The sequence below is a fragment of the Streptomyces sp. NPDC054794 genome, assembly GCF_053611585.1.
On the sequence record NZ_JBSHAQ010000004.1, the window covers coordinates 194,282 to 250,739 of the forward strand.

Here is a 56,458-nt window from a genome sequence, read left to right on the forward strand (position 1 = left end):
ACGCGTTGTCGACGTCCTGATCAACAACGCCGGCGTCCATGGTCCGCACGGCGATCCCGGCGACCTGACCGGTGCGGACGCACTCGGCGTCTTCGACGTCAACCTCTTCGGCGTGGTCCGGACGACCACCGCCTTCCTGCCACTGCTGCGCCGGTCGCCGGACCCGGTCATCATCAACGTCAGCAGCGGAATGGGGTCGCTGGCCTTCACCCACGACCCGACGCGGGCCGAGTCCTCCTTCGTCTCACCGCTCTACACCGCCTCGAAGGCGGCCCTCACCATGCTCACCACTCAATACGCCAAGGGGCTCAAGGACATTCGCGTCAACGCCGCCGACCCGGGCTACACGGCAACCGATCTCAACGGCCACAGTGGCCCCCAGAGCGTCACCGAGGGCACCGACGCGGTGGTCCGCCTCGCCACCGAAGGACCCGGCGCCGGCTCAGGACGCTTCATCGACCGCAACGGCCCGATCGACTGGTCCTGAGCCGGGCACACGACCGGAGCGCTCAGCGGTAGCACGTAGGTGACGCCCGGGTGCCAGGGACGGGCGATCCCGGCGAAGCCGCCGTTGGACAGCGGCACCCCGGCGGCGCGGGCAGCTCCGGCGCCCGCGAACATCTGCAGCCCGGACCCGTGGGCGACGGTGGGCCCGACCTCGGCCGCGTCGGAGTCGGGGCGCATGCCGAGGACCGGGCCTGCCGGCGCAACAGCAACCCGCCCGGTCAGCGGCGCCGCCACCCCCACCACTTCCCCCGCCCCGCCGGAGTCACCCGGTCCCGCGGGTATCCCGTGTGGGTCAGGAACGCCTCGATCACCGACTCCGCCGGCCGGTGCGGCACAACCGTCTTCAGCAGCGCGTCGTATCCGTCCGGCAACGGCGGTGCCATCAGGGCGACTTCGTCACCGGACCGGAGCCGCAACACCACGGCCCGCGTCCCGTCCGCGTCCCCCGGTACGGCACGCAGACGTGCGTGCAGCACGTCCTGCGAGGGCGCGTCCAGCCGTACGCGCGCCAGCAGCACGCCGTCCTTGAACTCCTCCCAGCGGCCGAACCCGAGTGGCCGCAGCGGTGGCTCCTGCCACGGGCGCAGCGCGTCCAGGTGTTCCAGCAGTCGCCGCAGGAAGTCGCGGATCGCCGGTTCGCCATGGGGCTGCCAGGACAGGTCGTCCTCCCAGGCCTCCGCGGCGAGCGCGGCCGCGATCCCCTCGTACTCCTGCTCGGTGGTGAGGTCGTAGAAGGGCTGCTCCAGGATCATCCGGGCGATCCGCTCGACCTCCTCGTCGCCCAGCTCCTTGCTGAACTGCAGGCAGTAAAGGATCGCGACGACCACCCCGAGACGCATGCGCACAGTATGACCGCGCCACAGCGCTGCCGGAGCGACGGGGGAGCATGCGTCTTTCGTGCAGACAAACGCACCGTTCGTGCAGGAGTCCGCCCGCCCACCGGCGCACACTCGGATGTCAACCAGGCCGTATTTCGACCGACATGCGGAGGCCGAGCTCCATGCGGACATTCGTCTACACAGCCCATCCCTCGCGGGTGGTCTTCGGTTCCGGCACAGCCGACCGACTGCCCGACGAGGTGAGGCGGCTCGGCGGCTCCCGAGTGCTGCTGCTGTCCAGCCCACCGCTCGCCCAGGCCTCCGGAAGGGTCCGCGAGGCGCTCGGCGCTCTGGTCGCGGCGGAATTCGACGGGGCCGTCATGCACACGCCGGTGGACGTGACCGAGCGGGCACTGTCCGTACTGCGAGAGGCGGACGCCGACTGCCTCGTGGCCGTCGGCGGCGGTTCCACGACCGGCCTGTCCAAGGCGCTGGCACTGCGCACGGGCCTGCCGCAGGTGATCGTGCCGACCACGTACGCGGGCTCCGAGGTGACCCCGGTCCTCGGCGAGACACGGGACGGACGCAAGATCACGCAGTCCTCGCCCGCGATCCTGCCCGAGGCCGTCGTCTATGACGTCGACTTCACGCTCTCCCTGCCCCCCGCGATGTCGCTGACCAGCGGCATCAACGCCCTCGCGCACGCCGTGGAGGCGCTGTACTCCGCCGACGCCAACCCCGTCACCGACGGGCTGGCCCTCGACGCGATCTCCCGTATCGCGCGGGCCCTGCCCCGCCTCGCCGCCGACCCGGCCGACCGGGACACCCGGGCCGACCTGCTGCACGCGGCCTGGCTCGCCGGTACCTGCCTCGCCACGGTCGGTATGGGACTGCACCACAAGCTGTGCCACACCCTCGGCGGCAGCTTCGACCTGCCGCACGCCGAGACGCACACCGTCGTCCTGCCGCACGCCATGGCCTACAACGCGCCCGCCGTGCCCGAGGTGATGCGCCGCATCGCCGACGCCCTGGGCGTGGCCGACGCCCCCGGCGGCGTCCACGACCTGGTCGCCTCCCTGGGCGGGCCCACCTCGCTGCGCGACCTCGGCATGCCCGAGTCGGGCCTGGCCCGCGCGGCCGAGCTGGCCACCGCCACGCCGTACCCGAACCCGCGCGAGCTGACCACCGAGGGCATCGCGGACCTGCTGACCGGCGCCTGGCACGGACGCCGACCCGAGGGACCGGCCACCACGCGGACCAAGCTGGCCCGCCTCACCGAACAGGTGGTGGCCAGCTTCGCCCAGGCACCCGACCCCCGCGTGGGGACCCTGCTGAGCGATCTCGTCCGGCATCTGCACACGTTCGTCGCCACCAACGACGTCACGGACGACGAATGGCAGTACGCCATCGACTTCCTCACGCGCGCCGGGGAGATCACCGGACCGACCCGCCAGGAGTTCGTGCTGCTGTCGGACACCCTCGGCGTCTCCAGCGCCGTGGACCTGCTGACCAACTCCCGTACACCCACCACCACTCCGTCCGCGGTGCTCGGCCCGTTCTACGTGGCGGGCCCGCCCGAGGCCGCGCACGGCAGCGACATCGCCGCAGGGCTGCCCGGCACCCCGCTCTGGGCGGACGTACGGGTCACCGACACCGACGGCAAGCCGGTCAAGGACGCGGTCGTGGACGTCTGGCAGTCCAACAAGGACGGCTTCTACGACGTCCAACTCCCCGATCTCGACGGGCCGGTGCTGCGCGCCCGGCTGCGCACCGACGCCGACGGACGCCTCACGTTCTGGTCCATCCTGCCCTCGCCGTACCCGATCCCCGAGGACGGGCCGGTCGGGCGGATGCTGGCCGGAGCCGGCCGCCACCCCTACCGGGCGCCCCACCTCCACTTCATGATCGACGCGCCCGGCCACCGTCGGCTCGTCACGCAGCTGTTCGTGGCGGGCGCCGACTATCTGGACAGCGACACCGTCTTCGGCGTCAAGGACGAACTCGTCGTCGACTTCACGCCGCACACCGGCCCCACCCCCGACGGCCGCACGGTCGAGGGGGAGTGGCGCCGCCTCGACTACACCTTCCGCATCGCCCCCCTGGCCGACTGACCGAGGAGCGTCCGCTCATGACACCCACCGACACGCACGACACGTACGACACCGACGTCCTGGTCGTCGGCAGCGGCCCCGCCGGCGGCTCGGCCGCCCTGCTGCTGGCCACGTACGGTATTCGCACCCTGCTGGTGACGAAGTACGGCTGGCTCGCCAACAGCCCGCGGGCGCACATCACCAACCAGCGCACGATGGAGGTCCTGCGCGACCTCGGCGTGGAGTCCGAGGCCCTCGCCGTCGGCAGCCCCTCCCACCTGATGGGCGACACGGTGCTGTGCACGGCCCTCACCGGGCACGAGATCGGCCGTATACGCAGCTGGGGAACGGGACCGGCGTCGGCCACCGAGTACGCCTCCAAGAGCCCCTCCCCGATGATCGACCTGCCGCAGACCTACCTGGAACCGATCCTGGTGAGCAACGCGGCGGCCCGCGGTGCCAAGGTCCGCTTCGACACCGAGTTCCTCAGCTTCACCCAGGACGACGACGGGGTCACGGCCCTGCTGCGCGACCGCGTGCGCGGCGACGAGTTCACCGTACGGGCCCGTTACCTGATCGGCGCCGACGGCGGGCGCAGCACGGTCGCCGAGCAGCTCGGCCTGCCCTTCGACGGGCGCATGGCCAAGGCCGGAAGCATGAACATCGTCTTCAAGGCCGACCTGGCCCAGTACTGCGCCCACCGGCCGAGCGTCCTGTACTGGGTGCTGCAGCCCGGCGCGGAGACCGGCGGCATCGGCATGGGCCTGGTCCGCATGGTCCGGCCGTGGAACGAGTGGCTGCTGGTGTGGGGTTACGACATCGAACAGCCGCCGCCGCAGGTGGACGAGGAGGCGGCGCGGCAGATCGTGCGCGACCTCATCGGCGACCCCGAGCTGCCCGTGGAGATCACCTCGACCTCGCTGTGGACGGTCAACCACAGCTACGCCACGACGTATTCGTCCGGCAGGGTCTTCTGCGCCGGCGACGCCGTGCACCGTCATCCGCCCTCCAACGGGCTCGGCTCCAACACCTCCGTGCAGGACTCCTACAACCTTGCCTGGAAGCTCGCCATGGTGATCCGCGGCGAGGCCGGACCGGAGCTGCTGGAGACCTACAGCGCCGAACGCGCCCCCGTGGGACGGCAGATCGTCGAGCGGGCCAACCTCAGCCGCGACCAGTTCGGGCCGATCTTCGACGTACTGGGCGTCGGCGCCGGCAGCGACGAGGAGGCCATCACCGAGGGGCTCGCGGCGCTGGGCGCCCGGACGCCCGAGGGCGCCAAGAAGCGACGCCGGCTCGAAGAGGCGGTCCAGCTGAAGAACTACGAGTTCAACGCGCACGGGGTCGAGATGAACCAGCGCTACGTCTCGTCCGCCGTACTGCCCGACGAGGACCTCGCCGAAGAAGTCTGGCACCAGGACCGGGAGTTGGTCCACCGGCCGACGACCCGCCCCGGCGCCAAGCTGCCGCACGCCTGGCTCGTCGACGAGCAGGGAGAGCGCGTGTCCACGCTGGACGTCGTCGGATCGGGCACGTTCACCGTGCTGACCGGCCTGTCCGGTGACGTGTGGGACACCGCCGCGAGCGCCTGCGGTCGGACCCTCGGCGTACCGCTGCGGGTGGTGCGCGTCGGCGACGACAACTCCCGTGACGCGTACGGCGAATGGAGCCGCGTCTCGGAGATCGCCGAGGACGGGGTGCTGCTGGTGCGCCCGGACGGTCACGTCGCCTGGCGGCGTGCCACCGCCCCCGACACCGCGGCGGCGGCACAGGACGAGCTGCTCGGCGCGCTGCGCCGGGTACTGGCGCGCTAGGGAGCGTACGGGATGGACAAGGTGGTGGCCACGGCCGAAGCGGCCCTGGCGGACGTGACGGACGGCCGGTCGTTCGCGGTCGGCGGCTTCGGACTGAGCGGCGTCCCCGAGGTCCTCATCGGGGCCCTGTACGACTCCGGCGCGAGCGGGCTGAGCGTGGTGTCGAACAACTGCGGCGTCGACGGCCGCGGGCTCGGCATCTTGTTGGCCGCGGGCCGCATCGCCCGGGTCACGGGCTCGTACATCGGGGACAACAAGGAATTCGCCCGCCAGTACCTGGCGGGCGAACTGGAGGTCGAACTGACCCCGCAGGGCACTCTCGCGGAGCGGCTGCGAGCGGGCGGTTGCGGGATCCCGGCCTTCTACACACCGGCCGGTGTCGGTACGCAGGTGGCCGAGGGCGGCCTGCCGTGGCGCTACGCCACCGACGGATCGGTCGCCGTGGCCTCGCCGCCGAAGGAAGAGCGGTCCTTCGGCGGCGTGGACCACATCCTGGAGCACGCCATCACCACGGACTACGCGCTGGTCAGGGCCGCGCGCGGGGACCGGCACGGCAACCTGGTCTTCCATCGCGCGGCCCGCAACTTCAATCCGCTGGCCGCCATGGCCGGGCGAGTCACCGTGGCCGAGGTGGAGGAACTCGTCGAGCCGGGAGTACTCGACCCCGACGAGATCCAGCTGCCGGGGGTGTTCGTCCAGCGCGTCGTGGCGCTGACGTCCCGGCAGGCGGCGGACAAGGGAATCGAGAAGAGAACGGTGCGCGAGCGATGAGCTGGAGCAAGGACGAGATGGCGGTACGCGCCGCGAGCGAACTGCGCGACGGCGACTACGTCAACCTCGGCATCGGCCTGCCCACCCGCGTGGCCGGCTTCGTGCCGCCGGGCGTCGACGTGGTCGTGCACTCGGAGAACGGACTGCTGGGCGTGGGGCCCTACCCGTGGCCCGACGAGGTCGACGCCGACCTCATCAACGCGGGCAAGGAGACCGTGACCGTACGCCCCGGAGCATCGTTCTTCGACTCCTCGCTGTCCTTCGGCATGATCCGCGGCGGACACATCGACATCGCCCTCCTGGGCGCCCTTCAGGTCTCGGTCCACGGAGACCTGGCCAACTGGGCCGTCCCCGGAAAGATGATCAAGGGGATGGGCGGCGCCATGGACCTCGTCCACGGCGCCCGCCGGGTCGTCGTCCTGATGGAGCACACGGCGAAGGACGGCAGCCCCAAGATCGTGGAGGAGTGCACGCTGCCCCTCACGGGCCGTGGCTGCGTGCACCGCATCATCACCGACCTCTGTGTCCTCGACGTCACCCCGCACGGGCTCGAACTCGTCGAGACCGCACCGGGCGTGACGCCCGACGAGGTCGCGTCCCGCACACCCCTGACCGTCCATCACTAGCCTGCCGGAGTCCGCCATGATCGAGCGACCGCGAGACGTGTACGTCGTCGACGCCGTCCGCACCCCCTTCGGCCGTTACGGCGGTGCCCTCGCCGGCACCCGCCCCGACGACCTCGCCGCCGGTGTGCTGCGCGGCCTCCTGGACCGCAGCCCCGACCTGGACCCGGCACGCATCGACGACGTACTGCTCGGCAACGCCAACGGCGCGGGCGAGGAGAACCGAGACGTGGCCCGCATGGCCGTGCTGCTCGCCGGGCTCCCGGTCAGCGTGCCCGGCGCCACCGTGAACCGCCTGTGCGGATCCGGCATGGAAGCCGTCGTCCAGGCCGCGCGCGCCATCGCGCTCGGCGACGCCTCCATCGCGGTGGCGGGCGGCGTCGAGTCCATGAGCCGCGCGCCCTGGGTGCTGCCCAAGCCGGACCGGGCCTTCCCGGCCAAGGACCAGCAGCTGTACTCGACGACGCTCGGCTGGCGCATGGTGAACCCGCGGATGCCCGAGGAGTGGACGATTCCGCTGGGCGAGAGCGCGGAACTGGTCGGCGCCAAGTACGGCGTCACCCGTGAGGCCCAGGACGCCTTCGCGCTCGCCAGCCACCGCAACGCCGCCGCCGCCTGGCGCGACGGCGCCTACGACGGGGAGGTCGTCCCGGTCGAGGGCGTGGACCTGCCGCGCGACGAGGGCATCCGCGACAACACGTCCCTGGAGGCCCTCGCCAGGCTCAGGCCGGCCTTCGTCACGGACGGCACGATCACGGCCGGCAACGCCTCTCCGCTCAACGACGGCGCGGCCGCGCTGCTGCTCGCCGACGAGGAGGGGCTGGCGGCGATCGGGCGCGAGCCCCTGGCCCGGGTGCGGGCGGCGGCGGTGACGGGCATCGAACCCCAGTACTTCGGCCTCGGCCCGGTCGACGCCATCCGCAAGGTGCTCGACAAGGCGGCGGTCGCACCCGCCGACCTGCACACGATCGAGCTCAACGAGGCCTACGCGGCGCAGGTGCTGGGGTGTCTGGCGGCACTGCCGGAGCTGGACCCGTCCCGCGTCAACCCGCGCGGCGGCGCGATCGCGATCGGCCACCCGCTGGGCGCGTCGGGCGCCCGCATCACCGGAGCGGTCGCACACCAGCTGGCCACGGCGGGCAGCGGAACGGGCCTGGCGGCCCTGTGCATCGGCGTGGGCCAGGGCCTGGCACTGGTCCTGGAACGCTGAGCCGGTCGGCCCACCTCGGCGCCGGGCATACGGGGCTGAGGCGCCCAGGGGATGGGTGGTGGAGGGTGCCTGGGGCCCAGGGCGGGCGGGCGTGCGGCGTGCGGGGCCGGGCGGGGGTCCGGCACATGGGTCCGTGCAGGCGCCTTGCGCCCCGGTTTCGGGAGGGCGTCCGTCGTGCAGGCCTCGTCCGCGGGCCTGCGGGGCCGGGGCATGTGCGCGGCCTAAGGGGCCGGGCGGGCGTGCGGCGTGCTGGGCCGGGCAGGGGGCCGGCATTTGGGGTCCGCACGGGCGTCATGCGCCGCGGTTTCGCCGGGCATCCGTCGTATGGGCAGCCCCGTATGGACCCCGCGCCGCTGCTGCCCGACGCCGAGCCGTACCGCGTCCTCGGCACCGAGGCCGCCGCCAAGGCCGACCCGGATCTGCTGCGCCGGCTCTACGCCCAGCTGATCCCCTGTCCGGCGGGCCTGCGGCGTGCGGGGCCGGGCAGGCGTCCGGCCTGTGACTCCGCGCAGGCGCCTTGCGCCCCGGTATCGGCAGGCGTCAGCCGTGCAGGCCCCGTCCGGCGAGCGCGCGGCATGCCGGGCCGGGCATGTGCGCGGCGTCAGGGGCCGGGCAGGCGCACGATGTGCTGGGCCAGGCAAGCGTCCGGCCTATGGGTCCGCGCAGGCGTCCGTCGTACAGCCCCGGTCCTGCGCCCGCCGACCTGGTGCGCGCCTTCCTGCCCCCGTCCCGCGCCCGCCTGGTGGTGCTCAGCCCGCGCGGCGCAGAGCCGCCGGAGTGGTGCCCAGCTTGGCGCGCATCACGCGGGTCAGGTGCTCCTGATGGGAGAACCCGCACTCGACGGCGACCTGGCCGATCGCGTCGGATCCCGTCCGCAGTAGTCGGCAGGCATGATCGAGGCGCAGCTTGAGCAGGAACTGGTGAGGCGACTGCCCGGTGCTCGCGCGGAACTGCCGGGTGAACTGGCTGGGGCTCAGCGCGGCCACGGCGGCGAGCTCCGCGATCGGCAAAGGCTCGTCCAGCCGCTGCTCCATGAGCTCGCGCACGGCGTCGAGCTGCCGGGTGGACAGCCCGGAGTGACCGGCGCGTGGCGCGGCGACGCCGGCGGCATGCCGGTGCACCAGCTGCGCGGCCAGCGCTCCGGTCAGGTGATCGATGTAGGTACGGGCCGACGGCTCCCAGCGCCGCAACGCGGTGTCCAGCGCCAGCATCAGCTGTTCGGCGAGCGGGTCCGTGGCCCCGAGCTCCTCGGACAGCTCAACGGGCCGGCCTTCGTTGGCCTCGTGCAGGGCCTCGTCCGCGAGGTAGGCGTGGATCGTGTCCAGCTTGCCCGTGAGCTCGACGGCCAGCGTCCGTCCGGCGGGCTGCAGGAAGAGTCCACCCGCCGGGACCGTCCGTGACTGGACGCCCGGCCGCGTCCCGCGACGGACGGTGACCGGACCGTTGAGGTGCAGGACGAGCAGGTGCGTGGGGGCCGGATCGAATTCGGCGCGGTAGGGCCGCTCCTGCTGAGCGGACAGGTACAGCCGGTCCCAGCCCAGTCCGGCGCTCGTGTGCCGTGGCCGCAGGCCGGGCCGGCGCAGGATGCCGACCGTGTCGGCCAGCCGAAGCTCCGCCATGGTGCGGCCTCCTCTCGCCACCACCCATTCATTGAAACTTGAACTATACCGTGCGGGGCCCCCGAGGGGAAGGTGCTCCATGGGAGTACCCCCGGCGCGACTACGGCGCGCAGTCGCGGCGATACGGGCGTAGAAAAGGACGAAGGGGGCAAAGCGAGCACTACTACGACTCAGGGAGTGGCCGTCCATGCAGATCGTTGTGGACCTCACGCGCTGCCAGGGCTATGCCCAGTGCGTCTTCCACGCGCCGGAGGTGTTCGAGCTGCACGGTGAAGAGGGGCTGCTGTACGCCCCCGCCGTCCCGGCCGACCAGGACGAGCGCGTGCGCCAGGCCGCGGCGGCCTGCCCGGTCCGGGCCATCCTCGTCGGCGAGGGGGTGACCGCGGGTGCCCGGTGATCCGAGCGACGGCCGCATCGTCATCGTCGGCGCGTCGCTGGCCGGGCTCCGGGCCGCGGAGACGCTGCGCGAGGAGGGCTTCACCGGCTCACTGACCGTGGTGGGGGACGAGCCCCATCCGCCCTACGACCGGCCACCGCTGTCCAAGCAGGTACTGCTCGGCAAGGCAGCGGCGGACTCCACGGCGCTGCCGATGCGCCGGGACCCGGTCGCCGACTGGCGGCTCGGCGTGGCCGCCACCGGCCTGGACCCCCTCGCCAAGCGGGTGCTGCTGGCGGACGGCGAGTCACTGCCGTACGACCGGCTGCTGATCACCACCGGCACCCGGGCCCGGCCCTGGCCCAACCCCGAGGAAGCCGCCCTGGACGGGGTGTTCACCCTGCGTACCAGTGACGACGCCGGTGGACTGGCCGAGCGGTTGGCCGCCGGCCCGACGCGGGTGCTGGTGATCGGCGCGGGCTTCACCGGCTCGGAGATCGCCTCGGCCTGCCGGGAACGAGGACTGGACGTCACGGTCGCCGAACGCGGGCCCGCTCCGCTGGTGGGCGCGCTCGGTGGGACGCTGTCGAAGCTCGCGGTCGGCATGCACCGCAACCACGGCGTGGATCTGCGCTGCGGAGTGACGGTCACCGCCCTGCACGGGGACGGGAACGGCCGGTTCACCGGTGCGGACCTGTCCGACGGCAGCCGCGTCGACGCGGACGTGTGCGTCGTGGCGCTGGGGGCGGTCCGCAACGTGGAGTGGCTGGCGGAATCCGGGTTGGCGGCGGGCCCGCGCGGCATCGCCTGCGACGCCGGATGCAGGGCCTTCAACATGTACGGGATCGTCACCGACGACGTCTTCGTGGCGGGCGACGTCTCCCGGTTCCCGCACCCGCTGTTCGGGTACCAGATGCTCTCCCTGGAGCACTGGGGCAACGCGGTCGCGCAGGCCGAGGTCGCGGCCCACAACATGGTCAGTCCCGGGCCCCTGCGGCGTCCGCACCTCGCCGTACCGACGTTCTGGTCGACCCAGTTCGGGCTCAACATCAAGTCGGTCGGCGTGCCCACCTTCTCCGACCACGTGATGATCGCCCAGGGCTCTTTGGAGGCGCGCCGGCTGGCGGTGGTCTACGGCTACCAGGGCCGGGTCACCGCGGCGGTCACCGTCGACATGGCCAAGGCGATCGACTACTACCAGCACCTGATCGAGACCGCGGCTCCGTTCCCGCCCCCGCCCGGCGCGGCGGACCGCGCGATCGCGGCCGACGTCGCGATTCCGTCCGACGTGCCGGATCCGAAGGTCCTGTCCCACGGCCCCACCGTGGCGCTCACCGGATACCTGCCCGATCGCCGACTGACGGTGGTCAAGCCCGTCGGCTGACCCTCGTCCCGCCCGACCACGAGGAGCCGCCATGGCCTCCGACACCTTGCTGGCCCGGATCACCGACTACGTCAACCGCCCCGACCCCTACCCGCTGTACGCGGAGCTCCGCGAGGCCGGTCCCGTGGTGCGCCAGGCGGACGGCACGTACCTGATCGGCACGTACCACGAGATCGCCGCTCTGCTCCACGACCCTCGGATGAGTGCCGATCCGCGCTCGCGTACCGCTCCCACTCCGTCCGAGGTGACCGGCAAGCCGCCGTTCCTGCGGCTCGACGACCCCGAGCACCACCGGCTGCGCACCCTGGCCATGCGGCCGTTCGGCCCGCCGCACAGCCCGGGCCGGATCGACGGCATGCGGGGCGAGATCGCCGAGATCGTCAAGGAGCTGATGGAGGCCCTTCCGACGGGCCAACAGATCGACATCGTCGACGACTTCGCCTACCCGCTGCCCGTCACGGTGATCTGCCGCCTGCTCGGCGTACCCCGCGAGGACGAACCGCTCCTGAGGGCCTGGTCCGACACCCTGGTCACCTCCGCCGACGTGCGGACGGACGAGGACCCCACCGAGCGGCACCGGGCGGGCGACCAGGCACGGATCGAGATGGGCGGGTACCTGCTGGACCTCGCCGAGCGGCGCCGCGGCCACCCGACCGACGACCTGCTCTCCGCCTTCGTCAACGAGCCCGATCCGGCCCTGCGCCTCACCCGCGAGGAACTCGCGGAGACGGCCGTGCTGTTGTTCATCGCGGGACACGAGACCACGGTCAACCTGATCACCAACGGCGTGCTCACGCTGCTGCGCCAACCCGAGCACGTGGAGCAACTGCGGAGCGAACCCGAGCTGTTGCCGCACGCCGTGGAGGAACTGCTGCGCTACGAACCCCCGGTCCACATGCGCGAGAGGGTCCCCCTCGCCGACATCGACGTCGCCGGCACCACGATCCCCGCCGGCACGTCGGTCATCCTGGCGCTGGCGTCGGCCAACCGTGACCCCCGGCGGTTCGACGAGCCCGACCGGTTCGACCCCACCCGCCCGGACAACGAGCACCTCGGCTTCTGCAGCGGTATCCACCTGTGCTTCGGTGCCCCGCTCGCCCGCCTCGAAGCCGAGACCGCGCTCGGTGCGCTGCTGCCGCACCTGAGCACGGCCCGCCTGGTCCAGGACCCGCCGCCCTACCGGCAGAACGCCATGCTCCGCGGGCCTCGCCATCTGCCCGTCCAGCTCCAGCTGTGACACCGCGGGCGGCGGGGGTAGCCCCCGCCGCCCCGCTCAGCGCAGGTGCCACTGCTGGTTGGCTCCGCCCTGGCAGGGCCAGATCACCAGCTGGGTCCCGTCCGCAGTGGACGACCCCGGAACGTCCAGGCACTTGCCGGACTGCTCCGAGACCAGTCGGCCCCCCGCGCCCTGGGTCCAGCGCTGGTTCGCGCCGCCGGTGCACGTCCACAGTTCCACCGGTGTGCCGTCGGCGGTGTTCCCGCCGGTCACGTCGAGGCAGGCACCGCCCATGCGCAGGGTGCCGTCGGGGGCGGCGGTCCAGTACTGGGCGGCGCTGCCGTTGCACGTCCACACGTCGGCCTTGGTGCCGTTCGCGCCGGAACCGCCATACGCGTCCAGGCACTTGCCCGACAGCCCCGAGGGCGCGTATCCGGACACGCCGCCGGGCTGGTGGCGGATGAGCGCCGCGATGAGGGCGTGTCCGGGGAAGTCGGTCATGACGATGCCGGTGTGGCCCCAGTAGCCTCCGCCGAGAAAGTCCAGCGTGTGCTGGTCCATCCCGGTGCCGCCGCCGTACCCGCCGGCCATGTCGGCCGGAGTCGCCCCGGACGGTGTGCAGTTGGCCGAGGTGTACGTCACGTACATCGCGCCCGAGTTGTCGCCCGCGGCCTCCGCCAGGTTGTCCCTGACTCCGTTCCACTTGGTGCCGAGATCGCACTGGCCCCAGTCGTCGGTGACGTAGTGGCCCCAGTCGCCGCTCGTCAACTGGCTGAGCCCGTAGCCGGAGTAGACCTGGCCGCGGGGCCCGGTGAACCGGGTCAGCACGATGCGGCCGCGCACCTGGTCGAGGGTGGGCATGTCGGCGGTGGAGGTCCCGGTCACCGTCGGCGCGTAGAACAGCCCCGGGTAACGGGCCAGGTAATCGCGGAAGATGCGCATACGGTCCGCGGCGGTGGTGTTGGACGGGTCGTCGGCGCAGTGCCCGATCGACGTGCTGCCACTGCCGCCCTCGGTGGTGTCCCCGTCGCACTCACCGTGCAGGTTCATCAGGACGGTCTCGGTGGGGTGCGCGGCGAGGAAGTCGCGGGCCCGGGAGAGGACGTCGTCGAAGTTGGCGTTCTGGTAGACGTTGGTGTGGTGGATGGCGAACGCCCCGCCCACCACCCGTACCCGGATGTCGATCGCCCGGATGCCCGCGTCGAGTTGTGCGCCGAGGGTCGCGGCGCTGTCGCCGTGGTTCTCCTGGGTCTCGTACGCCGACGGATAGAGCCAACCGCCGTGAATGGCCAGGGTGTCGTGGGTGCCGGGGACCGACAGACGGCCCAGGCTCAGCGCGCCGTCGACGCCGCCCATCCAGTCCGGATGGCTCTGCGCTGTCAGGCTGTTGAAGGCGTCCGTCGACGTGGAGGGCTGCGCCGAGGCGGAGCCGGGAGTCAGCATGCCGAGCGCGGCGCCCGTCAGGGCGAGGGAAACGGCGAGAGCGGCTCGGCGTCGCAGCCGTGCGGGTCCTGTTGACCGGAACATGTCAGCAATATAGGGCCGGGTTCTCGGACAGGTCCAGACCGATGGCGGGACGTCCGAGCCCCCCCCGGCATGCGTGGTGCCGGGGGGAGGGGCGAGCGTCTCCGTTCACGCGCAGGTCAGTTGTGGTGTCGCCCAGTCGGCGTGGTCGTAGTTGATGCCGTCTGCGGAGTCGGTGGCGGCGAGGCGGAGTTCGATCCCGCCGGTGAGGTCCGCGGAGAGCGTCTTGGCCGCGTCCGCGCCCGTCATGCGGCCGCTGTCCGCGACGAGCGCGTCGTCCCGGTACAGCCGGAAGACGACGGACCCGTTGGTCCCGCCGGCCTCGTCGTCCACGCCCACGTTCACGGTCAGGCGTGAGCAGGTGCCGCCGAGGTAGTAGGTGACGTCACTGGCGGCGTGGGTGCCGAGGCCCTTGGCGTAGGTGGTGCCGTTGATGGTGAGGGTGTGGCCGTCTCCGGCGGCCTTCTCGCCGTTGCTGCGGTCGGGTTCGACCGGGCCCCAGCCGTTGGTCGCCGAGGTCCACGTCAGGTCGCTGAGCGCGTGCGCGCCGGCCGTCGGACCGTCGCCGCAGGCGAGCCGGGCGTCGGCCCAGTCCGCGTGGTCGTAGTCGATGCCGTCGCCGCCGTCGGTCACGACGAGCCGCAGCGTCGTCCCGCCGGTCAGGTCGGCGGTGAGCCGTACCGGCGGATCACCGGCCGTCCGCACGCCGCTGTCGGCGACCTTGGTCGCATCCCGGTAGATCCGGAAGGCGACGGACCCGCCCGCGGTCGACTCGTCGTCGACGCCGACGTCCACGCGCAGCGACTTGCACTTGCCGCCCAGGTGGTACGTGATGTCGCCGGGGGCGTGGGTGCCGAGGCCCTTGGCGTAGGTGGTGCCGTTGATGGTGAGGGTGCGGCCGTCGCCGGCGCCCTGCTCGCCGTTGCTGCGGTCGCGTTCGACCGGGCCCCAGCCGTTGGCCGCCGAGGTCCACGGCAGGTCGCTGAGCTGATGGATGCCGGTGGGCGGCGGGACGGAAGTGCCGGGTGTCACGCGGTACATCACCGTGCCGTGCGCGGGCACCGACGCGCTGATCGCACCGGCCGTCGTGGATTCCTGCTTGGACCAGAGGTCCTTGAGGGAGTACGACGTCGCCCCGCCCAGGCCGACGGCCTCCGCGGTCGTCGACACCGTTCGCGCGGTGCCGTTCTCGTTCGTCAGCGTCACCGAACGCCCGCCGTCCGCCAGCGGCTTGGACATCACGACGAGACCGCCGGACGACGACACCACCGTGCCCTGCCGGCCCAGCGGGTCCTGGTCGATGCCGATGACGTCGGTGTTCTTCAGGATGTCCAACGATGCCGACGACACGCTGCGCAGATCCGTGCCGATCAGGAGCGGCGCCGCCATCTGCGCCCAGAGGCTGAAGTGGGTGCGGTACTCGGTGTCGGTCATGCCGCCGTTGCCGACCTCCAGCATGTCGGGGTCGTTCCAGCCGCCCGGCCCGGCGTACGGGGCCAGGGACTGGTTCTGGTGGGCTATGCCGATCATGCTGGACCAGGAGTCGGAGATGTCGCCGGTGGTACGCCATGAATTCCCGTACTGCGCGGCCCAGTTCCAGGGCTGGTTCTCGCCCCACTCGCAGATGCTGTAGAGGATCGGGCGGCCGGTGGCCTTGAGCGCGTCCCCCATGGCCTTGTACCGCTGCTTGGCGTCCGCGCCGGTGTTGTTGCAGTTGTCGTACTTGAGGTAGTCCACGCCCCAGGACGCCCACAGGTTGGCGTCCTGCTGCTCGTGGCCGAGCCCGCCGGGGAAGCCCTGTGTGTCACAGGTCTTGGTGCCGGCGCTGGAATAGAGCCCGAACTTGAGACCCTTGGTGTGGACGTAGTCCGCGACCGCCTTGATCCCGTGGGGGAACCGGACCGGGTCGGGCACGAGGTTGCCGTTCGCGTCCCGGTTGGGCAACGCCCAGCAGTCGTCGATGTTGACGTACGTGTAGCCCGCGTTCTTGAGTCCGAGGGAGACGAAGGCGTCGGCGATGCCCTTGACCATGTCCTCGTTGAACTCGGCCTGGCAGTGCGTGGAGTTCCAGTTGTTGAAGCCCATGGGCGGGGTGCGGGCGAGGCCGTTGTCGACGGCGGGCCCGGCCGTCGGCGTCGCCGCGCTCGTCGGGGTTGCGGCCGTCGGCGTCGGTGCCGTGCCCGCGGCGGGCCTGGCGGCGATCAGGGTCGGGACGGCCAGGCACAGGGCGGCCACGGCCACGGCGAACTGTCTTCTGTGTACACGTCGTTCGGCAGACACGTGCGGCTCCGAGGGGGGTGAGTGGTACACGGGAACACGCGATCACACTTCACACGTTCAAACACGGACGAACGAAAGCCACCACATCTCACCCGCTTGCTTAGGGCATGTCAATACCGTTGCGTGCCCTCGCCGGTCCGCCCCCGCGCGCTCACCTCACGCGTGCCGACCTACGGATTCGGCCCCGGTCGGGACCTCAAGCGCTTTCTCCTCGGCGTCCGCCAGCCAGAAGAACACGGGGGACAGGGTCAGTTCGACGACCCCCAGCACCACCTGGAACGCCTGCGGCCACCCGACCGCCGCGAGTGAGAGCAGCCGCCCGACGGCGCCCAGCAGGAACACGGCGGTCAGCCACCGCACCGCCGCCGCGGGGATCGGCGACTGCCGGGCCGCCCACAGCCAGGCGAGTCCGTACCCGGAGAAGATCGCGCCGAAGAACCGCCCCAGGCTGTCGATCGTCGCCCCGGCCGAGCCCTCGCCCGGGATCGCCGCGTTGCCGAGCAGCACGTGGAAGAGCCCGATCGCCACATTGGCGTACCCCATCGCGACGGCGAGTCCCCGGAGTGCCCTGGCTTTGGTCATGAGGTCATCGCCTCTCACTAGTAGACGTGTGTCAACTAAAGTAGGGCCACTTAGTGAACATGTGTCAAGTAAGATGCGGTCGTGCCTCCCCGTCAGCGGCTCGGTCCCGCCGAACGCCGAGCCCAACTCCTCACCGTCGCGGCGAGGCTCTTCGCCGCGCGGCCGTACGACGAAGTGCTGATGGAAGACGTCGCCGAGCGGGCCGGAGTCTCCCGCGCGCTGCTCTACCGGCACTTCCCGAGCAAGCGGGACCTCTTCGCCGCGCTCTACCAGCAGGTCGCCGACCGGTTGCTCGCGCAGACCCGGCTCGATCCCGCCGAGACCCTGGTCGAACAGCTCGCCCAAGGCCTGGACGCCCACATCGAGTACTTCGCGGAGAACCGCAACACCGTCCTGGCGGCCAACCGTGTCCTGGCCGGCGACCGCCTGGTCCAGACGATCATCGCCGGCGAACTCGACGCCCTGCGCGAGCGCCTGCTCGGCGTGCTCCCGCTCGCCGACGACAGCACCCGGGCCGCCGTGTCGGGTGTCCTGAAGAGCTGGCTGGTGTTCGTCCAGGTGCTGTGCGTGGACTGGCTCACCGAGGAGACCTGCACCCGTGCCGAACTGCGCGACGTGTGCGTCGGTGCCGTCCTGGGCGCCATCCGGCCCCTCCTGGACGAGGACCCCGCGCCGGACTGGCCCCGCTGAGGGCGACGTGCCGCCGCCCTGCTCGCGCGGGACGCCGCGGGGGTGGGATGCTGATCGGGCAGGACGCGAGACGGGACGCAGCCGTCCCGACGAGGTGACCCATCGGCCTGTCGCGGAGCAGACCTCGGCTGTTCACCGCCGCCCACGGCGCGCGACGACGTACCGCCGAGGCGATTCGACGAGGAGGTGCCTGATGGGGAAGTACGCGGACGCCCATCGCCGAAGCCTGAGCGACCCGGAGGGGTTCTGGCTGGAGGCGGCCGAGGCCATCGAATGGTCCCGCACACCGACCCGGGCCCTGGACGACTCTCGGGCGCCGCTGTACCGGTGGTTCCCGGACGGCGAACTGAACACGGCTCACAACGCCCTGGACCGGCACGTGGCCGCCGGGCGGGGTGAACAGACGGCGCTCATCCACGACTCCCCGGTGACCGGTACCAAGACCTCCTACACCTACGCCGAGTTGCGCGACGCCGTGGCCGTCTTCGCCGGGGCCCTGTCCGCACTCGGCGTCACCAAGGGCGACCGCGTGATCGTCTACATGCCGATGGTGCCGGAAACCCTCATCGCCATGCTGGCCTGCGCCCGCATCGGGGCCGTCCACTCGGTGGTGTTCGGCGGGTTCGCCCCCAAGGAACTCGCGGCCCGCATCGAGGACGCGCGGCCGAAGGTGGTCGTGGCGGCGTCCTGCGGCATCGAACCGACGCGCATCGTCGACTACAAGCAGATCGTCGACCAGGCCCTGCGGACCACCCGGCACCAACCGGATCACACCGTGATCCTGCAACGCGACGCCGCACGCGCCGAGTTGGGGGAACGGGACGTCGACTGGCACGAGTTGGTGGCCACCGCGAAGCCGGCCGACCCCGTGCCCGTGGCGGCGACCGACCCCCTGTACATCCTCTACACCTCCGGAACCACCGGCAGTCCGAAGGGCGTCGTGCGCGACAACGGCGGTCACGCGGTCGCGCTGGCCTGGTCGATGACCAACATCTACGGCGTCCGTCCCGGCGACACCTGGTGGGCGGCGTCCGACGTCGGATGGGTCGTCGGCCACTCCTACATCGTCTACGCCCCCCTGCTGATCGGCGCCACCACGGTGCTCTACGAAGGCAAGCCGGTCGGGACCCCCGACGCCGGTGCCTTCTGGCGCGTGGTCTCCGAACACGGTGTGAAGGCGCTGTTCACCGCGCCGACCGCACTGCGCGCGATCCGCAAGGCCGACCCGGAGGCCACCGAGCCGGCGCGCTACGACCTCTCCGCCTTCGAGGCCCTCTTCCTCGCCGGAGAACGCCTCGACCCGGACACCTACCACTGGGCCCACGACACCCTCGGCGTACCCGTCATCGACCACTGGTGGCAGACGGAGTCGGGCTGGCCCATCTCCGCCAACCTGCGCGGACTGGAACTGATGCCCGCCAAACCCGGGTCGGCCACCGTGCCCGTACCCGGGTTCGACGTCCAGGTCCTCGACCCCGCCACGAGCGGACAACTGCCCCGCGGCCGGGAGGGAGCGATCGCGGTCCGGCTTCCCCTGCCGCCGGGCTCACTGCCCACGCTCTGGGGCGACGACCAGCGGTACATCGACGCCTACCTCTCGCAGCACGACGGCTACTACACCACCGGCGACTCCGGCTTCTTCGACGAGGACGGCTACCTCTTCGTGATGGGCCGCACCGACGACGTCATCAACGTCGCGGGACACCGCTTGTCCACCGGCGCCATCGAAGCCGTCCTCGCCGCGCACCCGGCGGTCGCCGAGTGCGCGGTGATCGGAGTCCACGACGAGCTGAAGGGGCAACTGCCCCGCGGCCTGGTGGTCCTCAAATCCGGCGCGCATCCGGACGAGGCCACGCTCCGCGAAGAGCTGGTCGCGGCGGTGCGCCGGGACATCGGACCGGTGGCCGCCTTCCGCGACGTGACCGTGGTCGACGCCCTGCCCAAGACCCGCTCCGGCAAGATCCTGCGCAGGGCGATGCGCGGCATCGCCGACGGCCGGGACGTTCCGATGCCCTCCACCATCGAGGACCCGGCCGTCCTGGACGACCTCCGACCGATCCTGCGGCCCCACTGACTGCGGCGGGGCCGGGGAACGTCACTCGGGCCGGTGGACGGCCTGGTCCATGCCCCAGTAGCGGCCGTCCGTGTCACTGATCAGATCGGGCTGCATCAGCGAGTGGTAGAGCGCCGTGTAGAACGCCGTGCGGCGGGTGGCGCTGCCGCCCTCGACGCGTACGGTGCCCAGTTCGCGGTCCCAGGCGCGGGCCCCGGCATCGGCCACGTCCGCGACACTCGCCTGCGGGGCGATCTCCTGGCGGAGGTTGGCCTCGGCGCCCGCGAGGCTGACGTACGAGATGCCGATCCGCATCCGGACATCGTTGTCAGAGTGCGTGTCGAAGCCGACCCAGCCGCCGGAACCGCGTCCGGCGCGGTCCGCACCCGTGGCGTAGCCCTCGCCCCCGGACGCGGACGTCGAACCGGGCGACAGCGTGCTGTCGTGCCAGGTGCCGACCGAGGAGAAGTCACGGTCGAACGACGCGCTGAAGTAGAGCCGGTAGTAGCTCTTGCGGTTGTTCACACCGCCGTTGGCGCGGCGGCCGCAGAAGGCGCCGGTGAGGACCGAGCCGGTCACCTTGCGGTGGGCGGCGTCGATGTCGACGTGCGCGTCCTCGCTGCCGTTGAGGGAGTTGGAGACGCGGAAGAGCAGGTTCGCCGGGCGGTCGGCCGGGAAGCTGAAGTCGGCGACTCCGGCACGCTTGCTGACGGCCAGGTCGGCGCGGGCGCCGGACGCCAGGCCGAGGCTGTAGCGGCCGGGTGTGGCCTTCTCGTCCGTGTGCGAGAAGTTCGCCGCGTAGACCGCGTCCTTGGTGTCCGCCGACGGTGACGACGTGACGTCGCCGACGAACGGCATGATCGGTACGTCGCCGGCCGCGCCGGGATTGCAGCCGGCGCCGTTGACATGAGTGAGGCTCAGCCCGCGGATACGGGTCGTGTCGTACTGGTAGCCGTTGGCCGCGCCCGTGCTGGTCTGATCGCCCCTGGTGCTGGTCGGGGACCAGGCGATCATCCCGTACGGGAGGGTGGCGCCGGGGTAGGTGTTGCCGCCGTTCGCGGAACCGATCAGCGGGTCCACGAGCGAGGAGGGCCGTTCGGGGACGGGCGCGGCGGCAGCGGGCAGGGGGCTGCCGCCGCGAGCGCGGTCGTCATCACCCCGGCCGCGGTCTTCGTACCGAACCGTCTCACCGCGCGCAGTAGCGGGTCGCGCATGGGTCAAGTCGCCTTTCGCCAGAGGGACATGGAAGCGTCGCGAGGCTAGGAGGCCATTCGATGGGCGGCAAGAGGCGCCCGCATATGGATGATGAAGCGCGGGTGAACGCTTCGCCCGCGGCGGGAGATCAAGCCGCTCGGGAGGTGACGGCCAACGCCCGGAATTCGAGGACGTCTTCGCCGTACAGGTCCTCCACCCAGGTGGACTGGTAGACGGTGTCCAGATACCGCTCACCCAGATCCGGGGCGATGGCCACGGCGGTCAGCTCCCGTCCCTCCCGACGAGCCAGCCACTCCATCGCGCCGCTGACCACCGTGCCGGTGGAGCCCCCGAACAGGAACCCACGCCGGGCCAGCCGGTGACAGGCCCGGATGGTGTCGGCCTCCGGCACGCGCACCACGTCGTCGACCCGGGACTCTTCGAGCAGCGGGGGGCGCCTGCTGGTACCCAGCCCGGGGATCATCCGCCGGCCCGGAGCGCCGCCGAAGGTCACCGAGCCCACGGTGTCGACGGCCACGATCCGCACCGGCCGGTGCCGCTCGCGGAAGTAGCGAGCGCAGCCCATCAGGGTTCCGGTGGTCCCGGCCCCGACGAACAGCACGTCCAGGTCCGGGAACTGCCGGGCGACGGCCGGGGCGGTCCTGCGGTAGTGGGCCAGCGCGTTGCTGCGGTTCGTGTACTGGTCGAGCCACACATAACGGTCGTCGGAGGCGCACAGCGCGCGCACGTGGTCGATGCGCGCGCCGAGGAAACCGCTCACGGGATGGGGTTCCGTGATGACGTGGACCTCGCCGCCCAAGGCCTCCATCATCTTCCTGGTCGCCAGATTGCAGCGGGTGTCGGTCACGCACAGAAACCGGTATCCCTTGTTTGCCGCGATCATGCTCAGAGCCACGCCCAGATTGCCCGAGGACGACTCGACCAGAACCGAGCCCGGCGTCAGCTGGCCGTCACGCTCGGCGGTCTCGACCATTTCCGTGGCGGCCTTGAGTTTGATCGAGCCGGCGAAATTGAAGCCCTCGCACTTGAGGAACAACGGGTGCTCGAAGACCCCCTCCAGGTCGACATAGAGATCGTCCTCGTTGAAGGCCTGGGGCGCGGATATGACGGGCATGGTCGTCTCCTCGAACAATGAGCCGCGGCTCGCCGGAACGCCTCCAGTAGGCCCAATTCCGGGCGGTGATGTCATGCCACCGAAATGCGTGGCTTGACATGCGCCCCGATTTCCCATATTCATCGCGGCCCCGAGGCACACCCCTGGTGCGGTTGAATCGGCGAATTATCAAGATCGATCTTCTCTGTCAAGTTCCGAATTCCAGGGGCAGGACAGGAAAACCCCGGACGGGCCTACTGGAGAGGCGGGCGTCACGAATCCGTGCGCACCGACCGACGCTGACCGAAACGTCCTCCAGGAGTTCTCGTGCCAGACAAAACCATGGATGTATGCGCGGCCGAATCGGCGACCGGCACCGAAAGGCTGCTGGCCGAGGTGCTGGCCGGCGTCGTACGTGTCGAGCGGGTACCGGCCGACAGTCACTTCTTCAACGACCTGGGCGCCGATTCCCTGGTCATGGCACGGTTCTGCGCGCGGGTGAGGAAGCGGGAGGACCTGCCGACGGTGTCGATGAAGGACATCTACCGGTACCCGACCGCCCGGAGCCTGGCCGCCGCGCTGGCGAAGGCCGCGCCCGTGTCCGTCCCGCCGTCGTCCTCGCCCGCGGAGGCGTCGCCACCGGCGCCTCCACGAACCCGGGCCGGGGCCCGCGCCGCCACCCGGCGATACGTCGTCTGCGGACTGCTGCAGTTCCTGTTCTTCCTGGGTTATTCCTACGTCGCCGCCCTCGCCGTCGCCGAAGGCTACGCATGGATCTCCGAGGGCTCCGGTCTCGCCGACCTCTACCTGCGGTCGGTCCTGTGCGCGGCCGTGGGCTTCGTGGGCCTGTGCACGGTGCCGATCGCGGCGAAGTGGACCCTTGTCGGCCGCTGGCGAGCGGGGCAGTTCCCTCTGTGGGGTACGGCCTACCTGCGTTTCTGGGTCGTCAAGACCCTGATCCGCTCCAGTCCCCTGCGCCTGTTCACCGGCTCACCGCTCTACACGGTCTACCTCAGGGCGCTCGGCGCGCGGATCGGCAGAGGCGTCACGATCCTCACCCACTCGATCCCGGTCTGTACGGACCTGCTCACCGTGGGGGAGGGCACGGTCATCCGCAAGGACGTCCTGCTGTCCTGCTACCGCGCCCACGGCGGCCGGATCCAGACCGGCCCGGTCACGCTCGGCAGCAACGTGCTCGTCAGCGAGCACACGGTCCTCGACATCGAGACCTCGATGGGCGACGGCGCCCAACTGGGCCACGCCTCCTCCCTGCACGCCGGCCAGGCGGTGCCCGCCGGAGAACGCCGGCACGGCTCGCCGGCGCAGCCGACCGACGTGGACTACGGGACGGTCGCCCCCGCCGACTGCCCCACCCCGAAGAGGACCGCGTACGGCGTCCTGCAACTGCTGAGCCTGCTGCTGGTGTGGCTGCCCCTGTCGATGGGCGGCGTAGGCATCCTGCTGGCCGGCGTCCCCCAGCTGCACACCCTCCTGGAACCCAGGCCGGTGACCAGCCCGGCGTTCTACGTCGACGCCCTGGCCACCTCCCTGGTGGTCTTCGTCGGTTCCCTGCTCGCCGGTCTCCTGGTCGTGGGCACCGTGCCGCGTGTCCTCAACCGGGCCATCGAGCCCGGCAAGGACTATCCGCTGTACGGCTTCCACTACGGCATCCAGCGCGCGATCACGCTGCTCACCAACAGGAAGTTCCTCGCCACGCTCTTCGGCGACAGCTCCGGCATCGTCCACTACCTGCGCTACCTCGGCTACGACCTGTCCCGCGTCGAGCAGACCGGGTCGAACTTCGGCACCGAGTTCCAGCACGACAACCCGTACCTGAGCTCCGTCGGCACCGGCACCATGATCGCCGACGGACTCTCGCTCATGAACGCCGACTTCTCCAGCACGTCCTTCCGCGTCTCCCGTACGTCGATCGGGCCCCGCAACTTCCTCGGGAACCGCATCGCCTACCCCGCGCAGGGCAAGACCGGCGACAACTGCCTGCTCGCCACCAAGGTCCTGGTCCCCATCGACGGTCCGGTGCGCGAGGGCGTGGGCCTCCTGGGCTCGCCCAGCTTCGAGATCCCGCGCACCGTGATGCGGGACAACCGGTTCAACCATCTGGAGACCGGCGACGAACTGCGCCGCCGCCTGGCAGCCAAGAACAGGCACAACGCCGTGACCGCAGGCCTCTACCTGCTGGCGCGGTTCATCCACCTCTTCGTGATCACCCTCATCGCCATGGGCGCGGCCGGCCTCTATCCCTCGCTCGGCGCCCTGGCGATCGCACTGGCCGGCGTGCTCACCCTCGGGTTCACCGTCGTCCACTTCGCGCTGATCGAACGGGCCTCCACCGGATTCAAGCCGCAGCAGCCGCTGTACTGCTCGATCTACGAGCCCTCGTTCTGGCGCCACGAACGCTTCTGGAAGCTGGCATCGGTCGACTACATCCAGGCCTTCGACGGCACCCCCTTCAAGAACATGGTCTGGCGGCTGCTGGGGGCCCGGATCGGCAAACGGGTCTTCGACGACGGCTGCTTCCTCCCGGAACGCACCCTCGTCACCATCGGCGACGACAGCACGCTGAACGCCGGGACCGTGGTCCAGTGCCACTCGCAGGAGGACGGCGCGTTCAAGTCCGACCGCAGCGTCGTCGGCAGCGGCTGCACCCTCGGGGTCGGCGCCTTCGTCCACTACGGCGTCCGGATCGGCGACGGCGCTGTGCTCGCCCCGGACTCCTTCCTGATGAAGGGCGAGGAGACCTCCCCGCACGCCCAGTGGGCGGGCAACCCGGCCCGGGAGCTGCCGGGCGACGAAGCGCCTTTCGCGGGCCGCCGGGAACCGGACGCCGGCCAGGCCGCCGCCTGAGCTCCGGTAGTTGACACCGCCACCCCACCGACACGCAGAGGGAACGATCCCATGACAACGCATCCGAGCCCCACCCGAAGCGGCCTGGACTACTGGCGCGGCGTACTGACCGAGGGCGGATTCACCCCGGCCCCGCGTTGGACCCGCCACCCGGTGCCGGGCGTGGGCCAGTACGAGACGCGGGCCCCCGAAAGCACTGCCACCAAGGTCCGCAGGCTGGCGGACGAACTGGCGATACGGGTGGATTCGATTCTCCTGGCGGCCCATGCCAAGGTGCTCGCGGTTCTGTCCGGAGAGCGGGAGATCACCACCGGCTACGTCACCGAGGACGGCGGCCTGCTGCCCTGCCGCCTGACCACCGCACCCGCCTCATGGTGGGAACTGCTGCGGAGCGCCCACCAGTCGGCCGCCGAACTGCTGACGCACCAGAATGTTCCGGCCGAGGAGATCGACCGGTTGCGGCACGAACTCGGCCTGACCGGGCCGCTGTCCGAGACCGTCCTCGACCTCACCGCGATCGACGGGGACCTCCCGGAGGACACCGCGCTGCGCGTGGGCATGCGGAAGGTGCGGGCAGCGGGCCCGGCGCGCCGCGACGACCGGCTCGTGCTGCGGCTGCGTTACCGCACCGACCGGCTCGACGCCGACAGCGTCGCCCGCATCGCCGGCTATCACTTGACCGCGCTCGCTCTGATCACCGCCGACCCGGATGCCGAACACGCCCACCAGAGCCTGCTGTCCACCGCGGAACTGCGGTTCCAGCGGGAGCAACTAGCGGGAATTAAACGTGAGTTGCCGAGCATGAGGGCGCATGAGCTGTTCGAGGGGCGGGTGCGGACGCATCCCGATGCCGTCGCCGCCGTACACGCCGACCGGCAGTGGACCTACAGGGAGCTCAACTCCCGGGCAAACCAGCTGGCTCGCGCCCTTGCCGCCCGTGGGCTCGTCCGCGAAGGGGTCGTCGCGGTGGTGACCGAACGCAACCTGGACTGGCTGGCCGCCGTCATCGCGGTCTTCAAAGCCGGAGGCGCCTACCTCCCCATCGAGCCGCACTTCCCCGCCGAACGCATCGCCGCCATCCTCTCCCGCGCCGACTGCGCCCTGGTCCTGACCGACCCCCGCAGCACCACCGCCCTCGACCAGGCCCTGGCCTCCCGGCCCGAAGTCGAGAGGCTTTTCATCGAGGAGGCGTACGAAGAAGACCACGCGGACGACGACCTCGGCATCCCCGTCACGCCCGACCAACTGGCGTACATCTACTTCACCTCCGGCTCCACCGGTGAACCGAAGGGCGCGATGTGCGAACACGCGGGCCTGCTCAACCACCTCTACGCCAAGATCGACGACCTGGAGATCGGTGAAGACGCCGTGGTGGCGCAGACCGCCCCGCAGTGCTTCGACATCTCCCTGTGGCAGTTGCTGTGCGCCCTGCCGGTCGGTGGGCGGACCCTGCTGGTCGAACAGGACGCCATCCTCGACGTACCGCGCTTTCTCGACACCATCACCGACGGCAGGGCCACTGTCCTCCAGGTCGTGCCTTCGTACCTCGAAGCCGTCCTGACCGAGCTGGAACAGCGCCCCCGTGCCTTGCCGGACCTGCGGTACGTCTCGGTCACCGGTGAGGCGCTGAAGAAGGAGCTCGCCGAGCGCTGGTTCACCGCGCAGCCCCGGATCGGGCTGGTGAATGCCTACGGACTCACCGAGACGTCGGACGACACCAACCACGACGTCATGCACCGCGCGCCGGACCGCATCCTGCTCGGGCGCCCGGTCAACAACGTGCGTGTCCACGTCGTCGACGAACACCTCGCGTCGGTGGCCTTGGGCGCCCCGGGCCTGATCGCGTTCTCCGGGGTCTGCGTCGGTCGCGGGTACATCAACGATCCCGAACGCACCCGAGCGGCCTACCTGACCGATCCGCACCGCCCCGGTACGCGGCTCTACCTCGGCGGCGACTACGGCCGTTGGCATCCTTCCGGGAAGCTGGAGTTCCTCGGCCGCCGCGACGCCCAGGTCAAGATCCGCGGCTTCCGGATCGAGATCGGCGAGATCGAGAACGCCCTGCTCCGCCTCCCGGGTGTCCGTGACGGTGCGGTGGTGGTGGCCGAACAGGCCCAACAGTCCCAACAGGGCCGGCAGGCCCAGCAGGCCGATCAGAGTCGGAGCAGGCATCTGGTCGCCTTCTACTCCGCCCCGAAGCCCGTCGCCCCTGGAACGCTCACCGAACGGCTCGCCGCCATGCTCCCCGCCTACATGGTCCCGGCGGCCATCCACTGGCGTGAAAGCCTGCCGCTGACCGCCAACAGCAAGATCGACAAGAAGGCGCTGACGGCGCTGGCCGGCCAACTCGCCACCGGCGACGTCGATCAAGAGCCACCGGCCACACTCACCGAGCAGCGGCTGGCGGCCGCCTGGGCCCACGTCCTCGGCGTGCCCCAGGACCGCGTGGGACGCCGCGACCACTTCTTCGACCGCGGCGGCAGCTCCCTCGCGGCGGTGAAACTCGCCATCGCCCTGGACCGCGCCGTGTCCCTCAAGGACGTCACGGCACACCCGGTTCTCGCCGACCTCGCCGCCGTGGTCGACGACAGGCTGAGCGACCGGCTCGGCGACCGGTTCGACCACCGCGCACCCCGAGCATTGACCTCCTCCTGAACCAAGCAACGACCTCCTCCTGCACCGCATGAGCCGCATCGAAAGGAAAGGCACCATGTCCTACGCAATCACCGCATCGCTCCTCAGGGTGGACCTGAAGCCCGGCAAGCCCCCGATCCTGTACGTGGACACCCCCGACAACGCGCCGGGCTGGGCCGCCGACCACCGTCACGCCCTGCGCACCCTGGTCACCGAGCACGGAGCGCTCCTCGTCCGCGGCCTGCACCTGCGCGACGCGGACCAGGCCGGCGCCGTCCTCCAGCGCCTGGGCGTGGATCTGATGACCGACAGGGAGTCCTTCGCCCCCCGCCAGACCTACGCACCGGGGGTGTACTCGTCCACGCCATGGCCACCCAGCCAGCCGATGTGCATGCACCACGAACTCAGCTACACACACCACCCACCCGGCCTCATGCTGTTCGCCTGTCTGACCCCACCCACCTCCGGCGGAGCCACCGCCATATCCGACGCGGCCACCGTGCTGGAGGCACTGCCCTCCGAACTGGTCCACCGCTTCGAACGGGAGGGCTGGCTGCTCTGCCGTACCTACAACGACGAGATCGGCGCCTCTTACGGCGAGGCCTTCGGCACGGACGACCGGACGGCCATCGAGGCCTACTGCCGCACGGCCGGCATCGAATTCGCCTGGCAACCCGACGGCGGCCTGCGCACCCGCCAGCGCCGCCCCGCCGTGACGACCCACCCGGTCACCGGCCGCCCCTGCTGGTTCAACCAGATCGCCTTCCTCAACGAATGGACGATCGAACCCGAAATCCGCGACTACCTCATCGACCTCTACGGCGCCGAGTCGCTGCCCTTCAACACCCGCTTCGGCGGCGGCGATCCGGTCGGCCCGGACGTCATCCGGCTCCTCAACGACACGTACGCCACCCACACCGCCCGCGAGCCGTGGCGGGCCGGTGATCTGATGCTCGTCGACAATGTGCGCACGGCACACAGCAGGGAGGCCTTCGAAGGTCCACGTGAGGTGCTCGTCGCCATGGCCGAGCCGCAGAGTCAGTCCTTCCGACCCCCGGCCGACGAGTTGAGCCCCGGATGACCCCCGCCCGTTCCACGGTGATGGAGCCCGCCATGTCCCAGCCGCCCACCGTGCCGCCGTTCGCAGTGATCTCCGGCGCCCAGGTCCAGCACGCCCTGCGGGACCGGGAAGCGCAGATCGTGGACCTCGTCGAGGCCACCTATCTGCTGCATGCCGCCGGGGAGGCGGTCAGCCCCCCTTCCCACTTCCTGCGCTTCCCCGACCGCCCCGCCTCCCGGATCATCGCCCTGCCCGCTTCGATCGGCGGGCAGGCGCCGGTGGACGGCCTCAAATGGATCTCCAGCTTCCCCGACAACGTCCAGGCCGGCATCCCGCGGGCCTCCGCCGTCCTGATCCTCAACGATCACGACACCGGCTACCCGTTCGCCTGCCTGGAGAGCTCCATCATCAGCGCCACCAGAACCGCGGCATCCGCGGCGCTGGCCGCCGACCGTCTCAGCCGCGACCGGCAACGCCCCACCCGGGTCGGGTTCTTCGGTACGGGCCTGATCGCCCGCTACATCCACACCTTCCTGACGGCCACGGGCTGGTCCTTCGACGAGATCGGCGTCCACGACCTGTCCCGGGACAGCGCCGCGGGGTTCCGGGACCACCTCCAACAGGCCCGCACCGATGGACAGATCACGGTGCACGACAGTGCCGAGGAGCTCATCCGCTCCAGCGACCTGGTCGTGTTCGCCACCGTCGCGGGCGAGCCGCACGTCGGCGACCCGGCGTGGTTCCAGCACAACCCACTGGTCCTGCACGTGTCCCTGCGTGACCTCGCGCCCGAGATCATCCTCACCTCGACCAACATCGTCGACGACGTCGACCACTGCCTGAAGGCCGACACCTCCCCGCACCTCGCCGAACGACTCACCGGCAACCGCGACTTCCTGCGGGGCACCCTCGCCGACGTCATGACCGGACGCGTCACCGTCCCCACGGACCGGCCTGTGGTGTTCTCACCCTTCGGCCTCGGCGTACTCGACCTCGCGGTCGGCAAGTACGTCTACGACGAGACCGCCCGCATCGGTCAACTCCACGTCATCGACGACTTCTTCAGCGGGACGGAAAGGAAGCCAGCGCAAGGTCCCACTGCTCCACCGCCTGAAGCAGCGCGGTCGTGTCGACCCGCAGCTCCACGGTGAACTGGTAGATGCCGGGGCGGTCTTCACCCCGCAGCCAGGGTGGCGCCGCCTCCATGGACAGGTGCACGCGAATCACAGTGCCGTCGTCCCGCTGATCGGCGAGGCTGAAGGCGAGGACCGGCTCGACGAACCATGTGTCCGGGGACAGCCAGCCTTCGTCGTCGGGCTCGGTCACCGCCATCGTTCCGGCCGCCACCGCACGCAGCCAAGTCGCCACCGCACGAGCCTCGTGGGTGAGCAGACACGGATCGGTGAAGGACCAGTTGCCCTCAGGAGTGGTCACCGCGCCTTCGATGACCAGCCAGTTGTCGTCGTACCTGTTGCCCGGGGCCGCGGGGAACTGATAGCCCACAGGGCGCAGCGCGATGCTGGTCGTCTGATCGCTCAGAAGCACGGACACAGGATGTCACGCGCGCGTCCTCGGACGGCGAGCTCAGTGAGACGGCGGTTGCGGGCCACGCCGACCACCCGCGACCCCAGTCGGCGCGAGGCGTTCGCCGGAGCAACCAGGTGACGGCGCAATGGCAGGATGGCCCAATGGTGAGGAACGAGTCGTGGGCCGGGCTGCCCGGTGACCTGCTGGTGGCGAAGGAATGGGTGTACGACCCGTGCGGCCTCGCCTGTTCGCAACCGGTGCCCGAACCGGAGGGTGCCGAGTACGCGGCTCACGCGTTCACGGTCGGCGGCCTCGCGGTCCGGTTCCGTGTGGCCAAGACGACGCCGACCAAGGTCGGTCAGTTCGTCACCGTGTGGCAGCGGTCCACGGAGGGCCCCATCCGGCCCTTCGATACCGACGACGGCGTGGATGTCTTCGTCATCAGCAGTCGCGACGACGACGGATTCGGTCAGTTCCTCTTCCCCCGGGACGTACTGTGCGAGCGCGGCATCATGTCCCGGAACGGCTCCGGCGGCAAGCGAGGCTTCCGTGTCTACCCGCCGTGGGTGACGACGAGCAGTCGCCAGGCCCGTACCACTCAGACCTGGCAGACCGCATACTTCCTGCACCTTCGAGAGGGCGGACCTGTGGACCTCGCCCGTGCCCAAGCCCTCTGTCGCCAGAGGCCTTGAGCACGGCACGAGTTCGAGGTCGGCTCAGGTCAGGTCAGTTCCAGTACCAGTTTGCCGACGTTCTCGCCCCGGAAGAGCATCTGGAACGTGTCGGGGAAGTCGTCCAACGAGCCCTTCACCACATGCTCCTTGACCTTGATGTGACCGGCGCCGATCCAGGCGGCGATCTCCTGCGCGGCCTCCGCGTAGCGCTTGGCGTAGTCGAAGACGACGAAGCCCTCCATGCGGGCGCGGCGCACCAGCAGCGAGAGGTAGTTCGAAGGTCCTTGCACCGGCGTGGAGTTGTTGTACTGACTGATCGCGCCGCAGATCACGACGCGCGCGTGCATCGAGAGGCGGGTGAGGGCGGCGTCGAGGATTTCTCCTCCGACGTTGTCGAAGTAGACGTCGATGCCGTCGGGGGCGTGTTGGCGCAGCGCCTTCTTGACGTCCTCGGAGCGGTAGTCGATCGCCGCGTCGAATCCCAGCTCGTCGGTGAGCAGCGCGCACTTCTCCGGGCCTCCGGCGATGCCCACGACCCGGCAGCCCTTGGCTTTGGCGATCTGGCCCGCGATGGATCCGACGGCGCCCGCCGCCCCGGACACCACGACGGTCTCGCCGTCCTTCAGCGCCCCGACGTCCAGCAGGCCGAAGTAGGCGGTCATGCCGGGCATGCCCAGCGCTCCGAGGTAGGTCGAGGGCGGGGCGAGGGAGGTGTCGATCTTCATGGCGCCCCGGCCGTCGGAGACCACGTACTCCTGGACGCCGAACGTGCCCACCACGTGGTCGCCGGGCTGGAAGTCGGGGTGGTCGGACGCCGTGACCTCGATGACCGATCCGGCACGCATCACCTCGCCGAGGCCGACGGGCGGCAGGTAGGAGGGGCGGTCGTCCAGCCACCCCCGCATGGCCGGGTCCAGGGAGATGACACGCGTCCGGCCCGCGAACCGACCCGGGCCCGGCTCCTCGACGGGTCCCGAGAAGTGCTCCCAGTCGTCGGGCTTCACTTCGCCGACGGGGCGGGCTGCCAGACGGATCTGACGGTTGGTCGCAGACATCGTGTCTCCTGTCGTTCGCGGCTACCCGCGACCATACCGACCAGTAGGTACGAGGAGGCGCGTGACGTTCGCCACACGACCCCGGTGGCCTGGTCCGCAGGCGGCCAACTGGATGCGTGATCGAGCTGAAAACGTAACGCCCAACGGTCTTACCAGCCATTCCAACCGGTCGGTAACGTGCGCCGCCACGCCGTTCTCCCCGCCCCCACGGATCAGCGCCGCACCGGAAGGCCACGCGATGTCATACGCCGACGACCACGGGCATCCCCCGCCAGCACCGAGGGGATGGCCGCAGTCGCGCCCGCAGTCCCAGCCCTACGGCCACGCCCCTCGGCAGGAGTCGTACGGGCGCGACCCGTGGCAGGAGTCGTACGGACACGACGCCCCTCGCTCCGACGCGTACCGCTACGACGCCTCCCCGTACGACCCGTTCGACGCGTACCCCTCGTACGACCCGTTCGGGCAGGCCCCTCGGCGTGAACCGCAGGCGTACGAGACGGAGCGCCAGAGCGCCGAGCTCGTCGCCCTCCGCTCGGCCTACCGCGTGCTGCGGCGGGTCTCCACGCTCACCGCGCTCGGCTCGTTCGTGATCTACGTGGTGCTGTCCTGCTCCGCGCCGGACCTGATGGGCGCCGAGGTGGCCGGCGAGCTGAGCCTCGGCATGGCCCTGGGGATCATCCAGCTCCTCGTCACCTTCGCGGCGGTCCTCTGGTACGGACGCAGCGCGCAGCGTTCCGTGGACCCGCTGGCGCGGCTCGTCAGGGAGCGGGCGGCCCGGCCGGGCCGGGATGCCGGGGTGGCGCGATGAACGACTTCGGCTCCGGGACGCAGGCCACCGTCCTGATCCTGTTCACCTCCCTGGCCACGCTCACACTGCTGATGTGCGTGATGGCCGGACCGGACCGCGACGACCTGACGAACTTCTACACCGGCTACCTCTCGCTCACGCCGCTGAGGAACGGCCTGGCGATCGCGGGCGACTACATCTCGGCGGCGACGGTCCTGAGCACCACCGGCATCATCGCGCTCGCCGGGTACGACGGCTATGTGCTGGCGGTCAGCACCGCCATGTCGCTGGTGCTGCTGATGTTTCTGCTGGCCGAACCCCTGCGCAACGCGGGCAGCTTCACCATGGGCGACGTCCTGGCCCGCAACATGCCCGGTCGGGCCGTGCGTATCGCCTCGTGCGTGGTGACGCTCATGGCGACCCTCCCGTTCCTGGTCGTCCAGCTCTCCGGGGCGGGATCGCTGCTCACCTTCATCCTGGGCATCCCGCACGGGCCGGGCGCCAGGACGACGTGCATCGTCCTCGTCGGCAGCCTGATGATCATCTACGCGGCGATCGGCGGCATGCGCGGCACCGCGCTCATTCAGATGATCAAGATCGTGCTTCTGCTGGGCACCAGCCTCGCCGTTGCCGCGCTGGTCCTCAACCGCTTCGACTGGAACCTCGGCGACGTCATCCGGGCCGCCCAGAACGGCAGCGGCACGGGCCCGGCCTACCTCCGGCAGGGCCTGCAACTGGGCACCTCCGCCGCGGACCGGCTGGACTTCGCCAGTCTCCAGATCACCGTGATCCTCGGCGCCGCCTGCCTGCCGCACATCACGATGCGCCTGTACTCCGCGCGCGACGTCCCGGCCGTACGCCGCTCCATGTCCTGGGCGGTCGGCACGGTCACGACGTTCTGCCTGCTCGTGATCATCATGGGCACGGGCGCGGCGGCACTGGTCGGATCCCAGTACATCACCGCGGCCGACCCGCACGGCAGGACGGCGGTGCTCATGCTGTCCCGGGCGTTCGGCGGCGGTGCCGGCTCCGCCGGCACGACGGTTCTCTACGCCGCCGTGGCCGGCACGGTGTTCATCACCCTGCTGTCCTCGGTCGCCGGCATGACCCTGGCCGCGGCCTCGTCGCTCGCCCACGACCTGTTCACCCACGCGGCCCGGCGGGGACAGGCGGAGCCGCGTACGGAGATGACGGTGGCGGCGTGGGCGAGCGTGGTCGTGGGGGCCGTGGCCATCGCGCTCTCCGCCCTGGTCCAGAACTGGGACGTGGCCGTACTGACCACGCTCGCGATCTGCATCGGGGCATCCGCCGTCGCCCCGGCGCTGACCTACTCCCTGTTCTGGCGCGGATTCACCCGCACCGGCCTGCTCGCGAGCCTGTACGGCGGCGCGGCCTGCGCACTCGTGCTGATGGTCTTCTCCAAGTCGGTCTCGGGCACTCCGGCCTCGGTCTTCCCGAAGGCGGACTTCGGCTGGTTCCCCATGCAGTCCACCGGCCTGGTCTCCATCCCGGTCGGCTATCTGGCCGGCTGGCTGGGCAGCTGCCTCGACCACCGACGCCGCGCCGCCCGGAGCGGCGAGAACCGGCGCCTGTACGAGGAGAGCGAGGCGCAGCTGCTCGCGGCAGCGAAGTGACGGCAGGCAAGCGCACAGGTCAGGCAGTTTGTCGGCATCGCCGCCCCCGGGCACCCGGGGGCGGCTGGGAACGGGCCGGGTGACGCGAGTCGCCCGGCGCGGCCGTCTCCGGACGCTGCGCGAGCTCAGCCGAGGACGAGCGGAAGCCTCGTCGAGAAGTCGCCCGGCGCGGCCGTCTCCGCAGCGGTCGGCGTGCGGCGCCCGGTGCCGACCCGCAGTGCGTCCGCGTCGGTGAACGACGCGGGAAACGCGGTCCCGGCTCTCTTCTCCAGCAACGCGCGTGCCGCCGCGAGGGTTTCGGCGGGCGGCTGGGCGGCGGAGGGCAGATGCGCGATCAGGTCCAGGTGGTGCAGGGACCATTCGAGGACGTACGCGGACAGGTAGTCCCCGACGGTCAGGACCTCGTCGCGCGTGCTGATGCGGGCGGCGGGTCCGGCGAGTACGGCGGCCCGGCCCGCGGCGGAACCGACGTCGTCGAAATGGAACTTGAGCCGGCGGGGTTCGCCGTACGCGACGGCCGGCCGGGGGACCAGCGCGTCTAGCGGGTCCTCACCGGTCGGGGGTTCGGCGAGCTGCCAGTAGGTGACAGCGTCCACGGTCGGTTCGGTGTCGGCGGGCGTGACCAGGGTGATCAGGACGTCCTGGGCGCCGATGACGAGATGGCACACCAGATCGCGCACGAGCCAGCCGGCACAGCCGGAAGGCAGCTCGAAGTCCTCGTCGGCGGTGTCGGCGACCGCCGCGCGTAACGCCGTCCAGGAGCGGGAGAAGAGATCCACCGCGGCACAGTAAGCCCGGTCCGGATGGCGGACAGGCGGTCGGCCGGTCCCACGTGGAAATGCACAATCACCCGCATTTTCGGTAATTGATTTGACGGTAATCGCCTCGGAAATTCGATATGTCCGGTGGAATCCACGCGACAGGCCGATGCGGAAGGCTTCGCGCGTCGTCATGCACCCCTTCCGGGTGCGGGCATCGCCCGAACGGCCGATGGTGGAGGGTGGGGCCCGCCCTGTGCGGATGATCACGGAGGTGTTGCACATGTCCACGGTCGAGAAGCAGATCGACGTCGACGTCCCCGCCGAGGTGGCCTGGGACTACCTGCACAGCGTGGAGAGCCTTCCGCGGTTCGTGGACGGTGTCCGGGAAGCACGCCCACAAGGCAAACGCCGGGCACATCTGGACCTGTCGCTGGACAAGGGGCCGCACGAACTCGATGCCGAGTTCATCGACCGCGCCAAGGGCGGTGCGCAGGGAAGCGTGATGATGTGGCACACCGCCAAGGGCGAGGCCGCCGACCTGAAGGGCGCGTTCACCGTACGGGCGATCGACGACCAGCACACGCAGATCCAGATACGGGTCGAGTACGACCCGGTGAAGACCCGCGAGACCTTCGGCGGACCCAAGGGCTTCGCCCAGTCCGACGCGATCCAGCAACTGATCCAGCACGACCTCGAACAGTTCAAGGAGCTCGTCGAAAGCAAGCGCTGAAGCACACGGTCGCCGCGCGGATATGAGGTGCGGTGGGACACCGTGCCGTGGTGGGATGCTCCGCGTGATCGACTCGCTGCGTGTCCGGATCGGGCAGTACTACGCCACTGTGCCGTTGTCGTTCGCCGATGCCGAGGATTTCGGTTCGCTGCGGCTGTTCGTGCGAAGCAAGCCCGGCGCTCCGTACTACGGCGGTCCCAGCCATGCGCAGCCCACCGCCGCCGGAGCCTCGGTCGCCGAAGCCGACATTGCCCGGGTACGGGCTCGGCAGCGTGAACTCGGCGTGCCGGAGGCTTTTGAGTGGCTGGCCGAGGCGGCGCCCGGTCTGCGGGCCCGTATCGAGGCGGCCGGTCTGCCGGTGGCGGAGCGGCCGCTGCTGGTGCTGGATCCGCACCACCGGTTCGCCCCGCGGCCGCCGCTGCCCGATGGTGTGACGCTGCGCGTGCTGACGGCCCATGACCCTGCGTTGCCCGCGGCCCTGGCTCTGCCCCGGCTGGCATTCGGCGAGGGCGGCACGGCGGTGGGGTCCGGGGGCCGTGAGGAACTTTCGGTGGCCGCCGAAGAACTGACCGAGGACGGCACCGTGGAAACGGTCCGCCCCACGATCCGCGCCGGGCACAAGACGCTCATGGCCGCCCTCTCCCCGGACGGCACCCCGCTGGCCGTCGGCCACTACCACCCGGCCGGCGGCACCACCGAGATCGGCGGCATCGGCACCCTTCCCATCGCCCGCCGCCAGGGCCTGGGCGCCGCCCTCACCGCGGCCCTGGCCGACCACGCCCGCGACCACGGGGTGAGCACGGTCTTCCTCGCCTATGCGGAGGACGCCGTCGCCCGGATCTACGCACGCCTGGGCTTCCGCCCCGCGGGCACGACTCTCCTGATCGCCGACCAACCCGCGCGCTCGTGAGCCGCGGGAGCGGCAGGCGCGGCTTTAGCCGTCTACGTCGCGATCTCCTGAGGCAGCGGATGCCTGGAGCGCACGGCGAGGGCCGCGATGTCGTCGCTGAGCCGTCCGCCGCTGTAGTGGACCAGGTCCTGGTGCAGCTGGTCCAGCAGCTCGCGGGGCGAGGTCGGGCCGACCTGTCGCATCCAGTCGGGCAGGGGGAAGAACCTGCCCGCGTTGTCCCGGGTCTCCGTCACGCCGTCGGTGTAGAGGAGCAGCTGGTCGCCCGAGGCAAAGGTGATGGTGTCGATGCTGTAGTGGTACCCGAGGAGCGTCGCCAGGTTGAGGGGCGGCGAGGGGCTGGTGGGCTCCAGGACGAGGATCTTCCCGCGCTGCACGAGCAGTGGAGGCGGGTGCCCGCAGTTCAGAATTCTGACCTGCCCGCCGTCGTACGGAATCTCGGCGAGCAGGGCGGTGGCGAAGTGCTCGGGCTGATCCGGGCCGGGTGTCGCGATGCTGTAGCGGGCGATGCTTCCTTCCATGCGACGGATGACGGCTCTCAGGTCGGGTTGGTCGTACGCGCTCTCCCGGAAGCAGTTCACCACCGCCGACGCCGCCCCCACCGCCGCGAGCCCCTTGCCCCGCACGTCACCGATGAGCAGGCGTACCCCGTACGGCGTCTCGGCCGCCTCGTAGAAGTCGCCGCCGATCCTGGCCTGCTCCTGGGCGGCCAGATAGAGCGACTCGATCTCCACGTCGTGTATGCGACGCGGCAGGGGCCGCAGCAGCACCTTCTGGGCCGCGTCGGCGACGAGCCGGACCTGGAAGAGCGTCTCCTCCCGCTCAAGGCGGAGATGGCTCGCATAGGCGGCCGCCAGGGTGACCGCGATGATCGCGGCGGCCGTGTAGGGGGTGCCCAGATCGGAGTAGACGAGGCTGAGTCCGATCATGACCAGCAGGCAGAACACGCCCAGCAGGATCGTCGGGAGGACGGGCCACATCGCGGCGGCGAGCGCGGGTGCCGCGGGCAGCAGACGGCTGAACGCGATTTCCCTCGGCGTGGCGAAGGCCAAGCCGGTGATGAGGAGCGTGAGGAACACCGGTGACAGCAGTACAGTCTCGCGTCGGCCACCGAACGGAGGGCGGCGATGCCGGGGCCGTCCTGACCTGATCACAAAGTCCATCCTATCGGTGCAAAGTGGACATCGCGCTGCGCGTGCCGGCACCAGTCAGTCCGAGGGCAGCGCCTGCTCCGTCCAGATGGTCTTGCCCTCGCGGGTGTAACGCGTCCCCCACCGCAGAACGAGCTGGGCCACGATGAACAGCCCGCGACCGCCTTCGTCGTCGTCCGCGCTGTGGCGCAGGTGAGGCGCGGTGTGGCTGGCGTCCGCGACCTCGCACACGAGGGTGCGGTCACGGATGAGCCGCAGATGCAGCAAGCCGTCGGCGTACCGGACGGCGTTCGTGATCAACTCGCTGACGATCAGCTCGGTGGAGAACACGAGCTCGTCCAGTCCCCAGTCGCTCAGCCGTCCGGCGACCAGTACCCGCGCGCGGCCGGCGGAGACCGGCTCGGCGGGCAGGGTCCAGACGGCGACCCTGCGGCTGTCGAGCTCACGGGTGCGGACCAGCAGCAGGGCCGTGTCATCGGTGGTCGTGCTGCCGGGGAGGAGTTCGGAGATGACCCGGTCGCAGAGATCCTCCAGAGGTCCTGAGTCCTCGCTGAGGACCTTCCCCAGGGTCTCCAGCCCCTTGTCGATGTCCCGGTCGCGCAGTTCGACCAGGCCGTCGGTGAAGAGGGCCAGCAGACTGCCCACCGGAAGTTCGACCTCAAGGGACTCGAACGGAAGCCCGCCCAGGCCCAGGGGTGGGCCGGCCGGTAGGTCCGGGAAGGTGACGTGCCCGCCGGGCTCCACGACCGCGGGCGGCAGATGGCCCGCGCGAGCCATGGTGCACCGTCGGGACACCGGGTCGTAGACCGCGTACAGACAGGTGGCCCCGGCCGCGACATCGTCATCGGCGGATGCGTCCGGGGCGTCCGCGCCGGCCTCGGCCGACTGTCCCACGAGGTCGTCCAGCCGCTTGAGGAGCTCGTCGGGCGGAAGATCCATGGGAGCGAGAGCCCGCACGGTCGTACGCAGCCGCCCCATGGTGGCCGCCGCGTGCAGCCCATGCCCCACCACGTCCCCGACCACCAGCCCCACACGCGCCCCGGAGAGCGGGATGACGTCGAACCAGTCGCCGCCCACGCCGCTCAGATCGTCCGTCGGCAGATAGCGGTGCGCCACTTCGACGGCCGAGTTCGGCGGCAGGTACTGCGGCAGGAGCTGCCGCTGAAGAGCGAGGGCCGCGTTGCGTTCGCGGGTGTAGCGGCGGGCGTTGTCGATGGACACCGCGGCCCGGGCGGCCAGCTCGTCGGCCACCGCGACGGCGGCCCGGTCGAAGATCCCCGACCCGACGCGACGTACGAAGGTGACCAGGCCGAGCGGGCTGCCCCCGGCCCGCAGCGGCACGACCAGCGTGTCGTCCTCCAGCACGAGACCGCCCGAGGCGAGACTGCGGTGCTGGGGCGAGTCGATCGCGTACTCCACCGGACGCGGCTGGCGACGCGCTGACTCCGCGGAGTACGCCGGGCCCCCGGAGGCGGCCGAGCGGGACGCGGTGCGGACCAGCTCGCTGCCCGCCGGATCCCCGCCCTCCGGCACCTCGCCGCCCAGCACGGCCGCAGCGAGGTCCACCTCGACGAGGTCGGCGAACTCGGGAACCGCCACCGCGGCCAGCTCGTCCGCCGTGGCGATCACGTCCAGCGTGGTGCCGACGCGACGACCGGCCTCGACCAGCAGATTCAGCTGACGCTGCGCCTCATGGCGGTCGGAGATGTCGAACGCGTCCTCGCACACCCCGAGCACTCGGCCGTCCGGGTCCTGCAGCCTGTAGTAGGAACAGGACCACAGGTGTTCCCTCCCCGGGTCGCTGGGCTGCTGGCCGCGGAAGTGCAGGTCGATGATGGGCTCACCGCTGTCCAGCACCTTGTTCATGACGCCGTGCAGGGTGTCCGGGTAGCCCGGAGTCACGAACCGTCCCTTGGGGTACAGGTCGTCGGCGTGCCGGCCCCGGACCTCCGCGAGCGGTTGCCCCAGTTCCAGCTCGGAGGCGGCGTTGCACCAGACGAGACGCAGCCGCGTGTCGTAGATGGCGAAGCCCAGGGGCGACTGGGTGGCCAGCCCGTCCAGCATGGCCAGCCGGGACTCCCACCCCCCGAGCTGCCCGACTTCGGTCGCCACCAGGACTCGCTGGGCGGCGCCGGTCCCGGCCAGGTGGCAGACGGCGATGACGAGGTGCAGCCGGCGGCCGTCACGGTGAACGGCAACGTGTACGTCCCGTTTCGGGTAGGCCATGATCGACGCGTCGGCGGCCTGGTCGGCCGATGCGGACTCGCAGGTGGGTCTGGTGGGGGACGCGGACTCGTCGTGGACGAGGAACGTGCCGGCGGGACGCCCGATGATCTCGGTCGGCAGATAACCGAGGAGCTCCTGCGCCGCAGGGCTCCAGCCGATCACCATGTCCTGGTCGTCGACTACGAATGTGGCGGCCTTTGTCACGTCCAATGGGCCACGGAAGTCGGCGTCCCGGGTTGCCTGTCCTGCGTAGCTCATTACGCCCTCACCGGCCTGCCTCGTCAGGTCCAGAGTCCGCCTGATGCTGACGCCGCGCAAGCGATCGGATCACTGGCGCGTCGGGCCGCTCCGCCGCCCGGGCGAAGGCGTTGCCCGGCAGGTGGCGAATTCAGTGAATGGTCATTGGCCAATTGAGGAGAACGTTTGAGTTCGCCGAGAAATCCGAGGCCGTCATGAATTGGCGTGTGGGACAGGAAGCCACGAAGGGGACCGCCGTCCGCACCGGCGCCCACGCCGACGCATAGGGTGCGACGACACACGCGAGACGGGAGGTGCCGTCATGGCCGAGGAGTCGATCGACCTGATCCGCCTGGAGGGCGGCGGCAACACCGTCATCCTCCGGATCACCGGGAAGGAGACGCGGCAGGGCCTCACCGGGACTGACGTCCTGGCCGGGGAGTTCCACGTCGACACACCCTTTGTCCGGGGGAGCCTCAGGACCTGGCTCTTCCCCGAGGATCTGAGACAGTGGCAGCAGGCCCTGGACATGCTCGACGCGGGACATGACGTCGCATGGCGTGAAGGCACCCGCGCCCCATGGCTGTTCATCGAGCGTGACGAGGACGACGACCGGTGCCGAGTCACGATCAGGGACCACGCGATGTCCCTGACGGCGGTGACGGTGACGGTTCCCTTGACCGACTCCTGGTTCGACGACGCGTACCGCCGCCTCGACCTGACCTCGCAGACCTGGAGCCTGAAGGAAGGCTGAGAGGGCCGACGCCGAGGTGATGCCCTCGCAACGCCCTTTGAACAGTACGGTGTTGAGGTGACTGTTGTTGAGACCGTGGCACGTGTACGAGTCGATGGTGGGCCCTCTGTCGAGCGGTTGATATGCCACCCGCGACTCCCCTTGGTCGCCGGCTTGGACTCGGAACGCCCGGCGGTACACGTCTGGGACTGCGCGGTCGGGCAACTGCGCCGACTGGGCACGGTCGGCGCCGAGTCGACCGACTACGCCGAGGCCGGTTGGCGACGCACTCAGCGGACGCCCGCCGTCACCTGGCATCCGCACCAGCCCCTGCTCCTGGTCTCGGGCGAGAACGGACTGGTCCAGTGGACTCGTGCCGGGTTCTCGGAACCGGAAGGTCTGCCGGCCACCGCCCGCTACCGAAATCTGGCATTCAGCCCGAACGGCCGGACGTTGTGGGCCTCGCCGTCGTCCGGCGACGAGGAAGACGCATGGGAGCGGTCCGACGTCCTGGACCTCGCTTCGGGAACCGTCGTCACCGGACCGAGTTGGGACACCGGGATCGCGGAGCATCCCGCCGGCGGGCTGGTGGCCACGCTCTTCAGCAATCAGGGCGCGACGCTCGGGCTCTTCGCACGCGTCGATGACGACACCCGGCCGGCGGCGATGCGCGTGCTTCGCCGGGCGCTGATCCTTGATGCCGACGGCTACAGGACACCGATCTTCAGCGCGGACGGACGCCATCTCGCGATCCGCGGCAACGCGTACGGGAACACACTGAACGTATTCGAGTTCCCTTCACTTCACTGCGTACTGACGACCGCCCTCGGCGACCCCTACCCGGGCTACCCCTACCCGCCGGAGTGGCTTGAGCAGATGCGCGCCTGGTCGCGACACAACATCGCGTTCGGAGTCCGACCCGGCGTGCTCTGGGTCGGAACGCCGACCGGCACGCTCATCGAGGTCGACCTCCACGGTCAGCGGGCGGTCGAGCACGACGTGCTGGGCGGCTCCCCGGTGACAGCGTTGACCGCCACGACGACAGGGCATCTCCTCGTCGCCGGCGGTGGAGGCGAGCTCGCGCTCCTGTCGCTGCGCGCCGACTCCGCAACGGCCCGAACCCCGGACGCCGACGCGTCGCGGGCCGCGGTCGCATCCTTCTTGGCCGCCACCTCCGAGGTGCCCGACGTCGGTGACCTGGAGACCCACCTCGTCATCACCGACGGCACCCGGACCTGGGAGCGGGACGACCTGGAATCAACGACCACCGCGACCGCGACGGACCCGTCCTGGCTGCAACTCCAAGCGGCGGTCAACACCGCACGCGCACAGGACAAGTAGCCGCCGTGATGCGTCACAGCCGCCGGACGCGCAGTACGCCGGTCAGCATCGGGAGCGTGAACTCGCCGCGGGCCGTCTCCGGTCTGTCGGCGAGGAATGCGCGGATCCGGCCCAGCGTGACGTGCTGTTCGTGTTCCGGCATGACCAGCATTCCCGCGCGCGTCGCGATGGTCGCGACGAGGGAGTCGGCGGTGCGGCGCTGCCCGTGGGGGAACTCGGCCTGTTCCGGCGAGCCGAACCGGGCGGCCGCGCCGGTCTTGGGAAGGTGCAGGTCGGCTGTCTCGGCGCGCCAGCCGATGGGCGTGTCACGGGGGCCGATGGCCGCGCTCACGCTGACCCGCGCGAGCCCGGCGACCCACTCGACCTGGTCGTCCATGAGGTTCCACAGGCCGGCCAGGATGCCGCCGGGCGCGAGGACCCTGGCGATCTCGGGTCCCGCGACGGCCATGTCGAACCAATGCATGGCGTTGCCGGCCAGCACGGCATCGACGCAGGCGTCCGGCAGCGGTATCGCCTCGGCACTGCCCGACAGGGCACGGACATCCGGCAGTGAGCGGCGCAGCTCGGTCAGCATCCCCGGGTCGGGCTCGACGGCGATCACTTCGGCACCCAGGGCGACCAGCGTGGCGGTCAGCTTGCCGGTCCCGGCGCCGAGGTCGAGCACACGGGGGCCGGGCGCGGGTCCCAGCGCCCAACGCACCGCGGCCTGCGCATAGTTGGGACGGTGCGCGGCGTACACGCCCGCCGCCGCGCCGAACGACGAGGCGTGAAGCAGCCGTTCACTGCGATCCACGCGGTGACGCTATACGCGCTCCTGGCGGTCGGCTACCCCGCCTGACAGGCCGCCGAAATCTGGCCGACCAGCACGGCGAACGGCATGTCCGGCGCGGCGTACAACGCGCCGGATGCGGGGGAGGCGTTTTCGGCCAGGGCCTCGACCATGAGGGTGCCGTAGTCGCTGACGATGACGCCCGCCTGCTGCATGCGCAACAGGCCGGGCTCCCGCTTGGTACGGCTGAAGGTGCCGGAGGCGTCGACGGCGACGTACGCGTCGTACCCGGCGGCCGTCGCCGAGGTCGCGGGCAGTGCCGCGCACCCTTCGAGGGACACCCCGGCGAAGATCAGCTTCTGCCGTCCGGTGGCCTCGACGGCCTCGCGGACCCGGTCGTCGTGCCGGGCGGCGACCGTGCTGCGGTCGGTGATCTTCTGTCCGGCCGGCAGGGCCTCGACCAGCTCGGGTGCGGTCGGCCCCCACATGCTGTCGGCGGCGGTGGTCACGACCAGCGGGATGCCCAGCACGGTCGCCGCCCGTGCCAGCGCGACCACGTTGTGCTTGAGCTCGCCGATCGGGATGTCCCGGACGCCGGTCAGCAGACCCACCTGGTGGTCGACCAGCGCGACGACAGCGTTCTCCCGGGTGATCGACTCCGTGAATCCGCGACCTCGAGCGTCATCGCCGGGGCGACGGTGATCGAGTCGCCGGTGTGCACACCCATCGGGTCGAATCGGAGCCGGACCTGGGCGTGCTCGCCGCGCGGGTCCTCTTCTCCGTTCAGCGTGAGCTGTTCACCGCGCTCGCCGAGCAGGGCTTCGACGACATCCAGCCGCGCGCCGGCGCCGTCCTCGCCTACCTGCGTGCCGACGGCATCCGCGCCAGCGAGCCGGCCCGCGCCTCCGGACAGCACAAACAGGTCATCGGCTCCCTCATCGACGACCTGGAACGCCTCGGCTACGTCGAACGGAGGCCGGATCCGGCCGACCGCCGCGCCAAGCTGATCTGTCCCACCGAACGCGGCCTGCTGCAGATGGAGGCCGCCACCTCCATCATGCGCGCCATCGAGGAACGCCACGCGAACGCACTGGGCGAGCGGGAGTACGCCGCCTTCAAGACGGCTCTCCACCATGTGGCCGATCTCCAACGTCAGGCTGATTGAGTCCGGGCATACCGGGAGTGCGCCCACGCCGTGGAACGCGCGCACACCCCGGTCACACTGCCACGGCACTCACGAGGCGGAGTCGGCAAGAGCGACTCACTGCTTGGCGCCGAAGTCCTGCGTCCACCACGGGCCGCCCGAACCCTTGTGGACGCCCACCCCGATGTTCTTGAAGGAGCAGTTGAGGATGTTGGCGCGGTGGCCGGGGCTGTGCATCCAGGAGTCCATCACGGAGGCCGGGGTCTGCTGGCCCTGGGCGATGTTCTCCCCGTAGGTGGACCAGCGGTAGCCGGCGGCGGTGATGCGCTGCCCCGGGTCCCGGCCGTCGGGGTCGGTGTGGTCGAAGAAGTTGCGCGCGGCCATGTCGTCCGAGAGGCCCTGCGCCGCCTTGTCCAGCTGCGGGTCCTCGGTGAGCGGACCGCAGCCGGCGTTCGCCCGCTCCTTGTTCACCAGGGCGACCACCTGCGCCACCGTGCCGGACGGGGCCGCCTGTGCAGGCGGCGTAACGACGGACGTACGCGTGGGCCGGATGGTCTGCCGGGGGGTCGGGGTGCTCTTTTTGGTGGGCTTCGGGCTCGGCGACGCCTTCGCCTTCTTCGGCGCCGACGGGGAAGGCGACGCGGAGGCCGAGGCGGACGGTGTGCTCTGGGCGGTGCTGGGGGCCGAGAGGTCCATGACGGGAGCGCCGGCGGAGTGCGCGGTGGTCGTTTCGTCGTTCCCGGAGCCGGAGTCCGTACCGAAGTACCAGAGGCCGCCGCCCGCCACGCAGACCGCCACGACGGCGCCGCCCACGGCACGGCGCCGTATTCGACGGCGCCGGCGGGCCTCGCCCCGGGAGGCACCTCGCACGCGCGAGGCGCGGTGCCCGGCCGCCGGGCCGGATCCGGTGCGGCCCGCGGAGGCATCCATGCGCAGCGCCGAACCGGCCGGAACCATCCCTCCGGTGGTCGAGCGGATGCCCGCGACGAGCGCGGACGACGCCGCGACCAGCCCCAGACCGGCCAGCAGTCCTTCCGCGGGCATCAGCCCGCTCCACAGGCCCGTGCAGCGCGCGCAGCCGCGGGCGTGCCGGGCTATGCGCTTGCGCCACAGCGCGGAGGGCCGGCCGTCCCAGGTGCCGAGCATGCCGCGCAGTTCCTCGCACGGCGGCTGCGCGGCGAGCGCCCGGACCACCACACGGGCGGCTTCCAGCTGCGCCTTCATCCGCTGCACCCGCACCGCCGTGTGCTGGGGCGTCAGTTCCAGGGCCTCGGCGACCTCGGCCCGGGTCAGCTCACCGGCGCACTCCAGCCACCACAGCGACAGGAGCCCCCGGTCGTCCGGCTCCAGCCAGCGCGTGGCAGCCGCGGTTTCCTGGCGCTGGCCGGACAGTTGCAGCTGCACGATGGTCAGATCCACGAAGTCGGCCCCCGGGTCGGCCAGATCGTGGGCCTCCTCCACCGCGTCGGGGGCGACCTGCCGGTCCTGCCAGTGCGCCCGGACCTGGTTCATCGCGATCGCCACGAGCCAGGATCGGAAGCTTTCGGGCGTGCGCAGGCCGCCCAGCGCGTCCAGGGCCCGCAGCATGGTCTCCTGCACCACGTCGTCGACGTCGACCGAGCCGTTCAGAGCCCGTCCCACGATGTTGTAGACCAGCGGGAGGTAGGCACTGACCAGGGCGTCCTGAGCCTCCGGGTCGCCGTCTCGGGCGGCCATCACCAAGGCCGCCGACTCCGCCGCGTGCTGTGTGCTCATCTAACGCTTCCCTGTCCTAGACGCCGAACGATGCTGTCCGATACCTGGGAGACCGCCGGGGGAGCCTCGGATAACAATTCTTCGGACGCGCGTTCCCCGAAAGATTCACCGCACCCGCCCTTCGTCCGCAAGGAAGAACGTCACATCAGTCACATGTGCGACCCACGCAACCCTTGAAGACGCCCTCCGGGGAGGAGTGTTGAAGCGGGCGAAGATGCATGATCCGGGTGAATCGACCGGGCCGTACGCCCCAGTTCGCCGGATCTGCGCCACCCGTCTCTGCTTCCGTCGACGTCTCCCCCTCCACGCCGACGACGGCTGCGACCGGGACATGCGCGGGCCCGGCCCGGATCGACTGATCCCGGGCCGGGCCGGGCCGACCGCGGCCGCCGGTCAGTTGACCGCCGTGGCGAACGTGCCGGGCTCGTACGAGCCGCCCCGCTGGTGCACGATCACGGCGAGCCGGTTGGCCGCGTTGATCAGGGCGACCAGGCAGACCAGTGCCGCGATCTGGTCGTCGTCGTAGTGCTTGCGCACCTGGGCCCAGGTCTCGTCGGACACGCCCTCGTGGGCGTCCGCGAGCCGGGTGCCCTCTTCGGCGAGGGCCAGGGCGGCCCGCTCGGCCTCGGTGAACACCGTGGACTCGCGCCAGACGGCGACCAGGTTGAGGCGGACAGGGGTCTCGCCGGCGGCCGCCGCGTCTTTGGTGTGCATGTCGACGCACCAGCCGCAGCCGTTGATCTGGCTGGCGCGCAACGACACCAACTCCTGTGTGGACTTGGGCAGCGGCGACTGGCCGATCACCATGGCGGAGTTGGCGAACCGCTTGGCGAACTTGTTGGAGATCTCGTTGTCGAGCAGGTTGAATCGGGCGTCCATGATCTCGTCCTCACTCGTGGTGTTGCGTTTGCCGAACACGAGATGCCGGCGCCCCGCTTCTTGTGACGGCACGGTCGTGTGACGAGCGCCACCATGCAGAGGTGTCACAAGTCAGCGGGGGGCCGACGTCTTGTGCGCGTGACACTGTCGAGAGCGAACAGGCAGGAGCAGCAGGTGAAGAGCGCGCGCAGCGAGCACACGGCGGACATGGAGGACACGAAGGGCGCGGAGGGCGTAGAGGGCGCGGCTGGGCAGCACGCCGACGGTGGACGCACGGATGCCGCCACCGAGGCGTTCATCGCCCATCGCAACCTGCTGTTCACCGTCGCCTACGAGATGCTCGGCTCGGCCGCAGACGCGGAGGACGTGCTCCAGGAGACCTGGATGCGCTGGGCGGGTGTCGATCTCGGGAGCGTGCGGGATCAGCGTGCGTACCTGGTCCGGATCACCACGCGCCAGTCGCTGACCCGGCTGCGTACGCTCGGCCGCCGTAAGGAGTCCTACGTCGGCGCCTGGTTGCCCGAGCCGTTGCTGACCGCCCCGGACGTCGCCGAGGACGCCGAGTTGGCCGACAGCGTCTCCATGGCGATGCTGCTGGTGCTGGAGACGCTCGCGCCGACCGAGCGGGCGGTGTTCGTGCTGCGCGAGGTGTTCGACCTCGGGTACGACGAGATCGCCGAGGCCGTCGACAAGAGTCCGGCGGCGGTCCGTCAGATCGCGCACCGCGCACGGGCACATGTCGCCGCGCGCCGGCCGCGCGGGATCGTTTCCCGGACCGAGACCCAGGACGCGCTGGACGCGTTCCAACGGGCCGCCGAAACCGGCGACTTGCAGAGCCTGTTGGACCTCCTCGCGCCGGAGGTGGTCTTCCTGGGCGACGGTGGTGGAGTCAAGAAGGCCGTCCTGCGGCCGGTCGTGGGAGCCGACAAGGTGGGCCGTCTGCTGGCCGCCGGAATGGGCACAATCGCCGCGGGGTCGATGCGACCGGCACAGGTCAACGGCTACCCGGCGCTGATTCTCCGGTTCGACGACGCGATCGACACCGTCGTGGCGGTGCGCATCGACGACGGCCTCATCACCGGCCTCTACGCCGTACGCAATCCCGAGAAGCTGTCCCACATGGAGCGGGAGACCACCCTGCGCCGCTGAGCCCGGGGTGATCCCGCCCGTGTGACATCCGATCAGTTTCGGAGAAGCGGCCGTCACGGCGTCTCCCTAGGATGGAATGACCGCGATCAAGTCCCGCGAGTCCGCCGGAGAGGAACCTGCCATGAAGGCCACGCAGACGTCCGCAAAGAGCACCAGCACCACGGACAAGACCGACAGGAAGTACGACGGCTTCACGGACGAGGAACGCGACGCGATGAAGGCGCGCGCCCAGGAGCTGAAGACGGCCGCGCGTCGCGGCTCGCGCGCGGCCAAGGCGGACACCGAGGGCGAGGTGCTCGCGAAGATCGCCGAGATGCCGGAGGCGGACCGTGTCCTCGCGGAGCGGATCCACGGCATCGTGAAGGCCAGTGCGCCGCAGCTCACGCCGAAGCTCTGGTACGGGATGCCCGCGTACGCCAAGAACGGCAAGGTCGTCTGCTTCTTCCAGAGCGCGCAGAAGTTCAAGTCGCGTTACGCCACGCTCGGTTTCAGCGACCAGGCGAACCTCGATGACGGCGCCATGTGGCCAACCGCCTTCGCCGTACGGGAGTTGACCCCCGCCGACGAGGCCCGGATCGGCGAACTCATCAAGCGCGCGGTGAGCTGAGGCCGGTCCTCCGCACGGGGCTGATCCGCGCGGCGGTGCGGGAGCGGCACGAATACCAGCGGTGTATACATGCCGTGTATAGAGGCTGTGTATAGTGCGTCGCGTCCTGGGACCGTGACTGTGGAGGCCACGATGACGACGACCACTACTCCGAGCCGACCGGCCGCCCCGGGGATCAGGCTGCGGGCGTGGGGCGGCCGCGTAGGGGCAGCGACGGGCGGCGGCCTGCTGTTCGGCGTGCTCACCAACCTGGCCCAGGGATGGCTCCCCGGGGCATGGAACCAGATAGCCAACTCCGGCGCCGTCTGGTCCGCTGCCGCGTTCGCCGCCGGAGCCCTGCTGCAGCGGCAGGGCCGGTTGTCGCAGTCCGCGATCGGGGGTCTCGGCGCGGAGGTCGGCCTGGTGGTCGGCTACTACGGATACGCCGAATTCGGCCGCGACGGTATCGGGGACCTCGCCTTCCCGCTCGTCTGGCTCGGCATGGCCTGCGTTGCGGGCCCGTTGTTCGGCGTCGCGGGCCACTGGTGGCGGCGCGGACAGGATGCCCGCCGCCGCGTCGCCGGCCTGGCCGCGTTCGCCGGACTCTTCGGCATGGAGGGCCTGGCCTACGCCTGGAACCTCCACTACGCCCCACAGGCGTGGACATGCCTCGCGCTCTGCGTGCTGATCCCGCTGCTCATGGCTCGTACACACAAAGAGCGCGCCCTGACGCTCGGCGCCGCCGCACCCTGCGCACTCCTCGCCTACGCCCTCATCGAGCTGCCCCTCCAGGCCATCTCCGGCTGACATTCCGACTGCGGGTGTACGTCTGCCAGGACCGGGTCTGGCAGCGATCCGCCCCGGCCTCCACTCAGGGACGCGATCGGATCACGCCGGACGGTGGTCGGCCCGGTGGTGGCTCGGTGGCGTCCCCCATTGACGCGCGAAGGCACGGGAGAACGCCGATACCGAGGTGTAGCCGACGCTCTCAGCGACGACCGACAGCGGGTCAGCGGTGTCGCGGAGCCGTCGGCCGGCCAGTTCGAGGCGCCAGCGGGTGAGGTAGGCCAGCGGCGACTCACCGACACGGTCGGCGAAGCGCCGGGACAGCGTGGCGCGGGAGACACCGACCCCGCGAGCCAACTCCTCCACGGTCCACGGCCGGGCCGGGTCCTCGTGCAGGAGCGAGATCGCGGCGGCGATCTCCGGATCGCGCAGGGCCGGCACCCATGAGGTGCCGTGCTCGCCGTGCTCCGCGGCCCATCGACGCAGGATATGGACGAACAGAACGTCGGTGAGCCGGTCGATGACCGTCCGGGATCCGGGGCGGGGCTCGGCGAGTTCGGCCGTGAGCATCCGAAGCGTGTCGGCGAGCTCGCGCCGCTCGCGCGATTCGCCCGCGGCGGCGTGCAACACGAGCACGGGTGGGAGCGCGAGCAGTGGGCGCGATACGCGGCCGTCGAAGCGGTAGCCGCCGCAGATGATGTGCGTGCGGGGACCCGGTCCGGGGACGTGGATCTCGGATTCCCGGTTTCCGTCTCTGTTTCCGTTCCCGTTTCCGGGGAGCGTTGCCACGAGCTCGTCGTACGGAGTCGCCGGACCGGTTGAGGCACCGGACATCACATGGCCGGCCCCCACGGGCAGGAGTACGAGATCGCCGGTGACGAGCCGAAGCGGCTCGGCCCCTGGTCGCCGTAGCCAGCAGGAGCCGTCGACGACGGCGTGGAAGACGGCGATCGGCATGCGCGGAAACTCGATGCCCCAGGGCGACGCCGCGTCGACCCGGGCCAGCACGGTCCCGCCGACCTTGGCGGCGGCAAGGACATCCGCCAGCGCGTCCATGACGGCAGCGTACTCGACGCCGTGAGACGTACGGCAATGAATGTGCGCGCAACAAGCATGGATCGGCTCATTCAGCACCCATAGCGTCGAGACGCCCGAACAAGTTTCACCCTGAACGGAGAACTCCGTGCCCCGCACGAAGGTCATCCCCCTCCCGGTCCTGGGGAAGCGGAACATCAACGCCTACCTGCTCCTCGGCCGCCGACCGGTCGTCATCGACGCCGGCGTCCCCGGCAGCGGCCGCAAGATCCACGACCGCGTCGCCGAGCACGGCGTGGACCCGAGCGACATCTCCACGATCGTCGTCACCCACGGCCACATCGACCACTTCGGCGGAGCCGCCGAACTGAGCCGTCTGACCGGCGCGCCGATCGCCGCACATGTCGGCGATCTCGGGCCGTACACCAGTGGCCGGGTACGCGAGCCCTATCTGCCGACCGGCATGCTGGGCAGGCTGTTGTCCCCGCTACCGCCTTTCCATGCCGAAGCCGAGGCGTTCACACCGCGGATCCTCGTCCGCGGCGAGATGCGGCTGGAGGCGTACGGCATCGAAGCCCGCATCGTCCCCACTCCGGGCCACACTGCCGGGTCGATGTCCGTCCTCACGGACGCGGGCGATCTCGTCGCCGGCGACCTGGTCGCGACACCGCTGTTGGGCATGCTGCGCCGCCGCCCCTCGAACCCGCCGTTCCACGACGACCCACTCGGCAATCTGGCCAGCCTGCGGCGGATGCTCGCACTGGGACCCGCGCGCCTGCATGTGGGCCACGGCGGCCCGTTGGACCCGGGACGGGTGGAGCGGTGGGCGGTGAAGGAGCAGCGGCGGCTGGATCGCCTGGCGGCGAAGGGGCGGTTGCGGGTGCGCGCGGACGGCGGCGTCGGGGATGGCGATCGATCTCCGTGACGGATCCGGCAGGGCGGACGACCTGCGGGGCTGGCACGCGCGTCAGTGATCCCGTCCGGTGACGAACTGCGTCAGAGCGATCAGCTCCGCCGCGGCGGTCGGGTCCGGGTCGGCGGCGTTCAGCCGGTCCATGGCCCGCTGGATGTGCTGGTCGGCCTGTTCGACGGCCCAGGTGAGGGACCCTGTCGCCGCTACCAGGTCGGCCGCCCTTGCCACCTCGGCCGGTGAGAGCGGTTCGGGGCGGGCGTAGAGACTGCGCAGTTCTTCGCCCGCCGCCCCCCCACTGCCCAGCGCGGCCGCGATCGGCAGGGACTTCTTGCGCGCGGCCAGGTCCGACCCCGCCGGCTTGCCCGTGCGGACTGGATCTCCCCAGATCCCCAGGCAGTCGTCGACCAGCTGGAAGGCCACGCCGACATGGGTGCCGAACGCCCGCAGATGCCCCACCCGCTCCTCGTCCGCGCCCGCCGCCAGCGCCCCCAGACCGCACGCCGCGGCGATGAGGGAGCCGGTCTTGCCCGCGGCCATCGCCTCGCATTCCGCCACGGAGACCGCCGCACGGGACTCCAGGAGGATGTCGGCGTACTCACCGTCGATGAGCTGCTGCACCGCGGCGGTCAACTGGCCGGCCGCTGCCTCGCCCAACGGCGGCGGGGTCTCGGCGAGGACCCGGGTGGCCAGGAAGAACAGCGCGTCCCCGGCCAGGATGGCGGCGGGTACCCCCAGCTGGACCCACAGGGCGGGCCGGCCCCGGCGCAGCCGGTCCTGATCGATGATGTCGTCGTGCAGCAGCGAGGCGTTGTGGACCAGTTCCACCGCCACCGCCGCCGGTACCCCCGTCTCCGGGCCGCCCCCCGCCGCGGTGCCCGCCAACAGCGCCAACGCCGGGCGCAGCGCCTTGCCGTCGTTTCCGGCGGACGGTGCACCCGTCAGGTCCCACCAGCCGAAATGCACACCCACCAGATGCCGGATCCTCCCCGGCAGCCCGTCGACCGCCTGCCGCAGTGCGGGCAGCGTCACCGCACCTGCCTCTGCCAGCACCTGCCGGGCGGTCCGTGCCGACCGCTCAGAGGAGGCCACCGTCATCTCCAAACACCTCTCCAGCGCGGAAACCGAGGCATCGTGCCTCACTCAGTGGACGGGAAGCCCGCCCCGGGCGCCAGACGACACAGCGGCACGGACAACGCGGCAGCCCCACCCGGAGCGTCCTCGACGCGAGGAGAAGCGTCTCGCACGGCCCCCGCCACCACCGCCGACGACTTGCCGAACGGGTGAACTACGCCCCGGGCCGGCAGCACCGGGAACTGGTGATCGGGGAGCCGTAGCTCGACTGCGCACAGGCCGAGCCGGTCATGGCCGGCGACAGCCGGAACGCCCTGGGCCGGGAGAACACCGCCCGGCTGTGGATCGGGGGCATCACTCCGTCTGCCTACGTCCGTCCCGTGGGCCGAAGGCCGCGAGGGCGTCCGCGTCTGTGGCACGCGCGTGCAGGAAGTAGTCGCTCCATTGCTCGATGTCCGGGTAGGACGAGTCCCGGCTGACCTGGGCGACGGCGGCCTCGATGTCGAAGTCGGTGTGGCGCAGTTCGGCGCCCGGGCCGAGCGTGGCCCAGTGGGCTCCGCTTCGGCCGTAGGGCATACCGACGCTGCCGGGGTTGATCACCAGGCGACCGTGGGCGAGGCGCACGAACGGCATGTGGGTATGACCGCAGACCACGGCGCGGACATCGGCGTCGAGCCCGCTGAACACTTCCGCCCAGCGGTCGAGGGACGAGTCGACCAGGACAACCTCCTCGTCGCCTCGGGGAGTTGCGTGGCAGAAGAGCACCTTTCCCAGACCGCGGACGGACAGGGAGAGCGACCGGGGCAGTGCGCCGAGGAGTTCGAGGTGGTCCTCGCGCAGCTGTTGCGCGGCCCAGGGCGCGATGGGGTCCGGGATCGAGTCGCGTTGTCCGCGGCGGTACTCCAGGAGTTCACGGTCGGCGTTGCCGCTGATCCAGGCAACCCGGTCACCGAGGCTGGTCAACAGGTCGAGGACCTGGGCCGGTTGCGGGCCCGCGGTGATGTCGCCGGTGAGCACGATGCGGTCAGCGGCGCTGACGTCCGGCTCGGCGAGCACTGCTTCCAGCGCGGGCAGGACCCCGTGAATGTCGGACAGGACGGCTACTCGATTCAACATGGTCACCACTGATACCTCCACTCAGGCCGTCCGGATGCCGATCGTGCGCAGTCTCTTTGTGGCACGTGTGAGGGCGACGTAGAGGTCTCTTTCGCCGCCGGGTCTGGCCGTGACGATCTCGTTCGGCAGGACGACGATGACGGAGTCGAACTCCAGGCCTCGGCACTCGGATGCCGGGACGAGCCGCGCCTGTTCGGTGATGGGGGAGGTGGCCAGTTCGTCGGTTCTGGCGTCCGGGCAGATCAGCGAGCAGTTCGCCCGGGTACGCGGCGGTCAGGGTCTGGATTTCGCGGGCCAGGACCGCGGTCAGTGTGTCGGCGCACGCCATGACGTGGCGAGGGGCCTCGCCGTGTCGGATCGACCGGCTCGGTCTCTGGCCGGGGGCGGGCGATTCGTGCGAGCAGGTTCTGCGTGCTGGCCAGGATCTCTTCTGTGGTGCGGTGGTTGACGGTCAGCGTGTGCACGGCGAACCGGGGAACCAGCCGACCGCGACCCGGTCGCCGATCCGCCGGCCACGGTCCTGGGCGCCGTTGCCCAGGTTCATGGGACTCGTGCCCACCATCATCCGCGACCTGCTGGGCCTGCACAGCGGTCTGTTGAACGGTGCCACGGCCTTCGTCGAGCCTGCCACGGCCGGCGTGGCAGGCCTTTTCCTCGGCCGGCTGACCTCGCGCCGCACCACGTTCGTGGGCGCCGCGGGCGTACTGCTGGGAACCGCGGTGATCGAGGCCGGCGTCGCGGCCGGAACGCTCTCCCTGCTGTGGGTGGGAGGCGTCATCGGCGGCGTGGGCTTCGGTGCCTCGTTCCCGGGCGCCGTCCGTACCGTCGCCCCGCTCGTCCAGCCGCATCAGCGGGCCGGGCTCTTCGCATCCGTCTACCTGGTCGCCTACCTGAGCTTCGGCGTGCCGGCGATCGTCGCGGGACTCCTGATCGCCCCGGTCGGACTGCTGAACACCGTCCTCGGTCACGGGGTCGCCATCCTCGTCGCGGCGGCCTTCGGGCCGGTCGCGCAGTACCGCGTCGAGAGGCGCCGCTGACAGCGCATGCCCGTCAGGCCGGAACCCCGGAGGCGCGCTTGATCAGTGCGTCGAACGTCCGGTCCGGGAGAATCCTGCTGAGGAGGACCAGGGGAGTGGCGCCGAACCCGGCCCGGTAGCGGGTCTTCGGGCGGCGGGCGGTGGCGGCCTTGGTGACGGTCCTGGCGATGACCGCGGGCGGCGAGGTCATACGGCCGCCTCGGGAACTGCCTTCCAGCGTCTTCGCCATCGCTTCGGCCTGCTTCGCGTAGGGGCCATCGCCGCCTGAAGTGCGCCGGAGCTTGTCGGCGGCGATGTCGCCCCATTCGGTCTGGATGGAGCCCGGTTCGACGACGGTCACATGGATGCCGAACGGTCGGGTCTCCATGCGCAGGGCGTCGCTGAGAGCCTCGACGGCGTACTTGCTGGCGTGGTACCACGCGCCCAGGGGTGTGGTGAACTTCCCGCCCATCGAGCTGATGTTGACGACCGTGCCGCTGCGCTGGGCGCGCATGTGCGGCAGGACGAGTTGGGTGAGGCGGGCGAGGCCGAAGACGTTGACCTCGATCTGGGCGCGGGCCTCGTCCAGGGAGACGTCTTCGAGGGCGCCGTACGAGCCGTAGCCGGCGTTGTTGACCAGGACGTCGATACGGCCCTCCGCGTCGATGATGCGTTTGATCGCCGCCGTGAGCGAGGCCTCGTCCGTGACGTCCAGGGACAGGGTGTGGACGCCGTCCTCGGCCAGGGCGGCCATGCGATCCACGCGGCGGGCAGCGCCGTACACGGTGTAACCGGCCTCCTTCAGATGGCGGGCGATGGCTTCGCCGATGCCGGACGAGGCTCCGGTGACCAGGGCAACCTTGCGAGACATGATCGAAAACCTCATTGGGCGTAGGGCGTGGCGGTGAGGGGCGCTCACGTGGATACATCGCCGCGCTGGGGGTGCGGGCCCGAATTACAGACCTGCGGTCTCTTTCGACTCGAACGTAAGAGACCGCAGGTCTGATGTCAAGAGACCGGTGGTGCGTAATATGACCGCATGACGTTCCAACGCGCGCGCAACCAGGAGCAGCGAGAGATCCGACGCCAGGCGATCCTGGACACCGCGGCCGCGATGCTCGACGAGATGCCCGTCTCGGCCATCAGCCTCAACGAACTGAGCCGCCGCGTCGGCCTGGCCAAGTCCAATGTGCTGCGGTACTTCGAGTCCCGCGAGGCGGTCCTGCTCGACCTCCTCGTCCTCGCCGCCCGGACGTGGCTCGACGAAGCCGCCGAGCGGCTGCCCGCCCGCATCGACGCCGGAGCCGGGCCGCGGGAGCGTGCCGATACCTTCGCCGCCGACCTGGCCGATTCCCTGGCGAGTCGCCGCGTCCTGAGCGACTTGATCAGTGCCCAGGCCGGTGTGCTGGAGCACAACGTCTCCACCGAGGTCGCCCTGCGCTACAAGCGCGCCGCCCTGGAAGGCCTCATCGGCTTCGCGGACCTGATCCGTCGCGCGCTTCCCGAACTCGACCAGGACGCCGCCGCCGAGGCGGCGCACACCGTCATCGTGCTCATCGGCGCCCTGTGGACGCACAGCCACCCGGCCCCCGCCGTCAAGGCCGCCTACGAGGCCGACCCCTCACTGGTCGTCCTGCGCCTGGACTTCACCGAGGCTCTCGGCCGGTCGCTCGCCGTCTACCTCACCGGTCTGCTCGCGCGGGCCGGGTACTGACCCGCACGATCACCAAAGCCGGGGGAGAGGTCTCAGGGGGGGCCGCACCGTCATGCGCTCGGCACGTCGTCGCTGGGAAAGCCGGCAGGCAAGCCCGCGGCCGCCAGCGCCTGCCCCAGGTCGTCCACGGTCGGAGCGCCCTCCAGGGGCCTGCCGTTCGCGCCTCGATAGAGCCGGCAGGACACGCTCGGCTCGGCACCCGGAACGGCGAACGGGTCCACGCCGTCAAGCAGTACGGTCGGCGAGTCCGTCATGCGCCGCCGCACGGCTTCGGCCTCGTCGGCGACTGGCGAACGGGTCCACGCCGCCAAGCAGTACGGTCGGCGAGTCCGTCATGC

The 56,458-nt window shown here is 70.7% G+C and carries 49 protein-coding genes and 3 pseudogenes (1 of these 52 only partly in view); 29 read left to right on the forward strand and 23 right to left on the reverse strand.

All coding sequences use genetic code 11. The annotated features are described in order from the left end of the window. A protein-coding gene (locus ACWGKT_RS05875) for an SDR family NAD(P)-dependent oxidoreductase (protein WP_453272634.1) crosses the window boundary here: on the forward strand, window positions 1-487 show its 3' portion. Its footprint begins 212 nt before the window's first position; 487 of the gene's 699 nt are visible here — the last part of the coding sequence; the start codon falls outside the window, past its left edge; it ends in the stop codon at window positions 485-487. A 238-nt stretch (window positions 488-725) separates the two neighbouring features. On the opposite strand, the gene ACWGKT_RS05880 is transcribed toward ACWGKT_RS05875, so the two are convergent. Then, window positions 726-1,346, reverse strand: a complete 621-nt coding sequence (locus ACWGKT_RS05880; protein WP_453272635.1) for a hypothetical protein — start codon at window positions 1,344-1,346, stop codon at window positions 726-728. Window positions 1,347-1,507: 161 nt separating this feature from the next. On the opposite strand from ACWGKT_RS05880, the gene ACWGKT_RS05885 reads away from it, so the two are divergent. From ACWGKT_RS05885 to ACWGKT_RS05905, 5 genes are read left to right on the forward strand one after another with little or no spacing between them, the layout of a single operon-like run. Continuing rightward, entirely contained in the window at window positions 1,508-3,436 is a 1,929-nt protein-coding gene (locus ACWGKT_RS05885; protein WP_453272636.1) for a maleylacetate reductase and hydroxyquinol 1,2-dioxygenase domain-containing protein, read from the forward strand. A gap of 17 nt (window positions 3,437-3,453) precedes the next feature. Next, window positions 3,454-5,229, forward strand: a complete 1,776-nt coding sequence (locus ACWGKT_RS05890; protein ID WP_453272637.1) for an FAD-dependent oxidoreductase — start codon at window positions 3,454-3,456, stop codon at window positions 5,227-5,229. Between the two features lie 12 nt (window positions 5,230-5,241). Further along, window positions 5,242-6,000 carry a CoA transferase subunit A gene (locus tag ACWGKT_RS05895; protein WP_453272638.1) on the forward strand — a complete coding sequence of 253 codons (759 nt, stop codon included), beginning with the start codon at window positions 5,242-5,244 and terminating at the stop codon, window positions 5,998-6,000. Next, complete coding sequence (locus ACWGKT_RS05900; protein ID WP_453272639.1) at window positions 5,997-6,626, forward strand: CoA transferase subunit B; 630 nt, start codon at window positions 5,997-5,999, stop codon at window positions 6,624-6,626. Before ACWGKT_RS05895 ends, ACWGKT_RS05900 begins: the two co-directional genes overlap by 4 nt. Window positions 6,627-6,642: 16 nt before the next feature. Continuing rightward, window positions 6,643-7,833 carry a thiolase family protein gene (locus ACWGKT_RS05905; protein ID WP_356154483.1) on the forward strand — a complete coding sequence of 397 codons (1,191 nt, stop codon included), beginning with the start codon at window positions 6,643-6,645 and terminating at the stop codon, window positions 7,831-7,833. Between the two features lie 749 nt (window positions 7,834-8,582). Here the strand turns inward: ACWGKT_RS05905 and ACWGKT_RS05910 are convergent. Continuing rightward, the gene (locus ACWGKT_RS05910) at window positions 8,583-9,452 is read right to left on the reverse strand and encodes an AraC family transcriptional regulator (RefSeq protein WP_356154481.1); all 870 of its coding nucleotides are present in this window, start codon (window positions 9,450-9,452) and stop codon (window positions 8,583-8,585) included. Window positions 9,453-9,639: 187 nt separating this feature from the next. Between ACWGKT_RS05910 and ACWGKT_RS05915 the strand changes: the two genes are divergently transcribed. The 3 genes from ACWGKT_RS05915 to ACWGKT_RS05925 are packed head-to-tail and all read left to right on the forward strand — an operon-like array spanning window position 9,640 to window position 12,449. Then, window positions 9,640-9,849, forward strand: coding sequence for a ferredoxin (locus tag ACWGKT_RS05915; RefSeq protein ID WP_356154479.1), 210 nt, complete (start codon window positions 9,640-9,642; stop codon window positions 9,847-9,849). Then, window positions 9,839-11,212, forward strand: a complete 1,374-nt coding sequence (locus tag ACWGKT_RS05920; protein WP_453272640.1) for an NAD(P)/FAD-dependent oxidoreductase — start codon at window positions 9,839-9,841, stop codon at window positions 11,210-11,212. The genes ACWGKT_RS05915 and ACWGKT_RS05920 overlap by 11 nt, the downstream gene beginning before the upstream one ends. A 31-nt stretch (window positions 11,213-11,243) precedes the next feature. Then, the gene (locus ACWGKT_RS05925) at window positions 11,244-12,449 is read left to right on the forward strand and encodes a cytochrome P450 (RefSeq protein ID WP_453272641.1); all 1,206 of its coding nucleotides are present in this window, start codon (window positions 11,244-11,246) and stop codon (window positions 12,447-12,449) included. 36 nt (window positions 12,450-12,485) lie between these two features. Here ACWGKT_RS05925 and ACWGKT_RS05930 read toward each other — a convergent pair whose 3' ends face one another. From ACWGKT_RS05930 to ACWGKT_RS05945, 4 genes and pseudogenes are all read right to left on the reverse strand, one after another. After that, on the reverse strand, window positions 12,486-13,955 hold the full coding sequence (locus ACWGKT_RS05930) for a phosphatidylinositol-specific phospholipase C domain-containing protein (protein ID WP_453272642.1): 1,470 nt from the start codon (window positions 13,953-13,955) through the stop codon (window positions 12,486-12,488). 105 nt (window positions 13,956-14,060) lie between these two features. Next, a pseudogene (locus tag ACWGKT_RS05935) lies at window positions 14,061-14,483 on the reverse strand (NPCBM/NEW2 domain-containing protein); the annotation flags it as partial. Window positions 14,484-14,519: 36 nt separating this feature from the next. Continuing rightward, window positions 14,520-16,037, reverse strand: a pseudogene (locus ACWGKT_RS05940) (NPCBM/NEW2 domain-containing protein); the annotation flags it as partial. A 351-nt stretch (window positions 16,038-16,388) separates the two neighbouring features. Next, entirely contained in the window at window positions 16,389-16,814 is a 426-nt protein-coding gene (locus tag ACWGKT_RS05945) for a DUF4345 domain-containing protein (protein ID WP_453272643.1), read from the reverse strand. Between the two features lie 81 nt (window positions 16,815-16,895). On the opposite strand from ACWGKT_RS05945, the gene ACWGKT_RS05950 reads away from it, so the two are divergent. Together ACWGKT_RS05950 and ACWGKT_RS05955 are read left to right on the forward strand one after the other, a co-directional pair. Then, on the forward strand, window positions 16,896-17,504 hold the full coding sequence (locus tag ACWGKT_RS05950) for a TetR/AcrR family transcriptional regulator (RefSeq protein WP_356156240.1): 609 nt from the start codon (window positions 16,896-16,898) through the stop codon (window positions 17,502-17,504). 193 nt (window positions 17,505-17,697) lie between these two features. Further along, window positions 17,698-19,578 (forward strand): propionyl-CoA synthetase, encoded by a 1,881-nt coding sequence (locus ACWGKT_RS05955; RefSeq protein WP_453272644.1) that lies wholly within the window; start codon window positions 17,698-17,700, stop codon window positions 19,576-19,578. A 30-nt stretch (window positions 19,579-19,608) separates the two neighbouring features. On the opposite strand, the pseudogene ACWGKT_RS05960 reads toward ACWGKT_RS05955, so the two are convergent. Together ACWGKT_RS05960 and sbnA are read right to left on the reverse strand one after the other, a co-directional pair. Then, window positions 19,609-20,771 (reverse strand): annotated as a pseudogene (locus ACWGKT_RS05960) (glycoside hydrolase domain-containing protein); the annotation flags it as partial. Between the two features lie 128 nt (window positions 20,772-20,899). Beyond that, entirely contained in the window at window positions 20,900-21,886 is a 987-nt protein-coding gene (sbnA, locus tag ACWGKT_RS05965; protein WP_453272645.1) for a 2,3-diaminopropionate biosynthesis protein SbnA, read from the reverse strand. A gap of 321 nt (window positions 21,887-22,207) precedes the next feature. On the opposite strand from sbnA, the gene ACWGKT_RS05970 reads away from it, so the two are divergent. The 4 genes from ACWGKT_RS05970 to sbnB are packed head-to-tail and all read left to right on the forward strand — an operon-like array spanning window position 22,208 to window position 29,575. After that, window positions 22,208-24,730 carry a Pls/PosA family non-ribosomal peptide synthetase gene (locus ACWGKT_RS05970; protein ID WP_453272718.1) on the forward strand — a complete coding sequence of 841 codons (2,523 nt, stop codon included), beginning with the start codon at window positions 22,208-22,210 and terminating at the stop codon, window positions 24,728-24,730. A 51-nt stretch (window positions 24,731-24,781) separates the two neighbouring features. Next, entirely contained in the window at window positions 24,782-27,385 is a 2,604-nt protein-coding gene (locus tag ACWGKT_RS05975) for a non-ribosomal peptide synthetase (protein ID WP_453272646.1), read from the forward strand. Window positions 27,386-27,440: 55 nt separating this feature from the next. Next, entirely contained in the window at window positions 27,441-28,445 is a 1,005-nt protein-coding gene (locus ACWGKT_RS05980; RefSeq protein ID WP_453272647.1) for a TauD/TfdA family dioxygenase, read from the forward strand. A 32-nt stretch (window positions 28,446-28,477) separates the two neighbouring features. Further along, the gene (sbnB, locus tag ACWGKT_RS05985) at window positions 28,478-29,575 is read left to right on the forward strand and encodes a 2,3-diaminopropionate biosynthesis protein SbnB (RefSeq protein WP_453272648.1); all 1,098 of its coding nucleotides are present in this window, start codon (window positions 28,478-28,480) and stop codon (window positions 29,573-29,575) included. Here sbnB and ACWGKT_RS05990 read toward each other — a convergent pair. Beyond that, window positions 29,487-29,969, reverse strand: a complete 483-nt coding sequence (locus ACWGKT_RS05990) for a WapI family immunity protein (RefSeq protein WP_453272649.1) — start codon at window positions 29,967-29,969, stop codon at window positions 29,487-29,489. The two genes, sbnB and ACWGKT_RS05990, sit on opposite strands and share 89 nt — an antisense overlap. 143 nt (window positions 29,970-30,112) lie before the next feature. Here ACWGKT_RS05990 and ACWGKT_RS05995 point away from each other — a divergent pair, with 143 nt between their 5' ends. Next, window positions 30,113-30,643: a MepB family protein gene (locus ACWGKT_RS05995; RefSeq protein ID WP_453272650.1), complete on the forward strand. Its 531-nt coding sequence runs from the start codon at window positions 30,113-30,115 to the stop codon at window positions 30,641-30,643. 29 nt (window positions 30,644-30,672) lie between these two features. Here the strand turns inward: ACWGKT_RS05995 and ACWGKT_RS06000 are convergent, their stop codons facing one another. Beyond that, a complete protein-coding gene (locus ACWGKT_RS06000) occupies window positions 30,673-31,680 on the reverse strand; it encodes an NADP-dependent oxidoreductase (protein ID WP_453272651.1) in 1,008 nt (335 codons plus the stop codon). A 238-nt stretch (window positions 31,681-31,918) separates the two neighbouring features. Here ACWGKT_RS06000 and ACWGKT_RS06005 point away from each other — a divergent pair, with 238 nt between their 5' ends. Then, window positions 31,919-32,488, forward strand: a complete 570-nt coding sequence (locus tag ACWGKT_RS06005) for a DUF485 domain-containing protein (RefSeq protein WP_453272652.1) — start codon at window positions 31,919-31,921, stop codon at window positions 32,486-32,488. Continuing rightward, a complete protein-coding gene (locus ACWGKT_RS06010) occupies window positions 32,485-34,101 on the forward strand; it encodes a sodium/solute symporter (protein WP_453272653.1) in 1,617 nt (538 codons plus the stop codon). The genes ACWGKT_RS06005 and ACWGKT_RS06010 overlap by 4 nt, the downstream gene beginning before the upstream one ends. Window positions 34,102-34,226: 125 nt before the next feature. Here ACWGKT_RS06010 and ACWGKT_RS06015 read toward each other — a convergent pair whose 3' ends face one another. Then, window positions 34,227-34,880, reverse strand: coding sequence for a maleylpyruvate isomerase N-terminal domain-containing protein (locus ACWGKT_RS06015; protein WP_453272654.1), 654 nt, complete (start codon window positions 34,878-34,880; stop codon window positions 34,227-34,229). A gap of 262 nt (window positions 34,881-35,142) precedes the next feature. On the opposite strand from ACWGKT_RS06015, the gene ACWGKT_RS06020 reads away from it, so the two are divergent. Together ACWGKT_RS06020 and ACWGKT_RS06025 are read left to right on the forward strand one after the other, a co-directional pair. Further along, the gene (locus ACWGKT_RS06020) at window positions 35,143-35,592 is read left to right on the forward strand and encodes an SRPBCC family protein (RefSeq protein WP_235451665.1); all 450 of its coding nucleotides are present in this window, start codon (window positions 35,143-35,145) and stop codon (window positions 35,590-35,592) included. A gap of 55 nt (window positions 35,593-35,647) precedes the next feature. After that, complete coding sequence (locus ACWGKT_RS06025) at window positions 35,648-36,502, forward strand: GNAT family N-acetyltransferase (protein WP_453272655.1); 855 nt, start codon at window positions 35,648-35,650, stop codon at window positions 36,500-36,502. A 32-nt stretch (window positions 36,503-36,534) separates the two neighbouring features. Here ACWGKT_RS06025 and ACWGKT_RS06030 read toward each other — a convergent pair whose 3' ends face one another. Both ACWGKT_RS06030 and ACWGKT_RS06035 read right to left on the reverse strand, forming a co-directional pair. Beyond that, entirely contained in the window at window positions 36,535-37,578 is a 1,044-nt protein-coding gene (locus ACWGKT_RS06030) for a PP2C family protein-serine/threonine phosphatase (protein WP_453272656.1), read from the reverse strand. Window positions 37,579-37,707: 129 nt separating this feature from the next. Next, window positions 37,708-40,134 carry a SpoIIE family protein phosphatase gene (locus ACWGKT_RS06035; protein ID WP_453272657.1) on the reverse strand — a complete coding sequence of 809 codons (2,427 nt, stop codon included), beginning with the start codon at window positions 40,132-40,134 and terminating at the stop codon, window positions 37,708-37,710. A gap of 301 nt (window positions 40,135-40,435) precedes the next feature. Between ACWGKT_RS06035 and ACWGKT_RS06040 the strand changes: the two genes are divergently transcribed. Both ACWGKT_RS06040 and ACWGKT_RS06045 read left to right on the forward strand, forming a co-directional pair. Beyond that, window positions 40,436-40,867, forward strand: a complete 432-nt coding sequence (locus tag ACWGKT_RS06040; RefSeq protein ID WP_453272658.1) for a DUF5959 family protein — start codon at window positions 40,436-40,438, stop codon at window positions 40,865-40,867. A 153-nt stretch (window positions 40,868-41,020) separates the two neighbouring features. Further along, window positions 41,021-42,187 carry a hypothetical protein gene (locus ACWGKT_RS06045; protein WP_453272659.1) on the forward strand — a complete coding sequence of 389 codons (1,167 nt, stop codon included), beginning with the start codon at window positions 41,021-41,023 and terminating at the stop codon, window positions 42,185-42,187. Between the two features lie 13 nt (window positions 42,188-42,200). Here the strand turns inward: ACWGKT_RS06045 and ACWGKT_RS06050 are convergent, their stop codons facing one another. Then, the gene (locus tag ACWGKT_RS06050) at window positions 42,201-42,980 is read right to left on the reverse strand and encodes a class I SAM-dependent methyltransferase (RefSeq protein WP_453272660.1); all 780 of its coding nucleotides are present in this window, start codon (window positions 42,978-42,980) and stop codon (window positions 42,201-42,203) included. Between the two features lie 32 nt (window positions 42,981-43,012). Further along, window positions 43,013-43,693, reverse strand: a complete 681-nt coding sequence (locus tag ACWGKT_RS06055; protein ID WP_453272719.1) for an isochorismatase family protein — start codon at window positions 43,691-43,693, stop codon at window positions 43,013-43,015. On the opposite strand from ACWGKT_RS06055, the gene ACWGKT_RS06060 reads away from it, so the two are divergent. Then, a complete protein-coding gene (locus ACWGKT_RS06060) occupies window positions 43,672-44,121 on the forward strand; it encodes a MarR family winged helix-turn-helix transcriptional regulator (RefSeq protein WP_453272661.1) in 450 nt (149 codons plus the stop codon). The genes ACWGKT_RS06055 and ACWGKT_RS06060 overlap by 22 nt on opposite strands. A gap of 96 nt (window positions 44,122-44,217) precedes the next feature. Here the strand turns inward: ACWGKT_RS06060 and ACWGKT_RS06065 are convergent, their stop codons facing one another. Both ACWGKT_RS06065 and ACWGKT_RS06070 read right to left on the reverse strand, forming a co-directional pair. Further along, window positions 44,218-45,855, reverse strand: a complete 1,638-nt coding sequence (locus ACWGKT_RS06065; RefSeq protein WP_453272662.1) for a sigma-70 family RNA polymerase sigma factor — start codon at window positions 45,853-45,855, stop codon at window positions 44,218-44,220. 393 nt (window positions 45,856-46,248) lie between these two features. Beyond that, complete coding sequence (locus ACWGKT_RS06070) at window positions 46,249-46,734, reverse strand: carboxymuconolactone decarboxylase family protein (RefSeq protein ID WP_356150795.1); 486 nt, start codon at window positions 46,732-46,734, stop codon at window positions 46,249-46,251. Window positions 46,735-46,941: 207 nt separating this feature from the next. Between ACWGKT_RS06070 and ACWGKT_RS06075 the strand changes: the two genes are divergently transcribed. From ACWGKT_RS06075 to ACWGKT_RS06085, 3 genes are all read left to right on the forward strand, one after another. Then, window positions 46,942-47,883: an RNA polymerase sigma-70 factor gene (locus ACWGKT_RS06075; RefSeq protein ID WP_453272720.1), complete on the forward strand. Its 942-nt coding sequence runs from the start codon at window positions 46,942-46,944 to the stop codon at window positions 47,881-47,883. 121 nt (window positions 47,884-48,004) lie between these two features. Further along, the gene (locus ACWGKT_RS06080; protein ID WP_356150797.1) at window positions 48,005-48,490 is read left to right on the forward strand and encodes an iron chaperone; all 486 of its coding nucleotides are present in this window, start codon (window positions 48,005-48,007) and stop codon (window positions 48,488-48,490) included. Between the two features lie 132 nt (window positions 48,491-48,622). Then, on the forward strand, window positions 48,623-49,276 hold the full coding sequence (locus ACWGKT_RS06085) for a DUF6518 family protein (protein WP_453272663.1): 654 nt from the start codon (window positions 48,623-48,625) through the stop codon (window positions 49,274-49,276). A gap of 81 nt (window positions 49,277-49,357) precedes the next feature. Here the strand turns inward: ACWGKT_RS06085 and ACWGKT_RS06090 are convergent, their stop codons facing one another. Next, window positions 49,358-50,311: a cupin domain-containing protein gene (locus ACWGKT_RS06090; RefSeq protein WP_453272664.1), complete on the reverse strand. Its 954-nt coding sequence runs from the start codon at window positions 50,309-50,311 to the stop codon at window positions 49,358-49,360. Window positions 50,312-50,438: 127 nt separating this feature from the next. Between ACWGKT_RS06090 and ACWGKT_RS06095 the strand changes: the two genes are divergently transcribed. Next, entirely contained in the window at window positions 50,439-51,215 is a 777-nt protein-coding gene (locus ACWGKT_RS06095; RefSeq protein WP_453272665.1) for an MBL fold metallo-hydrolase, read from the forward strand. Between the two features lie 42 nt (window positions 51,216-51,257). Here ACWGKT_RS06095 and ACWGKT_RS06100 read toward each other — a convergent pair whose 3' ends face one another. The 3 genes from ACWGKT_RS06100 to ACWGKT_RS06110 form a co-directional block, all read right to left on the reverse strand. Then, complete coding sequence (locus ACWGKT_RS06100; protein WP_356150805.1) at window positions 51,258-52,298, reverse strand: polyprenyl synthetase family protein; 1,041 nt, start codon at window positions 52,296-52,298, stop codon at window positions 51,258-51,260. Between the two features lie 330 nt (window positions 52,299-52,628). Continuing rightward, complete coding sequence (locus ACWGKT_RS06105) at window positions 52,629-53,390, reverse strand: metallophosphoesterase family protein (protein WP_453272666.1); 762 nt, start codon at window positions 53,388-53,390, stop codon at window positions 52,629-52,631. 21 nt (window positions 53,391-53,411) lie between these two features. Next, entirely contained in the window at window positions 53,412-53,636 is a 225-nt protein-coding gene (locus tag ACWGKT_RS06110; RefSeq protein ID WP_453272721.1) for a hypothetical protein, read from the reverse strand. Between the two features lie 305 nt (window positions 53,637-53,941). Between ACWGKT_RS06110 and ACWGKT_RS06115 the strand changes: the two genes are divergently transcribed. Beyond that, window positions 53,942-54,427, forward strand: a complete 486-nt coding sequence (locus ACWGKT_RS06115) for a hypothetical protein (protein WP_453272667.1) — start codon at window positions 53,942-53,944, stop codon at window positions 54,425-54,427. A gap of 13 nt (window positions 54,428-54,440) precedes the next feature. Here the strand turns inward: ACWGKT_RS06115 and ACWGKT_RS06120 are convergent, their stop codons facing one another. After that, window positions 54,441-55,277, reverse strand: a complete 837-nt coding sequence (locus tag ACWGKT_RS06120; RefSeq protein ID WP_356150809.1) for an oxidoreductase — start codon at window positions 55,275-55,277, stop codon at window positions 54,441-54,443. Window positions 55,278-55,445: 168 nt separating this feature from the next. Here ACWGKT_RS06120 and ACWGKT_RS06125 point away from each other — a divergent pair, with 168 nt between their 5' ends. Further along, entirely contained in the window at window positions 55,446-56,120 is a 675-nt protein-coding gene (locus ACWGKT_RS06125) for a TetR/AcrR family transcriptional regulator (protein WP_356150811.1), read from the forward strand. Between the two features lie 50 nt (window positions 56,121-56,170). On the opposite strand, the gene ACWGKT_RS06130 is transcribed toward ACWGKT_RS06125, so the two are convergent. Then, window positions 56,171-56,431, reverse strand: coding sequence for a hypothetical protein (locus tag ACWGKT_RS06130; protein WP_453272668.1), 261 nt, complete (start codon window positions 56,429-56,431; stop codon window positions 56,171-56,173). Window positions 56,432-56,458: the final 27 nt, after the last annotated feature.

Coding starts and splice junctions, on each gene's coding strand:
- ACWGKT_RS05880 (WP_453272635.1), bottom strand. CDS start 1,346: ATGCGTCTCGGGGTGGTCGTCGCGATCCTTTACTGCCTGCAGTTCAGC.
- ACWGKT_RS05885 (WP_453272636.1), top strand. CDS start 1,508: ATGCGGACATTCGTCTACACAGCCCATCCCTCGCGGGTGGTCTTCGGT.
- ACWGKT_RS05890 (WP_453272637.1), top strand. CDS start 3,454: ATGACACCCACCGACACGCACGACACGTACGACACCGACGTCCTGGTC.
- ACWGKT_RS05895 (WP_453272638.1), top strand. CDS start 5,242: ATGGACAAGGTGGTGGCCACGGCCGAAGCGGCCCTGGCGGACGTGACG.
- ACWGKT_RS05900 (WP_453272639.1), top strand. CDS start 5,997: ATGAGCTGGAGCAAGGACGAGATGGCGGTACGCGCCGCGAGCGAACTG.
- ACWGKT_RS05905 (WP_356154483.1), top strand. CDS start 6,643: ATGATCGAGCGACCGCGAGACGTGTACGTCGTCGACGCCGTCCGCACC.
- ACWGKT_RS05910 (WP_356154481.1), bottom strand. CDS start 9,452: ATGGCGGAGCTTCGGCTGGCCGACACGGTCGGCATCCTGCGCCGGCCC.
- ACWGKT_RS05915 (WP_356154479.1), top strand. CDS start 9,640: ATGCAGATCGTTGTGGACCTCACGCGCTGCCAGGGCTATGCCCAGTGC.
- ACWGKT_RS05925 (WP_453272641.1), top strand. CDS start 11,244: ATGGCCTCCGACACCTTGCTGGCCCGGATCACCGACTACGTCAACCGC.
- ACWGKT_RS05930 (WP_453272642.1), bottom strand. CDS start 13,955: ATGTTCCGGTCAACAGGACCCGCACGGCTGCGACGCCGAGCCGCTCTC.
- ACWGKT_RS05945 (WP_453272643.1), bottom strand. CDS start 16,814: ATGACCAAAGCCAGGGCACTCCGGGGACTCGCCGTCGCGATGGGGTAC.
- ACWGKT_RS05955 (WP_453272644.1), top strand. CDS start 17,698: ATGGGGAAGTACGCGGACGCCCATCGCCGAAGCCTGAGCGACCCGGAG.
- sbnA (WP_453272645.1), bottom strand. CDS start 21,886: ATGCCCGTCATATCCGCGCCCCAGGCCTTCAACGAGGACGATCTCTAT.
- ACWGKT_RS05970 (WP_453272718.1), top strand. CDS start 22,208: ATGGATGTATGCGCGGCCGAATCGGCGACCGGCACCGAAAGGCTGCTG.
- ACWGKT_RS05975 (WP_453272646.1), top strand. CDS start 24,782: ATGACAACGCATCCGAGCCCCACCCGAAGCGGCCTGGACTACTGGCGC.
- ACWGKT_RS05980 (WP_453272647.1), top strand. CDS start 27,441: ATGTCCTACGCAATCACCGCATCGCTCCTCAGGGTGGACCTGAAGCCC.
- sbnB (WP_453272648.1), top strand. CDS start 28,478: ATGTCCCAGCCGCCCACCGTGCCGCCGTTCGCAGTGATCTCCGGCGCC.
- ACWGKT_RS05995 (WP_453272650.1), top strand. CDS start 30,113: ATGGTGAGGAACGAGTCGTGGGCCGGGCTGCCCGGTGACCTGCTGGTG.
- ACWGKT_RS06000 (WP_453272651.1), bottom strand. CDS start 31,680: ATGTCTGCGACCAACCGTCAGATCCGTCTGGCAGCCCGCCCCGTCGGC.
- ACWGKT_RS06005 (WP_453272652.1), top strand. CDS start 31,919: ATGTCATACGCCGACGACCACGGGCATCCCCCGCCAGCACCGAGGGGA.
- ACWGKT_RS06010 (WP_453272653.1), top strand. CDS start 32,485: ATGAACGACTTCGGCTCCGGGACGCAGGCCACCGTCCTGATCCTGTTC.
- ACWGKT_RS06020 (WP_235451665.1), top strand. CDS start 35,143: ATGTCCACGGTCGAGAAGCAGATCGACGTCGACGTCCCCGCCGAGGTG.
- ACWGKT_RS06025 (WP_453272655.1), top strand. CDS start 35,648: ATGCTCCGCGTGATCGACTCGCTGCGTGTCCGGATCGGGCAGTACTAC.
- ACWGKT_RS06035 (WP_453272657.1), bottom strand. CDS start 40,134: ATGAGCTACGCAGGACAGGCAACCCGGGACGCCGACTTCCGTGGCCCA.
- ACWGKT_RS06040 (WP_453272658.1), top strand. CDS start 40,436: ATGGCCGAGGAGTCGATCGACCTGATCCGCCTGGAGGGCGGCGGCAAC.
- ACWGKT_RS06065 (WP_453272662.1), bottom strand. CDS start 45,855: ATGAGCACACAGCACGCGGCGGAGTCGGCGGCCTTGGTGATGGCCGCC.
- ACWGKT_RS06070 (WP_356150795.1), bottom strand. CDS start 46,734: ATGGACGCCCGATTCAACCTGCTCGACAACGAGATCTCCAACAAGTTC.
- ACWGKT_RS06075 (WP_453272720.1), top strand. CDS start 46,942: ATGGAGGACACGAAGGGCGCGGAGGGCGTAGAGGGCGCGGCTGGGCAG.
- ACWGKT_RS06080 (WP_356150797.1), top strand. CDS start 48,005: ATGAAGGCCACGCAGACGTCCGCAAAGAGCACCAGCACCACGGACAAG.
- ACWGKT_RS06085 (WP_453272663.1), top strand. CDS start 48,623: ATGACGACGACCACTACTCCGAGCCGACCGGCCGCCCCGGGGATCAGG.
- ACWGKT_RS06090 (WP_453272664.1), bottom strand. CDS start 50,311: ATGGACGCGCTGGCGGATGTCCTTGCCGCCGCCAAGGTCGGCGGGACC.
- ACWGKT_RS06100 (WP_356150805.1), bottom strand. CDS start 52,298: ATGACGGTGGCCTCCTCTGAGCGGTCGGCACGGACCGCCCGGCAGGTG.
- ACWGKT_RS06105 (WP_453272666.1), bottom strand. CDS start 53,390: ATGTTGAATCGAGTAGCCGTCCTGTCCGACATTCACGGGGTCCTGCCC.
- ACWGKT_RS06120 (WP_356150809.1), bottom strand. CDS start 55,277: ATGTCTCGCAAGGTTGCCCTGGTCACCGGAGCCTCGTCCGGCATCGGC.
- ACWGKT_RS06125 (WP_356150811.1), top strand. CDS start 55,446: ATGACGTTCCAACGCGCGCGCAACCAGGAGCAGCGAGAGATCCGACGC.